Raw genomic sequence first — 53741 nt, 5'->3', positions numbered from 1 at the left:
ACATTTTTTTGGCCACCGGCACCCACACGCCTGCAAGATCCATGACCACATCCGCCGCCTCCACCCCCCCCGTCCGCCCGCTGCAGGGCATCACTGTGCTGGCGCTGGAACATGCCGTGGCCGCGCCCTTTGCCAGCCGCCAGCTGGCCGACCTGGGCGCCCGCGTCATCAAGATTGAGCGCCCCGGCGCCGGCGACTTCGCCCGCGGCTACGACAGCACGGTGATGGGGCAGTCCTCCTTCTTCGTCTGGTGCAACCGCGGCAAGGAGAGCCTGGCGCTGGACCTGAAGCAGCCCGGGAGCATGCCGGTGCTGCACAGGCTGCTGGAGCGCTGCGACGTGTTCATCCAGAACCTCGCCCCCGGCGCCGCCGCCCGCATGGGGCTGGACTACGACAGCCTGCGCGGGAAGTACCCGCGCCTCATCGTCTGCGCCGTTTCGGGCTACGGCGAAGGCGGCCCCTACAGCGACAAGAAGGCCTACGACCTGCTCGTCCAGGCGGCCTCCGGCCTCATCTCCGTCACCGGCACGCCGGACGCGCCGGCGCGCACGGGCATCTCCATCGCCGACATCTCCGCGGGCATGTATGCCTATTCCGGAATCCTGTCGGCACTGCTGCAGCGCGGCCACACAGGGCAGGGCATGCGGGTGGAGGTGAGCATGCTCGAAGCGCTCACCGAATGGATGTCCTACCCCCTGAACTTCAGCCACTACGGCGGCAGCGCGCCGGTGCGCAGCGGCCTCACCCACCCCACGATCGCGCCCTATGGGCAATACCGCGCGGGCGACGGCAAGAGCGTCATCTTCGGCCTGCAGAACGACCGCGAATGGGCGGACTTCTGCCGCGCCGTCCTCCAGCGTCCCGGCATGGCGGACGACCCGCGCTTCGCCAGCAACCTGCTGCGCGTACGCAACCGCGCCGAGCTCGACGCCATCCTGGAGGAATGCTTCGCCCCCCTCACGCGCGAACAGCTGCTGCGGCGCCTGGACGAGGGCGGCATCGCCAACGCGCCGCTGGCCGAGCCCGACGAGGTCTGGGCCCACCCGCAGTTCCAGGCGCGCCGGCGCTGGCGCGAGGTCGCGACCCCCCGGGGCGCCATCCAGGCCCTGCTGCCCCCCGCCACCCTTTCCGGCACCGAGGCCGCCATGGGCCCCGTGCCCGCGCTGGGCGAGCACACGGATGCCATCCTGAAAGAGCTCGGCTTTTAAGTCAGCGCGCGGCCGGCAGGCGCAGCACGAAGCACGCGCCGGCCGCGCCGTCGGGCCGGTCCTCGCAATGCACGCTGCCGCCGTGGCGCTGGGCGATGGAGCGCACCAGGGCCAGGCCCAGGCCCACGCCGCCCGAGCGTTCGCTGGCGCCGGGCAGGCGGTAGAAGGGCTCGAAGATGCGCTCGCGCTGCGCGGGCGGCACGCCGGGGCCGTGGTCGCACACGCGCAGCACGGCGGACGGGCCCTCGCGCGCGACCGCGAGCGTGATGGCGCCCTGGCTGTAGCGGCGCGCGTTCTCCAGCAGGTTGCGCACGGCGCGGCGCAGCAGCTTGGACACGGCGGGCACCTCGACGGGGGTGCCGTCGCCCAGCTGCAGCTCGGCATCGACGCGCACGCCTTCCTCCACGGCCAGGCCCACCAGGTCCACGGGCTCGACGGTGCCCACGTCGGCGGCGCCGGCGTCCAGCCGGCTGGCCAGCAGGATCTCGTCCACGAGCTGGTCGAGCTCGGCGATGTTGCGCTCGATCTCGGCGCGGAACGCGGGCGAGGGGGCGCCGCCCCGCATCAGCTCCAGCCCCATGCGGATGCGCGTGAGCGGCGAACGCAGCTCGTGCGAGGCGTTGGCCAGCAGCGACTTGTGCGACTGCACCAGCGTCTCGATGCGCGCCGCCGCGGCGTTGAACTGGCGCGCCAGGTCGGCCACCTCGTCGTGGCCCTGCTCGGCCACGCGCACCGACAGGTCGCCCTCGCCGAAGCGCTGCACGCTGCGCTGCAGCTGCTCCAGCCGCTGCAGCAGCCGGCGGATGATGGGGAATACGCCCACGGTGACGGCGATGCCCACCAGCGCCAGCATCCACAGGAAGCCCAGCGGCGGGCGGAACCACGCGGCGGGCCCGTGCTCGTCGGGGCGCATGCGGGGCGTGCGCGGCGACAGGCGCATCTCGTACACCGCACCGTCGTCGGCCTCGATGCGGTAGTGGATGCCCTCGCCCGGGTCGAGCCGCTGGCGTATGCCCGTGCCGTCGATCAGCGTGCGGCCCTGGGCGTCGGTGATCACGATGCCGCGCGTGGGCAGCTGGTGCTGGTTCTGCTCGGCCGCCCAGCGCCAGGCCAGGCCCACGGCGAAGGCGAACACCAGCACGCCGCCCACCACCGCGAGCCAGATGCGCAGGTACAGGCGCCGGGAGAAGGGGCTGAGCAGGGACAGGGACATGGCAGCCGGTCAGTCCTGCTGCTTGGCGAACACGTAGCCCACGCCGCGCACGGTGAGGATGCGGCGCGGGTTCTTGGGGTCGGCCTCGATGGCGGCGCGGATGCGGCCCATGTGCACGTCGATGCTGCGGTCGAAGGCTTCGAGCTCGCGTCCGCGCACGGCCTCCATGATCTGGTCGCGCGTGAGCACGCGGCCCGCGCGCTCGGCCATGGTGACCAGCAGGTCGAACTGGTAGGAGGTCAGCTCCGCCGGCTCGCCGCCCACGGTGATGGTGCGCGCGTCGCGGTCGATCTCCAGGCTGCCGAAGCGCAGCAGGTGGTTGGCCGGGGGCTGGGCGCCGGCCTCGCGCCGGCGCAGGATGGCGCGTATGCGCGCGAGCAGCTCGCGCGGCTCGAAGGGCTTGGGCAGGTAGTCGTCGGCGCCGATCTCCAGGCCGATCACGCGGTCCATGGGGTCACCCTTGGCGGTGAGCATGAGCACCGGCACCTGGGCGGCCGCGCCCGGCAGCGCGCGTATGCGGCGGCACACCTCCAGGCCGTCCATGTCGGGCAGCATCAGGTCCAGGATCACCAGGTCGGGCAGTTCGCTGCCCTGCAGCTGCGCCAGGCCGCTCGTGCCATCGGCCATGTGCGTCACCTGCAACCCGGACTGGCCGAGGTATTCGCCCACCATCTGCGCGAGGCGGTGGTCGTCTTCGATCATCAGCAGTTGCGAGTTCATGGCTGGCATCTTGGTATCGCGCTGTCTTGCTGCGTTGAAGTGTTGGTAAAGTTAGGTAAACCGCTTCCGATTATGTAGCTGAAGGCGCTTGCCCATCAAGCCCTGGGGGCGGTTTTGGCCCTTGCCGCCAGCGCCACCAGCAGCAGCACTGGCAGGCCCAGCAGGGCCGTGCCCGTGAAGAACGTGGCGTAGCCGTGCGCGTCCACGAAGCGGCCCGAGAAGCCCGCCAGCCACTTGGGGGCCAGCAGCATCATGGAGCTGAACAGTGCGTACTGCGTGGCCGAGTACTGCACGTTGGTCAGGCCCGACAGGTAGGCGATGAACGCCGCCGAGGCGATGCCGCCGGCCAGGTTGTCGGCCGATACCACCAGCACCAGCCCCGTGAGGTCGTGCCCGCGCTGGCCCAGCCACGCGAACAGCAGGTTGCTGAGCGCGCTGAGCACCGCGCCCAGCATCAGCACGCGCATCACGCCCAGGCGCATGGAGAGCACGCCGCCCACGAAGGCGCCCGCCAGCGTCATGACCACGCCGAACACCTTGGTCACGGCGGCCACCTCGTCCTTGGTGTAGCCCATGTCCACGTAGAACGGGTTGGCCATGATGCCCATCACCACGTCGCTGATGCGGTAGACGGCGATGAGCGCCAGGATCAGCGCCGCCTGCCAGCGGTAGCGGCGCAGGAAGTCGGCGAACGGCTCCACCACCGCGCCGCGCAGCCACTCGCCCAGGTTGCGCGCGGGCGCCAGCGGGCGGGGCGTGGGTTCGGGCGAGAGCAGCACCGTCGCCGTGCCCACCAGCATCGAGGCCGCCATGGCCAGGTAGGCGGCGGCCCAGGCGCCGGCCTGGTAGCCGGCAAGGCCTGCCACCTCGGCGCGCGCGGCCACCCACAGCACGCCCGCGCCGGCCCAGATCATGGCCAGGCGGTAGCCCGTCTGGTAGGTGGCGGCCAGGGCGGCCTGGCGGTCGGCGTCGGCCGACTCGATGCGGAACGCGTCCAGCGCGATGTCCTGCGTGGCCGAGCCGAAGGCCACCAGCAGCGCGCACCACACCATGGGCCCCAGCGTGGCGCGCGGGTCTACCAGCGCCATGCCCACCAGCCCGGCCATCACCATGCCCTGCGCCAGCAGCAGCCAGCTGCGCCGCCGCCCCAGGGCACGCGTGAGCAGCGGCAGCGGCAGCCGGTCCACCAGCGGCGACCAGACCCACTTGAACGCATAGGCCAGGCCCACCCACGAGAGGTAGCCGATCGTCGTGCGGTCTATGCCCGCCTCGCGCAGCCGGAACGACAGCGTGCCCAGCACCAGCAGCAGCGGCAGCCCGGCGGAAAAGCCCAGCGCCAGCATGCGCAGGCTGGCGGGCTCCAGGTAGACGAGCCAGGCCTGGCGCCAGGAGCGGCGGGCGGGGGCGGCGGGAGAGGAATCGGGCATGCGGGGATTATCCGCACCGCTACCATCGGCCCCATGCCTTCGCTCGTCCACCCCGTCGCCTCGGTGCGCCGCTACAGCGGCGAACACCAGGCGCACGCGCACGAGCACGCGCAGGTCCTCTACGCGCTCGAAGGCCGCATGGAGCTGGAGGTGGCGGGCCGCGCCGCGTTCGTGGACACGGCCTGCGGCCTCGTCGTGCCCGCGGGCGTGGAGCACGGCTTCCTCGCGCGGCCCGGCACGCGCATGTTCGTGATCGACGCGCCGCCGCAGGCGGGCGTGGACCGCGTGCGCCGCTTCGCCGTGCCGCCGGGCGCGGGCCCCGCCGACGCGGCCAGCCAGCTCGCGCTGCTGCTGCGCGCGCCGCGCGTGCTGGCGCGCCGGGGCATGGACCTGGCGCTGCTGCAGTCGCGCGTGGATGCGGCGCTGCACGAGCCCTGGCCCACGGCGCGCATGGCCGCGCTCTTCCACCTGAGCGCGCCGCGCTTTCACGCGCGGCTGGTGGAGCTCACGGGCCGCACGCCCCAGGCGTGGCTGCGCGCGCGCCGGCTCGACGCGGCCGAGCGCGCGCTGGCCCGCGGCCTGCCGCTGGAGGCCACGGCCCTGCGCGTGGGCTACGCCAGCGCCAGCGCGCTGGCCTACGCCTTGCAGCGCGAGCGCGGCACGGGTGCGCGGGCGCTGCGCGGTTTTCAAGCCAAATAGGGCTCCAACGCTTGCCAGACAAGCGCCGGCAGCTATTCAAAACGAAGCAGCGGCGCGCCGCACCTCGCGCGTTGCTCGACAGTGGCTGCGCGCGGCGCGCGCACCATGGGCGCATGAACACCGCATCCCTGCGCAGCATCGCCATGGTGCTGCTTGCCGCCATGCTCTGGGGCACCACCGGCACCGCGCAAAGCCTGGCGCCCGCCACGCTGTCGCCCTACTGGGTGGGCGCGCTGCGCCTGGGCTTTGCCAGCGCCTTCTTCGCCGTGCTGGCCTGGCCGGCCCTGCGCCGCGGCGCGTGGCGCGGCCTGCGCGGCGCCGCGCTGCCGCTGGCCGCGCTGTGCGTGGCGGCGTACAACCTGAGCTTCTTCGCGGGGGTGAAGGCCAGCGGCGTGGCGCTGGGCACGGCGCTGGCCATCGGCAGCGGGCCGGTCTGGGCCGGGCTGCTGCAGACCGTGGTGCTGCGGCGCTGGCCCGCGCCCGTGTGGTGGCTGGGCACGCTGCTGGGCGTGGCGGGCGGGGCGGCCATGGCGCTTTCCGGCAGCGCCGGCGCGCGCGCGCCGCTTTCGGGTATCGCGCTGTGCCTGCTGGCCGGGCTGTCGTATGCGGGCTATGCGCTCTTGAACAAGCGCCTGGTGGCGCAGGCCGGCCCCGCCATGGTGAATCTGGCGGTGTTCGGCGGCGCGGGCCTGCTGTCGCTGCCCGTGGCGCTGCTGCTGGGCGGCGTGCCCACGCCGTCGGCGGCCACCTGGGGCGTGGTGCTGTACCTGGGGCTGGCGGCCACGGGGCTGGCCTACCTGCTGTTCAGCGCGGCGCTGCGCCACATCAGCGGCGCCACGGGCGTCACGCTGGCGCTGGCCGAGCCGGTGACGGCGTTCGCGCTGGCCATCCTGGTGGTGGGCGAGCGGCCCTCGGCCATGGCCTTCTGGGGCCTGGGCGGCGTGCTGGCGGGGCTGCTGCTGGTGATCTGGTCGGAGCTGCGCGCGGCGCCTAAACTTGGCGCATGACGACTGAATTTCCCTCGGGGCTGTCCGGCTGCCGCTGCTGCGCGGGCGGCATCTGGAACGCGCGCCGCGCCTTCCTGCTGGCCGCCGCCGGCGCCGCCGCGCTGCCGGCCGCGGCGCAGGTGGACGTGGGCGGCGCGTCGGGCCTGCGCAAGCTGGTGCCGGCCGAGCAGCTCGAAACCTCGGCCACGCAGCAGTACGGCCAGATGCTCGCCCAGGCCAAGGCCAAGGGGGCGCTGGCGCCCGACGGCCATCCGCAGCTCGTGAAGCTGCGCGCCATCGCGCGGCGCCTCATCCCGCACGCCGCGCAGTGGAACAGCCGCGCGGCCTCCTGGCGCTGGGAGGTGAACCTGATCGGCAGCAAGCAGATCAACGCCTTCTGCATGCCCGGCGGCAAGATCGCGTTCTACACGGGCATCCTCGACCAGCTCAAGCTCACCGACGACGAGATCGCCATGGTCATGGGCCACGAGATGGCCCACGCGCTGCGCGAGCACGCGCGCTCGCGCATCGCCAAGAGCCAGGCGACGAGCATCGGCCTGTCGCTGGGCGCCCAGTTGCTGGGCCTGGGCGAGCTGGGCAACGCCGCGGCCAGCCTGGGTACGCAGCTGCTCACGCTCAAGTTCAGCCGCGGCGACGAGACCGAGGCCGACCTCGTGGGCCTGGAGCTCGCCGCGCGCGCCGGCTACGACCCCCAGGCCGCCGTGAGCCTGTGGCGCAAGATGGGCGAGGCCACGGGCAGCGAGGGCATCGGCTTCCTCTCCACCCACCCCTCGGGGCCCGACCGCATCCGCGAGCTGGAACAGAACGTGCCGCGCGTGGAGGGGCTGTACCGCGCGGCGCGGGGCGGGTGATGCTATTCGAAAAATAGCTGTTAACGCTTACTGGGTAAGCGCTGGAGCTGGATTTTCGTCAGATTCCTGCGGTTCAGCCCGCGCGGACCAGACGCTGTCCTGCGGCCCGCTGCGCGCGCGCAGCGCCGTGGCGCGTGCCATCCAGGCCAGCGCCAGCGCTCCGGCGAGCGCGGTGAGGTCCACGCCCAGCTGCGCGCCGTCCGCCCACGCGCCGGCGCCGGGCGCCAGCCAGCCCAGCAGGCTGGATGCCGGGATGGCCAGCGTGCAGGCCACGGCCAGCCACAGCAGTGGCGCGGCCGCGCGCGCCGCGCCGCGCGCGAAGGCCCAGGCCGCGCAGGCGAAGAACACCGCGTAGTAGATGCCGACGTGCCACGCGGCCATGTCCTGGACCCGGCCCGGCAGCCACTTGGCGGCGGCCAGGGTCAGCGAGATGCCGGCCACGCAGCCGATGCACACGCCCACCGTGGCGGCGGCCATGAGGGCCGTGTCGCGCCGCTGCGCGGGCATGGCGCCGCCCTTGCGCTGGGCCTTGCGCCGCGTCTCCACCCACAGCAGGTTGCCGCTGTAGAACAGCCACGCGCCCGCCAGTCCCAGCAGGAAGTACAGCCACAGCACGGCGGTGCCGCCGAACGAGGCCATGTGCAGCGCGAAGAAGCTGCTGATGAACAGGTTGGGCGTGGTCTGCGCGCCCGAGAGGTAGTCGGCGGAGAGCAGCTTGCCGCTGTATGGGTCGATCGCGGCGAACCCGCCCGTGGCGCGCGGCGAGACGCCAAGGGGGTTCTTGCCCCACACGCGCACCATGGGCCGGGGGCCCGTCGCCTGCGTGTATTGCAGGGCGCCGGGCTCGAAGCCCGGCGCCGCCTGCCTGGCGATCTGCACGAGCTGCGAGGGCCGGAGCATGTCCGCCGGGTTGTGCGCGGGCGCCGCGCCGGGTGGGCCCTGGGGCCTTGCGGATGGCTGCGACCACTGGCCCTGGTGGATCATTTTGTCCTGCAAGGCGTAGATCTGGTCGTGGTAGGCGAACACCACGGCGCTCAGGGCCATGACGACGTGGAAGGGCAGGCTGACGATGCCCACCACGTTGTGCGCGTCCAGCCACATGCGCTTCCTGTTCCTGCCCACGCGCAGTGCGAAGAAGTCCTTGACCAGCGAGGGCAGCAGCACCACGACGCCGGAGACCAGCGCCACGAAGTACAGCCCCGAGACCACGCCCATGACCCAGCGGTTCGGGTCCGAGTCCGCGGGCAGGCCGACGACGCGGTGCAGCACGTCGATGAACTCCACGAGCCGCGACGGGGGCTGCTCGCGCACCTGCAGGCTGCCGCCTTCGCCCAGCGTGGCGGTGTAGTGGCGCGCGGCGCTCTCGTCGTGGTCGTCGGCGCCCGGGGCGCGCACCTGCCATTCCAGGCGCGGGATGGCCTGGTCGCCCGCCAGCGGCAGGGTCACGCGCGCGGCGGGGGGCGTGGTGGCCAGGGCCTGCGCGATGAGCGGCTGGGCCTCGTCCATGGGCACGGGCTGAACGAGGGCCGCGGGCGGCGTGGACCAGCGGCGCAGCGGCTCCTTGAACACCGTGAGCGCTCCCGCGTAGAAGGCGATGAACAGCGCCATGCCGCTCAGGATGCCCGTCCAGGTGTGGACGGATTTGTAGATGCGGACGTGGTCGGCCCTCATGCCGCGCCCCCTTGCCGCAGCCACCACCACAGGCCCAGGGCCACCGCGTTGGCGCCCAGCAGCCAGGCCCAGGCGCGCAGGCCGTTCCTGAAGAAATACACGCCGGAGAGCACGCCCAGCCACACGGGCGGCACCAGCCACATGGCGAGCTGCCCGCTCACCGCGAGCGGCATGCCGCGCAGTTGCGTCATCAGCAGCGCCGAGGCGGTGAAGGCCAGGCTCAGGCCCAGCAGCAGGCCGGCCAGGGTCTTGGACACCCAGTCGGGCCGGATGGGTTCAGCGGGTGCGGCGGGCATGGGTCAGTGCTCCTGCATAGGGCAGTACGGCGAGCGCCAGCATCAGCGTGGTGCCCAGGACGAAGGCGGCGGTCAGGCGGTGCATGTCCTGCACCAGCGCCAGCCAGGCGAGCGGCAGCAGGGCCGCGCACGCGATGCGCGCGGGCCGGCGCGGCCAGGGCGCGGCCCACAGGCGCTGGTTGGGCGATGCCGCGTAGAGGCACAGGCAGGCCAGCGTGGCGGCGGCCAGGCCGAGGAGGGTGAAGACGGGCATGTGGAACGCGGCCCCCCGCCGGAGGCGGGGAGCATGGGCTTCAGAAGGAAACAGTTGCCGACACCTTGAAGGTGCGCGGCGCGCCGGGCATCACGAAGCCGTCGGAGAACAGGCCGATCCAGTAGTTCTTGTCGGTCACGTTCTCCACGCTGGCGTTGAAGCGCACGGGCGTGGCGCCGAACTGGGTGGCGTAGCTGGTGTTCAGGTCCAGGCGGTTCCACGAGGGCACGCGGATGCGGTTGCCCGAGTCGGCCCACTGCGAGCCGGTGTGGACTACGCGGCCGCCCACCTTCAGGCCCTGCACGGGCGTCTGCCAGTCCGCGCCGATGCGCAGGCGCCATTCGGGCACGCCGTAGGTGTCCTTGCCGGTGTTGCGCTGCTCGGACTTGATGTAGGTGATGCCGCCCAGCAGCGTCACGTCCTTGGTCAGCAGGCCGTAGGCGCTCCACTCCAGGCCGCGCAGGCGCTGCTCGCCGCCTTCCACCAGGGGCGCGGGTGCGACGCCGGTGAACGAGGGGCGCTTGATCTGGTAGGCGCTGAGGGTGTGCGTCAGCGCGCCGGCCTGCAGCTTCACGCCCAGCTCGGCCTGCTTGGAGACCCGGGGCGCCAGCGAATCGCCCGCGTTGGCGTAGCCCACGCCCACGACCTGGCCCGGCTCCAGCCCTTCGGTGTAGTTGCCGAACAGGGAGACGCCGTCGCCCCAGGGGCGCACGACGGCGGCGACCATCGGCGAGAAGCGGCTCTTGCTGTAGTCGCTCGCCGCGCCGCCCACCACCGGCGTCTTCACCGTCTGGTGGCGCCCGCCCACGGTCAGCAGCACCTTCTCGCCGGCGAAGGCCATGGTGTCGGCCACGGCCAGGGAGCGGAACTCGTTCTCGGTGGTGTAGGCCTTCCAGACCGGCGCCGCCGGGAAGCTGGGCGTCACCGGGTCGTACATGTTGGTGGTGTAGCAGTAGTTGCAGGCCGTGTTCACGGTCCCTTCCTTGTGCTTGAGGATGTTGGCCGACAGCTGCAGGCGGTGGCGGACAGCGCCGGTGTCGAACTTGCCGATCACCCCCGCCTCGGCCGTGCGGCGCTCGGACTTGGTGTGCACGTGGTAGATCGCGCCGCGCGTGGTGCCGTCCGCGCCGGTGACGAAGGCGCGGGTGCCGAACAGCAGGCCCTTGCCCTCGGCCTCGGAACCGCCCAGCGCGAAGTAGCCCTGCCAGTCCTGCGTGAAGTCGAACTCGGCGCGGGCCAGCGCGCCGCTGTTGTCGTATTCGCCGTGGGTGCCGCGGAACATGTTGGTGTCGCCCTTGGGCGGGGCGAGCAGGTAGCCCACGCCGGGGATGGCCGCGTTGCCCTGGAAGTTGAACATGCCGGGGCTGCCGTTGTCGATCTTGTTGACGCTGTTGTACAGGTCCAGCGAGAAGCGGGCGCGGTCGCCCACGTAATCCAGCGCCAGCGCGCCGACGCGGCGGGTCTGGCTCTCGTCCTTGGCGCCCATCTCGCCGTCGCCGTAGACGCCGTTGAAGCGGATGCCCAGGCGCTTCTCGTCGCCGAAGCGCTTGCCCACGTCGGCATGGGCCTGGAAGTAGGAATGCGTGCCGTAGGTCAGCGTCAGGTCGGCGATGGGCTGGGCCAGCGCGCGCTTGGTCACCATGTTGACGGTGCCCGCCACGCTGGACAGGGGCGGCATGCCCGAGAGCAGCACGTTCGGGCCGCGCAGCACCTCCACGCGCTCGAACATCTCGACCGGCACCGAGTTGGCCGGGGCGATGCCGTACAGGCCGTTGGTGGCGATGTCCATCGCCGTCATGTCCAGCCCGCGCAGGTTGAAGTTCTGCAGCAGGTGGTTCTTGTTGGTGGTGAAGACGACGGCGGAGTCGTTCTCCAGCACGTCCTGCAGCGTGAGCGCCGACCAGTCCTCGGCCAGCTCGCGGGTGTAGGCGTTGACGTGCACGGGCGCGTCCATGATGGACGTGGCGCCCAGGATGCCCAGGCGCGCGCCCGAAGCGGCCTTGTGGCCGGGCGCGCGCACGGGCAGGTCCTCGCGCTCGTACTTGCTGCGCACGGTGACCTGCGGCAGCGTGGCCGCCTCGCCGCCGGCCGGCGCGGCCGTCTGGGCCAGGGCCGCGGAGCCGGCGCCGGCGGCCAGCAGTGCCAGCGCGATGGAGTTGAGCCGCGGTTTGCGGGTGGAAGGTTTCTGCATGGTTCTCTCCTCAAGCACAAGAAAAACGGTGGCGGGTGGACGGGGGCGGTTACGGCGGGCTGCCCGCTGCGGGCGCGCAGGCATGCCACTGCACCGCCAGCGGGTGCTTGCGCGAGAACAGCCTCACGTGCTCGTCGATGGCGAAGCGCACGCGCGCCAGCTGCTCTGTGTCCTGCGCGCGGCAGTCGAAGTGCAGCGCCGCGCCGTCGGCGCGCATCTCGCAGATGCCCCAGGGGAATTCGGCATGGCCCTCGCGCTCGTCGTAGCGCACGGCGATCTTTCGGCTGAAGTGGTGGCACAGGCGCTGCAGCCAGCGGCTGGCCTCGGGCGTGGGCACATGGCCTCGGGCGTGGATCATGGGAAGTCGTGGGTCGGGGAAATGGCTTCGTCGGCCAGCACCAGGGGATGGCCCAGGCTGCAGCGCTCCACGCGCGCACGCACGCCGTAGGTGGCCTGCAGCAGCGCGGGCGTGAGCACATCGGCCGGGCGGCCCGCGGCCAGAAGGCGGTTGTGCGGGCGGCCCTGGCCCAGCACTACGATGCGGTCGCAAAAGCGCAGGGCGAGGTTCAGGTCGTGCACGGCGATCACGGCGAGCGTCCGCCCCTCGGCCACCTGCGCGCGCACGGCCTGCAGCACCTGCAGCTGCCAGCGCAGGTCGAGCGCGCTCGTGGGCTCGTCCAGCAGCAGCAGGCGCGGCGCGCGCACCAGCACCTGAGCCAGGCCGATCATCTGGCGCTGCCCGCCCGAGAGCTCGCCCAGCGGCCGCAGCGCCAGCGCATCGAGCCCCAGCGTGGCGAACACGCGGGCGATGGCGGCCTCGGCCTGCGCGGTACTCAAGTCGGCGCGGCTCGCGCGCAGGGCGCTCAGCATGGCCTCGTAGGCCACGAGCGAGGTGGCCTGGGGCAGCGCCTGCGGCAGGTAGCCCACGCGGCGCAGGCGCTCGCGCGGGGTCAGTGCCCCGAGGTCGGTGCCGTCCAGCAGCACCTGCCCGCGCACCGGCCGCAGCCCGGCGATGGCCTTGAGCAGCGTGGACTTGCCCACGGCGTTCGGGCCCACGAGCGCCACCAGCGTGCCGGGCGCGATGCGCTCCAGGTCGAGCCCTTCGAGCACGGGCCGGCGCGGGTAGCCGGCGCTTAAGTGCCGCAGCTCCAGCCCCTCGCTCATGCGCCCCTCCTGCGCGAGAGCACCAGGGCCATGAACATGGGCACGCCGACGAGCGCGGTGATGATGCCGATGGGCAGCACCACGCCGGGCACCAGCGTCTTGCTGAGGATGGACGCGCCCGAGAGCATGAGCGCGCCCGCGAGCGCCGCTCCGGGCAGGTAGTAGCGGTGGTCCTCGCCCAGCAGCAGCCGCGCGATGTGCGGCCCCACGAGGCCCACGAAGCCGATGGTGCCCACGAACGAGAGCGCCGTGGCCGCGAGCAGGCTCACGCGCAGCAGCGTGACGAGGCGCAGCCGCTCCACCGCGATGCCGAAGCTGCGCGCCTGGTCCTCGCCCGCGCGCAGCGCCGTGAGCGGCCAGGCGCTGCGCGCCGACCAGAGCGCGCACAGCAGCAGCACGGCGGCCACCAGGCCGATCTTGTTCCAGGTGGCGCGTGCGAGGCTGCCCATGGTCCAGAACACGATCTGCTGCAGCGCGTTGCTGTCGGCGATGAACTGCATGAGCCACAGCAGCGCCTCGAAACTGAACAGCAGCGCGATGCCGAACAGCACCACCGTGTCCACCGTGGCGCCGTAGCGCCACGCGAGCAGCTGGATCAGCAGCGTGGCCGCCGCCGCGCAGACGAAGGCCGAGAGCGGCACCGCGAGGTTCTCGCCGAAGGCCATGAGCGTGAAGCCGCCCACCACGGCGATGGACGCGCCCACGGCCGCCGCGGCCGACAGGCCCAGCGTGAAGGGGCTGGCCAGCGGGTTGTTGAGGGCGGTCTGCATCTCCGCGCCCGCCAGGCCCAGCGACGCGCCCACCAGCAGCGCCATCACCGCGTAGGGCAGGCGCACTTCCCAGAGGATCACGCGCTGCTCCACCGGCAGGCCGGCGGGCCGCAGCAGCCCGGCCACCACGTCGGCGAACGGCAGGCCCGAGGGACCGGTCGCGAGGTCGAGCGCCAGCGTGGCGCAGAGCACCACGGCCATGGCCGCCAGCAGCCACAGGCGCAGCGCGGCGAAGCGCCGGTAGCGCGCGGCGAGCGTGGTCATGCGCGAACCCCGATGGCCAGCGCCAGCGCCTGCTGCGCGGCGGGCGCCATGCTGGCGCCGTGGTCGGCGCCGGGGAAGGACATGAAGCGCCAGTCCAGGCCCGGCGCGCCGCGCAGGCCATCGAGCAGCGCGCGCAGGTGCTCGGCGCCGCGCCGCTCGCGCGCGATGGCGGCGCGGGCGGGGTCGGCGGGAACCTCCGCCTCGCGCCCGCCCTGGGTGACGAGCAGGCGCAGCGGCGCCGCATCGGCGCGGCGCGCGGCCAGGAAGCGCTCCTGCTCCCGCAGGATGAAGCCATCGCGCCACCACACCGAGGGGCTCGCGGCCACGTAGTTCTGGAAAGCCCCTGGCCGCGTGAACAGCGCATGCAGCACGCACAGCCCGCCGTAGGAATGGCCGAACAGCGTCTGCCGCGCCGTGTCCACGCGCGCGGCGCGCTCCACCAGTGGGCGCACCGCGGCGTCGATGAAGCCGAGGAAGGCGTCGGCCCCGCCCTCGCGGCGGCCGCGCTCGTCCGTGGCGGGGCCGGGCGCGGGAGGGGTGTAGTCGTAGGTGCGCGCATCCAGGTCCAGCACCTGGTCGCCCGCGTAGCCCAGGCCCACCACCACCGTGCCCTGCGCGGGCACGCCGGGCCCGCGCGCGAAGCGGTTGCGCATGAGCTGCGCGGTGAGGGCGAACATCAGGTCGCCGTCGAGCACGTAGAGCACGGGCCAGCCCTGCGCGGGCGCCGGCGCGGGCGGCACGGCGAGCATGATGCGGTGCATATGCCCATGGGGGCCGCCGGCGGCGATGTCGATCCGCCGCGTGCCCGGCAGCGCCACGGGCGGCGCATGCTCCAGCGCGGGCCGCAGCGCGCAGCCGGGCAGGGCCAGCAGCGCGCCCAGGCCCAGCAGGGTGCGGCGGGGGCACGCGGTCGTCATGGCTTGAGCGCCGTCCAGTAGACGCCTTCCAGCGGGATCGGCTGGAAGCGCTCGTACATCGCCTGCAGCGTGGCGCGCGGGTCCAGGTCGGCGAACAGCGCGGGGTGCAGCCACTTGGCGAACACCTGCACGGCCACCACGTTGAACGGCGAGTTGTAGAAGTGGTGCCACATGGCGTAGGCGCGCCCTTCCTTCACGGCCTGCAGCTGCGCGATGCCGCGGCGCTGCACGGCGCGCGCGAGCGAGGCGCGCGCCGCCTCGGGCGTGGCGTCGGCGCCGAGCACGATGCGCAGCGGCGTCTGCTGCGCCGTGGCCAGCGTGCCGATGCCGGTGCCGATGTAGAGGTGCGGCTGGCGCGCGATCAGGAACTCGGGGTTCAGCGTGCCGAACTCGCCCGGCACCAGGCCCCGGGCCACGTTCTGCGCGCCGGCCGCATCGAGCAGCTTGCCCACCAGGCCCACCATGGTGTCGCAGCAGCCTTCGGACAGGCCCACGCGGTTCTCCAGGAACACGGTGGGCGCCTCGGGGCGGGCCTGGGCGAGCCGGTCGGCCACCACGGCGAGCTGCGCGCGCCAGAACTTCACGAACGCCTCGGCCTCGGCTTTCCTGCCCAGCACCTCGCCGAGCAGCAGCATGCTGCGCGGGGTGTTGGCGAGCGGCTCGTGGCGCAGGTCGATGAACACCACGGCCACGCCCGCGGCCTCCAGGCGCGCCAGGGTCTCGCGGTCGCGCTCGCTCGGGCCGTGGCCACCCGCCAGGCCCAGGATGGCCAGCTGGGGCCTGAGCGCGATGGCCTGCTCGTCGCTGAAGCTGCCGCTGCTCGTGCGGCCCACGCGCGGCACCTGGTCGATCTGCGGGAAGCGCCGCTTCCACTGCGCGTAGCCGGCCTCGTCGAGCTTCTCGAACTCGCCCATCATGCCGGCGAGGCGGCGCAGGGGGTTCTCCTTGTCGAGCACGGCCAGCGCGGGCAGCAGGCGGCCTTCGCCGAGCAGGATGCGCTCGACCCTGGCGGGCACGTGCACGGTGCGGCCCGCGAGGTCGGTGACCGTGACGGCGCCCTGCTGGGCATGGGCCGCGAAGGCCGCGCAAAGCGAGATCAATGCGCCGGTCAGTAACAGGCGCAGGCAGCGGAAAGGGGAGGGCATGGCGGTGGAATCCAAAACAGCCTTGTCATGGGCTGCGCGTTGCGGAGCGCTAATTTTATTGAGAATGATTTGCATTAGTGAGCCGCGGCTGCTAGCATCCCACATCCCGCCGCCGCCTGTGTTTGCCGCGCCAACAAAAATGTTTGCGCGCAGTGGCGCCCGGCGTGCATGCCTTTTTTCCATCTGAATCTGATCCAGTCCGCGGTTCTTCCATGCACGGCATTTCCTCTTGCGCAACGCCCGCCGGCGCCGGCGCGCCCGCGCGCTGCGTCGTGACGCCGGGCTGCCTGCCCGCCGAGCCGGCGCTGCGCGCCCACCTGGCGCACACGCGCCGGCTGCGCCCCGGCCTGCTGCTGCACTGGGACGACGCGCACGAGGAGGAAGACCTGATCGCCCAGACCGAGCTCGACGCGGGCCTGCGCATCGTGCTGCTGCTCGAAGGCGCGGTGGACGTTTCCTACGGCCCGCGGCAGGTCGCGCTGGCCAGCGCGCGGGGCGGCGCGTGCGCCGCGCTGGTGGCGCTGGCCGAGCGCGACCAGCTCACGCGCCGCGCGCGCCGGGGCGTGTATTCGCGCCGGGTCAACCTGAACCTGGGCCCGGGCTGGCTCGCTCAGGCCGGCACAGCCTGCGGCGTGCTGGAGGACTTCATGCGCCGCCACCTCGACATGCGGCGCTGGCAGATGTCGCCGCGCGCCGTGGCGATCGCAGAGCAGATCGTGCACCCGCCGCAACTGGAGCCCCTGCTGCAGAGCCTCTACCTGGAGAGCCGCGCGCTGGAGCTGGCGGGCGAGGCCCTGGCCACGCTGCACCGCCACCCCAGCGCTCCGCCGCCGCCCGCCCCCGCCGCGCTGCGCCCGCGCGAGCACCAGCGCCTGCGCGAGCTGCACGCCTTCCTCGGCTCGGGCCAGGCCGACGGCCTGTCGCTCGACGAGATCGCGCGCCACGCGGGCGTGAACGCCAACACGCTGCAGCGCCAGTTCCGCGCCGTCTTCGGCACCACCGTGTTCGACTACCTGCGCGAATGCCGCCTGCTGCGCGCCCGCCGCGCGCTGGAGCATGAGGGCGTCACCGTGGGCCAGGCGGCGATGGTGGCGGGCTACACCAGCGCGGCCAACTTTGCCACCGCGTACCGGCGCCGCTTCGGGCACGCGCCCAAGCTGGCGCGCTCGCGCGTCTAGAGCGTTTTGCTATTGAAAATAGAGCTTCTTGCGCCTGTACAGCAAGAGAAAACGTCGATTTCCAATAAAGGCAATGAGAGTCAGGTGCCGCCCACGTAGGGATTGCTGCGGCGCTCGCGCCCGAATGTGCTCTCCGGCCCGTGGCCGGGAATGAACACCGTCTGGTCGCCCATGGGCCACAGGCGCTGCGTGATGCTGTCGATCAGCTGCTGGTGGTTGCCCTGAGGGAAGTCCGTGCGGCCGATGCTGCCGGCGAACAGCACGTCGCCCACGAAGCAGCGGTCGATCTGCGGCGCATGGAACACCACGTGGCCCGGCGTGTGGCCCGGGCAGTGGCGCACGTTCAGGGTTTCGTGCCCGATCGCGACCGTGTCGCCGTCGTGCAGCCAGCGCGTGGGCGTGAACGCCAGCGCGGGCGGAAAGCCGAACATGGCGCTTTGCTGCGGCAGGCCGGTGATCCAGAACTGGTCGCCCTCGTGCGGGCCGATGATGGGCAGTTGAAGCCGCTGCGCGAGTTCGCCCGCGCCGCCCGCGTGGTCGATGTGGGCGTGCGTGAGCCAGATGGCCTTCAGGTGCAGGCCCAGGCGCCGTGCCTCGGCCAGCAGCAGATCCAGGTCGCCGCCGGGGTCGATCACGGCCGCATCCATGGTCTGGTCGCACCAGACGAGGGAGCTGTTCTGCTGGAAGGCGGTGACGGGAATGGTGTGGTAGTGGAGCATGGGGTTGACGGGTGCGATGGACACGCGATGGCCGCGCGAGTGTATAGGCCGCAGGGCGGGCGCAGTCACGGGTGCCAGACGCCCGGCGCCTGCGCCGCCGTGCTGGCCGCCTTGCCGGCCAGCGCGTAGGACAGCTGGTTGGCCGTCTTGATGATGGTCTGCGCCAGCGCCTCCAGCTTTTCCTGCGGCAGCCGCGACTGCGGGCCCGAGATGCACACGCAGCCCAGCAGCCGCCAGTTGCGCCCGAAGACGGGGGCCGACACGGTGGCCACGCCCTGCTCGCGCTCGCCGATCGACCAGTGGTAGCCGCGCCGGCGGATTTCCTCGTAGACCTCGCCCGGCTCGCCCGAGAACGCCAGGATCACCCGGCCCGGCGAGCCCTTGTCCAGCGGCAGCCCCTCGCCCATGCGCGCGTGGTGGCGCAGCGCCTGCGGGCCTTCCACGCGCACGAGGCAGGTGCGCACGTTGCCCTCGCGCACGTAGAAGGCCGCGCTCTCGCCGCTGGTCTGCGTGAGTTCGCGCAGCGCGGGCTCCAGCACGTTCTGCACGTCGAAGCCCGCCTGGTAGCGCGCCCCCAGCCAGCCCGCGGCCGGGCCCAGGCGCCAGTCGCCGTCCTCGCGCTGGACCATGTAGCCCGACTGCGCCAGCGTGCGCGCCAGGCGCAGCACCGTGGTCTTGTGCAGGCCCGCGCGGCGGCTGAGCTCCGCCAGCGACAGGTGCGATTCGCCCACCGCGAAGGCTTCGAGCAGCTGCAGGGCGCGGGTGACGGCGATCACGCCGCCGTCGGCGGGTTTCGAGGGGGCCGGAGGGTTGCTCATGGCGCAATACGTTGCATTGTGTGGAACGTAATTGTATGGGTTGAAACGTTTGCCTAAAGTCGCACCCCAATGCCGGAAGCATGCCGGCAGGCGCATTCAACGCACCACCCAAAGGAGACAACCCATGCTTGCACGCACCCTCTCGCGCTCGCTGTGCGCCGCCGCGCTCGGCCTTGCTGCCGCCACCGGCGCACTGGCGCAGGCCGCCTACCCGGCCAAGCCGATCCGCCTCATCGTGCCGTTCCCGCCCGGCGGCGGCACCGACATGATCGCGCGCACCGTCGCGCAGAAGGTCGCCGACCAGAACAAGTGGAGCGTGATCGTGGACAACCGCCCCGGCGCGGGCGGCAACCTGGGCGTGGACGCGGCGGCCAAGGCCGCGCCCGACGGCTACACGCTGGTCATGGGCCAGACGAGCAACCTCGCGATCAACCCCACGCTGTACCCCAGGCTGCCCTACGATCCGCTCAAGGACTTGGTGCCGGTGGCGCTCGTGTCGTCCTCGCCCATCGTGATGGCCGCGCCGGCGAACACGCCGTTCAAGACCTTCGCCGACGTGGTGGCCGCCGCCAAGAAGCAGCCCGACGGCATCACGCTGGGCTACTCGGGCAACGGCACGGTGGCGCACCTGGCCGGCGAGCTGGCGGAGAACGCGGCCGGCATCAAGCTGCGCCACATTCCCTACAAGGGCGCGGCCCAGGCCATGACCGACCTGGTGAGCGGGCAGATCGACCTGTACATGTCCAGCGTGCCCACGCTGCTGGGCCAGGTGCGCAATGGCAAGCTGCGGCCCATCGTCGTCACTTCCCTCAAGCGTTCGGCCCAGCTGCCCGACACGCCGTCGCTGGCCGAGTCGGGCTATCGCGGCTTCGACGCCGTAACCTGGTTCGGCGTCCTCGCTCCCGCGGGCACGCCCGCCGCGATAGTGCAGCAGCTCAACAAGGCCATCAACGAGGCCCTGAAGCAGCCCGAAGTGGCCGAGAAGCTGCGCTCCGAAGGCGGCGACGTGCTGGGCGGCACGCCCGAGCAGTTCGACCAGCTTCTGCGCGCCGAGGTGCCGCGCTGGGGCAAGATCGTCAAGGACTCGGGCGCGAGCCTGGACTGAGCACCGCCATTTCGCGCGAAAAGGCCATGCAAGCCGTGCCTTTCTCCGCCGGCCGGCAGCGGCCCCGGGCCGTGCCGCCCGCCGGTGCGTGCGACTGCCACGTGCACGTGTACGACGGCCGCTACCCCGCCGCCCCCGGCGCGAAGCTGCTGCCGCCCGACGCCTCGGCGCGCGACTACCGGGCGCTGCAGCGGCGCATGGGCACCACGCGCGCGGTGCTGGTCACGCCCTCCACCTACGGCACGGACAACCGCTGCATGCTCGACGGCCTGGCCGCGCTCGGCCCCCAGGCGCGCGGCGTGGCCGTGGTCACGGGCGACGAGAGCGACGCCGAGCTGCAGCGCCTGCACGGCGCCGGCGTGCGCGGCGTGCGGCTGAACCTGTCGCTGGGCGTGTCGGGCACGGCGGACATGCTGGAGCCGCTGGCGCGCCGCATCGCGCCGCTGGGCTGGCACCTGCAGCTGCTCATGGCGCCCGATCTGCTCGCGGCGCAGGCCGGCGTGCTGCGGCGCCTGCCGGTGCCGCTGGTGTTCGACCACTTCGGCCGCATCGCGCCGGGCGCGCAAGGGCAGGCGGCGCATGCGCTGCTGCTGGAGCTGCTGCAGGGCGGCCGGGCGTGGATCAAGCTCTCGGGCGGCTACATCGTGAGCGCGCTGCACACGGTGGAAGACCCCGCGCTCGACCCGCTGGCCGCGAGCTACCTGCGCTGCGCGCCCGGGCGCGTGCTCTGGGGCAGCGACTGGCCCCATGCCACCGCCTCGGCCGGGCTGCAGCCCATGCCCGACGACGCGCGGCAGATCGACCGCCTGCACGACTGGCTGCGGCTGGCCGCCGTTTCGCCGCAGCGCGTGCTGGTGGACAACCCGCAGGCGCTCTACGGCTTTCCCCCTCTTTGAAGAACCCCACAGGAGACACATCCCATGAACGCACACGACTTTTCCGCCACCCGCCGCTGCCTGCTCGCGGCCCTGGGCGTGGCGCTGGCCGCCGGCTCCGCGCTGGCGCAGGAATGGCCCGGCGGCAAGACCATCACCTACGTGGTGCCGTACCCGCCCGGCGGCAGCACCGACGTGCTGGGCCGCAACATCGCGCAGCGCCTGGGCCCTCTCCTCGCCACCACGGTGATCGTGGACAACAAGCCCGGCGCCACCGGCACCATCGGCGCGGCCTTCGTCGCGCGCGCCCAGCCCGATGGCTATACGCTGCTGGGCACCACGATCGGCCCGCAGGCCATCGCGCCGCACCTCATGGGCAAGCTGCCCTACGACCCCATCGCGGGCTTCGAGCCCGTCATCACCATCGGCACGATCCCGCACATCCTCGTGGTGGGCGCGGGCCAGCCATTCCAGGGCGTGGCCGACCTCGTCGCGGCCGGCAAGGCGCAGCCGGGCAAGCTGGCCTACGCCTCGGGCGGCAACGGCACCATCCTGCAGATGCAGGCCGAGCTGCTGCAGCAGCAGACGGGCGCGCGCTTCATCCACGTGCCCTACAAGGGCGACACGCCCGCGCTGCAGGACACGCTGGGCGAGCAGGTGCAGTTCATGTTCGCGCCCGCGGCCGCCGCGCTGCCGCACGTGCAGGCGGGCAAGCTGCGCGCGCTGGCCGTCACCTCGGCCCGGCGGCTGCCGGCGCTGCCCCAGGTGCCCACGATGGGCGAGGCGGGCCTCAAGGACTTCGTGGTGGAGCAGTGGCACGCCGTGTTCGCGCCCGCCAGGACCCCGGCCGCCATCGTGCAGCGCCTGAACGCCGAGATCGCCAAGGCGCTCAAGGACCCGGCCGTCACCGCACTGGCGGACAAGCTCGGCATCACCCTCGTGGGCGGCACGCCCGGGCAGCTCGCTGCGCTGCAGAAGGCCGACTCCGCCAAATGGGCCAAGGTGATCCAGGGCGGAAACATCAAGGCCGACTGAATTTTTCCCTCTTTCTCCTCCAAGGAACCACCATGAGCCAACTCCCCGAAGTCATCCGCAGCTTCGAGCGCGTGAGCGCCGAAGTCGTCCGGCAGGCCGGCACCTTCCAGGCCGCCATCCTCGCCGACGTGGCGGGCCGCCGCGGCACCCTGCATGCCCGCGTGGCGCCGGTGCACGAACGCATGAAGCTCGCCGGCCCGGCCTTCACCGTCGAGGTGCGCCCCGGCGACAACCTCATGGTCCACGCGGCCATCGCGCTCGCGCAGCCGGGCGACATCCTCGTGATCGACGGCAAGGGCGACCAGACGGCGGCCCTGATGGGCACGCTGATGCTCAGCGCTTGCAAGCAGCGTGGCCTGGGCGGCGTGATCGTGGACGGCGCGATCCGCGACAAGCTGGAACTGCTGGAGCTCGGCTTTCCCGTGTTCAGCGCCGGTTTCAACCCCGCGGGCCCGACCAAGTTCGTGCCCGGGCGCATCAACCATCCCATCTCCTGCGCCGGCGCGCCGGTGTTCCCCGGCGACCTCGTGGTGGGCGACGCCGACGGCGTGGTCGTGATCGAGCGCGCCAAGGCGCCCGCGATGATGGCCCTGGCCGTCAAGAAGGTGGCCGACGAGGCCGCGCGCATCGAATCAATAGCGCGTGGCGACACCGCCTCCAAGTGGCTGCCCGCCGCGCTGCGCGCCGCCGGCGTGCTGAAAGAGGGGGAGGAACTGTGAGCCGCCCCGCCATCCTCATCACCGCGGCCGACCTCGCGCCGCAGGCGCTCGCGCTGCTGGCTGACTACGAAATCGTCTACGCCGGCAAGGCGCCCACCGAGGACGACATCGTCGCCCTGTGCCGCCGGCACGACCCCGTGGCCATCATCGTGCGCTACAGCAAGGTGGGCGTGGCGGCCATGGACGCGGCGCCGTCGCTCAAGGTGATCTCCAAGCACGGCAGCGGCACCGACACCATCGACAAGGCGGCCGCCAAGGAGCGCGGCATCGAGGTGGTGGCCGCCGTGGGCGCCAACGCCGCCGCCGTGGCCGAGCAGGCCCTGGCGCTGCTGCTGGCCTGCGCCAAGTCCGTGCCGCAGCTGAGCGACCGCATGCACGCGGGCCACTGGGACAAGGCCACGCACAAGAGCCTGGAGCTCTCCGGCCGCACCATCGGCCTCATCGGCCTGGGCGCCATCGGCCTGCGCTTCGCGAAGATGGTCGATGCGCTGGGCATGCGCGTGCTCGGCTTCGACCCCTTCGCCAGGAACCTGCCGGAGTACGTGCAGCCCGCCGACCTGGAGACGATCTGGCGCGAGAGCGACGCCATCTCGCTGCACTGCCCTTTGAGCGACGACAACCGCCATCTGCTGGGCGCCGGCACGCTCGCGCGCTGCAAGCGCGGCGTGATCGTGGTGAACACCGCGCGCGGCGGCCTGATCGACGAGGCCGCGCTGCTCGCCGCCGTGCAGAGCGGCCAGGTGCGCATGGCGGGGCTGGACAGCTTCGCCGTCGAGCCCATGACGGCCGGCCACCCGTTCCAGCACCAGCCGGGTTTCATCCTGAGCCCGCACATCGGCGGCGTGACCAGCGACGCCTACGTGAACATGGGCCTGGGCGCCGCGCGCAACGCGCTGGCCGTGCTGGCGCGCTGACCGCCGCGGTTCCAAGGAGACAGACATGCAATTCAATAAAAATCGGCGCCTAGCGCTTGCCAGTCAAGCGCTAGCAGCTATCGTTTTGGTAGCTGCCAGCCTGCCGGCGCAGGCACAGAACTGGCCCGATCGGCCCATCAAGCTCGTCGTGCCGTACCCGGCCGGCGGCAATGCCGACAACACCGCGCGGCTGCTGGCCACGCAGCTGTCGGCCCGCCTGGGCCAGCAGGTGGTGGTGGACAACCGCCCGGGCGGCGGCGGCACCATCGGCGCGGCGGCCGTGGCCAAGGCCGCGCCCGACGGCTACACGCTGCTGCTGGACGCCACGGCCTTCACCGTCAACCCCAGCCTGTTCGCCAGGCTGCCGTTCGACGCGGCCACCCGCGCCATCGTCGCCGGCCCCGAGATGCGGCAGCGCTTCGCCGAAATGGGCGTGCAGGGCGTGGGTTCGAGCGCGCAGGAGTTCAAGTCCTTCGTGCAATCCGAAACCGCGAAGTGGGCTGGCGTGATCCGCGCAAGCGGCATCCGCATGGATTGAAGGAGATTTACCGTGTTCAAGCCAAATCGACCTCTGGTGCTTGTTGGGAAAGCGCTGACAGCTACCGTATTGGTAGCATCCGGCGCCTGCTTCGCGCAGGCGTACCCCTCCAAACCGGTCAAGCTGGTGGTGGGCTTCGCCGCCGGCGGCCCCACCGACGTGGTGGCCCGCGCCTTCGCCGACCACGCCAGCCGCGCGCTGGGCCAGCCCTTCGTGGTGGAGAACAAGCCCGGCGCCAACACCATCCTGGCCGCGCAGGCCGTGGCCACGGCGCCGGCCGACGGCTACACGCTGCTGTTCGGCGCCACCAACCACACGATGATCCCCGCGCTCTACGGCGACCGCGTGAAGTTCGACGCCGTGAAATCCTTCCAGCCCGTGTGCACCGTCGCCACCAGCCCCACGGTGCTGGTGGTGGGGCCGGCGATGCAGGCGCGCACGCTGGGCGCCTACGTGGCCAAGGCGCGCGCCGAGCCCGGGCGCGTGACGGCGGGCACGCCGGGCGTGGGCAGCTCGGGCCACTTCGCCACCGAGATGTTCGCGCGCGCCAACGGCCTCAAGCTCAACCACGTGCCCTACAAGGGCGCGGCGCCGGTGGTCAACGACCTGATGGGCGGGCAGCTCGACAGCTCGTTCGCCACGCTGGGCTCGGTGCTGCCGCAGATCGAAGGCGGCAAGCTCGCGGCGCTGGCCGTGGCGTCGCCCAGGCGCTCGGCGCTGCTGCCGCAGGTGCCCACCTTTGCCGAGGCCGGCGGGGGCGACTTCTCGGCCGACGCCTGGTACGGCGTGCTGACCCCGGCGGGCGTGCCGGCTTCAATCGTGCAGGCGCTCGAAGGCGCTGCCGCGGCCTTCGCCAAGAGCGCGGCCACGGCCGACAAGCTGCGCGGCCTGGGCCTGGAGGCCGCGTCGCTGTGCGGCGCGCCGTTCGCCGAGCAGGTGCGCCGCGAGGTGGCCACCTACACCCGCATCGCGCGGGAGCTCGACCTCAAGGCCGACTGAAGAAGGCCGCCGTCCTTCGTTCTCAGCTATGGAGACCTTATGAAATCCCTCAAGCAATACCTGCTGGCCGCCTGCGCCTGCATCGCCCTGGCTGCGCACGCCGCGTTCCCCGAGCGGCCCATCACCATCGTCGTGCCCTACGCGCCGGGCGGCGCGGCCGATGCCGTGGCCCGCGTGATCGCCAGCCGCGTGGGCACCAGGCTCGGCGGCAGCGTGATCGTGGACAACAAGGCCGGCGCCAGCGGCACCATCGGCGCGTCCTACGTGGCCAAGGCACAGGCCGACGGCTACACCATGCTCTACGACGCCACGCCGTACTCCATCAACCCGCACCTGTTCCCCAGGATGCCGTACGCGGCCAACGCGCTGCAGCCGCTGTCGCTGGTGCTGCTGGCGCCCAACGTGCTGATCGTGCCCGCCGGCTCGCCGTACAAGACCGTGAACGACCTCATCGCCAAGGCCAGGGCCGAGCCGGGCAAGCTCAACTTCGCCTCAGGCGGCAGCGGCACGGTGCAGCGCCTGGCGGCCGAGCTGTTTCGCCAGAAGCTCGGCCTGGACATGGTGCACGTGCCCTACAAGAGCGGCGGCCCGGCCATCACCGACGTGATGGCGGGGCAGGTGGACTTCATGTTCGGCACCGTGGCCGCCACCTCGCCGCACATCGCGGCCGGCAAGCTGCGCGCGCTGGCCGTGTCCTCGCCCGAGCGCTCCAGGCGCCTGCCCGACGTGCCCACGGTGGCCGAGGCCGCCATTCCCGGCTACGAGGCCTACGAGTGGAACGGCGTGTTCCTGCCCGCGGGCACGCCCGCCGGCATTGCCGCCAGGCTGCACAAGGCGCTGGCCGAGGTGCTGCAGGAGGACGAGGTGCGCCAGCGCCTGGCCGACCTGGGCGCGCAGCCCATCGGCTCCACGCCGGCCGAGTTCGCTGCCTTCCTCAAGAAGGAAGACGCGAAGTGGGGCGAGGTGGTGCGCAAGGGCAACATCAAGCTGGACTGAGCACCTCCATGGCGCAGCCCCCGCTTCCCGCGCCCGTGCCGCATTCCGTGGGCCTGAACCGGCCCGCGCGCACGCTGCCGCCGCTCGCGTGCGACAGCCACATGCACATCTTCGACCCGCGCTTCGCGCCGTCGCCGCACTGGAAGCGCACGCCGCCCGACGCGCCCGTGGCCGCGTACCGGCGGCTGCAGCAGCGCCTGGGCACGCAGCGCACGGTGGTCGTCACGCCTTCCACCTACGGCACCGACAACGCCTGCACGCTCGATGCGCTGGACCAGCTGGGCGACGGCGCGCGCGGCGTGGCCGTGGTGGCGCAGGACGTGGGCGATGCCGAACTCGACCGCCTGCACGCGCGCCGCGTGCGCGGGCTGCGCGTGAACTTCGTCACGCCGCAATCCTGGGGCGAGACCACGCCGCAGATGCTGGCCACGCTGGCGCGCAAGGCCGCGCGCCTGCCGGGCTGGCACGTCCAGGTCTTCATGCATCCGGAGCAGATCGTGGCCCTGGAAAGCGTGCTTGCCGCGCTGCCCGTGCCGCTGGTGATCGACCACCTGGGCCGCATCGATCCGGCCGAGGGGCCATCCGCCGACGGCTACGGCGCGCTGCGCCGGCTGCTGGACGGCGGCAACGCCTGGGCCAAGCTCTCGGGCTCGTACATGCGCTCGACCGCGCCCGCATATGCGGATACGCTGCCGCTCGCCCAGGCGCTGGTGCGCGCCGCGCCCGAGCGGCTGGTGTGGGGCAGCGACTGGCCGCACACCACCGAGGCGCCGGGCACCGTGAACGATGCCGACCTGGTGGACCTGCTGCGCGCCTGGGCCGGCCCGGGCGCGGCGATGGACCGCATCCTCGTGGCCAACCCGGCGCGCCTGTACGGCTTTTGAAGGATTGACCGATGTTTTTGCTGCAAGCCCCCCAAGTCCGTGAACTGGAGCCGTTCACGTCCATGCCCGAATCGCTGCGCCGCCCCGAGCGCAGCGCCTGGGCCGACGCCAACCGTGGCGGCGCGGTGACGGACTCCTTCCTCGAAGGCCCGGTGTTCGACGACGCCGGCAACCTCTACGTGACCGACATCCCCTGGGGCCGCGTGTTCCGCATCGACCCCCAGGGCGCCTGGACCCTGGTGGCCGAGTACGACGGCGAGCCCAACGGCATGAAGTTCCTCGATGCGGGCACGCTGCTCATCACCGACTACAAGAACGGCCTGATGCGCCTGCATGTCGCGAGCGGAAAGGTCACGCCGTACCTGGAGCGGCGCAACAGCGAGCGCTTCAAGGGCGTGAACGACCTGGTGTTCGACAGCCAGGGCAACCTGTATTTCACCGACCAGGGCCAGAGCGGCCTGCACGACCCGAGCGGGCGCCTGTACCGCCTGCGCCCGAATGGGCAGCTCGACCTGCTGCTCGCCAACGTGCCCAGCCCCAACGGCGTGGCGCTGTCGCCCGACGAGCGCGTGCTGTACCTGGCCGCCACGCGCGGCAACTGCGTGTGGCGCGTGCCGTTGCTGCCCGACGGCAGCGTGGCCAAGGTGGGCCGGTTCTTCGCCTCCTACGGCCCCAGCGGCCCGGACGGGCTGGCCGTGGATGCCGATGGCCGCGTGCTCGTCGCCAACCCGGGCCTGGGCTACGTCTGGGTGCTCAACGGCCGGGCGGAGCCGGTGCTGGTGCTGCGCGGCGCGCCGGGCAGCTCCACCACCAACCTGGCCTTCGGCGGCGAGGGCCGGCGAACGCTCTACGTGACCGACTCCTCGCACGGGCGCATCCTGCGCGCGGCGCTGGACGCGCCGGGGCTGGCGCTGCACCGGCCCCGCTGAACCATGGCGCGCTAATTGATCACCGCGCCGGACTGGCGGGCGATGCCTTGCCACTTGGCCGACTCGGCCTGCATGAAGGCCTCGAATGCCGCGGGCGTGTTGGAGACGACTTCGCCGCCAAGGTCGATCAGCCGCGCGCGCAGGTCGGGCTGGTCCACCACCGCGCGGATGTCCCGGCTGATGCGCTCGCGCAGGCCCTTGGGCAGCGATGCGGGCGCGAGCACGCCGAACCAGGTGGCGGCCTCGAAGTTCGGGAGCCCCGCCTCGGCGAACGTGGGAATGGCGGGCACCTTCTCGATGCGGCTGCCGTTGGCCAGCGCAATGGCCTTGAGCTTGCCCGAGGCGATGTGCGGCAGCACCACGGTGAGCGTGGCGAACATCGCGTCCACCGAACCGCCCAGCAGGTCGGTGATGGCCGGCGCGTCGCCCTTGTAGGGCACGTGCACCATGCGCGTCTTCATCGCGGCGTTGAACATCTCGCCCGTGAGGTGCTGGGCCGTGCCGTTGCCGGGCGAGGCGTAGGCCGCCTTGTCCGGGTTGGCGCGCACGTAGCGGGTGAATTCGTCGAGCGTCGATACGTCCAGGCTGGGCCGCACGACCAGCACCAGCGGCACCTTGGCGACCAGCGTGAGCGCGGCGAAGCTCGCCAGCGGGTCGTAGTCGAGCTTCTTGTACAGCGCGGCGCTGATGGTGTGCGCCGAGGTGGTCATGTAGAGCAGGTGGCCGTCGCCGGGCGCGCGCGCCACCTGCGCGGCGGCCAGGGTCGTGCCGGCGCCGGGCTTGTTGTCGATGACGACCGGCTTGCCCCAGCGCGGGCCCAGCTTGTCGGCCACGGCGCGGGCCACGATGTCGGTGGCGCCGCCCGCCGCGTAGGGCACGACGAGGTGGACGTTGGTGGAAGGGAAGGGCGCTTCCTGGGCGAAGGCCAGGCCGGGCGCGCATGCGGCGGCCAGGGCGCAGCGCAGCGCGCCGCGGCGGGTGATGGATTGCATGTCTTTCTCCTGCGCGCTTCAGCGCTGGCCGGCGATCAGCCGGCTGATGACGGGGTGGTACTTCTCGCCCAGGCCGTTGTCGATGGCCTGCTGGAACCATTCATCGACGACGGCCGCGCCGCGCGCGTCCACGCCCGCGGCGCGCGCCAGCTGCAGCGCGTACTTCAGGTCCTTGCGCGCGTAGAGCACGGAGAACGCGCGCTCGGGGAACTCGCCGGGCAGCACGGCCTTCATGCCGTGGTTGCGCAGCGCGAAGCTGTCGGCCGAGCCTTTCGAGAGCGTGTCGAACAGCACGGCGGGATCGACTCCAGCCTTCTCGCCGATGGCCTTGGCCTCGCTCACGGCCACCACGGTCTCGAAGAGCACCATGTTGTTGAGGATCTTGAGCACCTGGCCGCAGCCCACGGGGCCGCACAGCGCGATGTCGGAGGCGAAGGTGGCGATCAGCGGCTTGACGGCTTCGAACACCTCGGGCGCGGCGCCCACCATCACCGCGAGCGTGCCCGCCTCGGCGGCGGCGCGGGTGCGCGCCACGGGCGCGTCCACGAACCGCGCGCCCAGGGCCGCGAATTCGCCGGCCAGCGCGCGCGTGGTGTCCACGGGCGAGGTGCTCAGGTCCACGATGGTCTGGCCCGCGCGGGCCGAGGCCAGCAGGCCGCCGTCCTGGCGGCACAGCTGCGCGACGACCTCGCCCGAGGGCAGCGAGAGGAAGACGACGTCGGCCGCCTGCATCACGGCCGCGGCGCTGGGCGCGGCCTGCACGCCGTGCGCGGCCAGGCGCTGCAGCGGGGCGGCGTCGAGGTCGTGCGCGATCACGCGGGCGCCGGTCTTCACGGCGAGGTTGCGGCAGATGGGTTCGCCCATCACGCCCAGGCCGATGAAGCCGATCACTTGGCTGGTGGTGTTGCTCATGTGTGGTGTTCCTGTCGGCCGTTCAGGCCATGCCGAAATAGATGCCCTTGGGCTGCTGGTACAGCCGCATGCCGGAGGCGCCCTTCTCGCGCCCGATGCCGCTTTCCTTGAAGCCGCCGAAGGGCGTGGAGATGGACAGCTGCTTGTAGGTGTTGATCCAGACGGTGCCCGCCTCCAGCGCGCGTGCGACGCGCCAGGCGCGTCGGTAGTCGGCCGTCCAGACGCCCGAGGCGAGGCCGAAGGCACTGTCGTTGGCCTGGGCGACGAGGTCTTCCTCGTCGTCGAACGGCAGCACGCAGAGCACCGGGCCGAAGATTTCCTGCTGGGCGATGGCGGCGCGGTTGTCGATGCCGCCGATCACCGTAGGCAGGTAGTAGGCGCCGCGCGCCAGCGCCGCCGCGCCGGGCCGCGCCCCGCCCGCGAGGATCTGCGCACCAGCCGTGCGCGCGTCCTCCACCATGCGCTCGACCTTGTCGCGGTGCGCGAAGGTGGCGAGCGGGCCCATCTCGGCGCCGGCCGCGTCGGGCAGGTCCACGCGCAGCGACCGGGCGCGCTCCACGAGCTTGCGCACCACCGCATCGTGCACGGAGCGCTGCACGAACAGGCGCGAGCCGGCCACGCACGACTGGCCGCTGCCCTCGAAGATGCCGTCGGCCACGGCGGCCACGGCGGCGTCGATGTCGGCATCGGCGAAGACGATGTGCGGCGACTTGCCGCCCAGCTCCAGCGCCACGGGCATGAGCTTGCGCGCGGCCACCTCGGCGATGCGCCGGCCGCTCTCCGTGCCGCCCGTGAACGACACCATGCGCACCAGCGGGTGCGCGACCAGCGCCGCGCCCACGTCGTGCCCGGTGCCGGGCAGCACGTTCAGCAGCCCCGGCGGCAGGCCGGCCTCCAGCGCGATGCGGCCCACGGCCAGGCCGGTCGAGGGCGTGACCTCCGATGGCTTGAGCACGACCGCGTTGCCCGCCGCCAGCGCGGGGGCGATCTTCTGCGCCTCCATCGTCAGCGGCGAATTCCACGGCGTGATGGCCGCCACCACGCCGTAGGGCTCGTAGGCCGTCATGGAAAGGTAGTTGCCGCGCGCCGGCGTCACCTCCGAGCCCGTCGTCTCGCAGACCGCGCCGTAGTAGCGGAAGGTGGCGGCGGCGCTCTTGACCTGCTTGACGCACTCGCTCCACACCTTGCCGTTCTCGAGCATCTGCAGGCGCGCGAGATGGTCGCCGTCGCGCTCCATGCGGTCGGCGATGCCGAACAGGATGCGCGCGCGCTGCATCGGCAGCATCTGCGTCCAGGCGCCGGCCTTGCAGGCCTGCGTCGCGCTGCGGACGGCTTCGTCCACGGCGCGCGGCCCTGCGGCGGCCACTTCATGGTTGGTTGCGCCCGTCGCCGGGTTGACGGAGACCAGCGGGGCAATGCCGTCCTCGCCCGGCGCATCCTTCCCCGCGATCAGCATGGGCTTGTGTTCAAGCATCTGGGACCTTTCGAGTTTCCTCTGACAGAACAAAAATTCTATTTTTATAATTTTCGTGGACAAACTCGACGCAAAGGCTCAGTGTTTCTACTGATGGAACTGAAGTTCTGAAAATTGCCGGGCGCAATGGATTGCGCGCGAGGGCGCATCCCGCCTGGCGCGGCGGTCAGGTGTGCTGCGGGAGGGTGGGGGGAGTCAGGAGGCGCTCGGCCACTTCCCGCCCAGGCTGTGCGTGGCGCGCTGGGCCGCGGCCAGGACGAGGGTCTTCATGCGCTGCACCGCGAGCTCGGAAAACCGCTCCAGCGGCCCCGACACCGAGATCGCGCCGAGCAGCGAGGCCGAAGGGCCGAAAACCGGCGCCGCGATGGCGCCGCAGAGGGGGTCGCGCTCGCCGAACGACGTGAAGACGAGATCGCCGGAGGCCGCGGCCAGGGCCTGCGGGCCCTGCTCCAGGGTGGTGATCACCTTGCCCGCGGCGCCCTTGTGCAGGGGCAGCAGGTCGCCGGGGCGCACGCGATCCAGCGTCGAGTGGTTGGAGTCGATGCGCATGAGGCACAGGCGGTGGTTCTGATCGTGGCGCACGTGGAACGACGGGCTTTCCGTGCCCTGCTCCACCAGCCACTGCAGGATGGGCTGGATGGCGCCCTGCAGGCCGTGCACCTGTTCGAACGAGCGGCCGAACACGAAGGCCAGCGGCCCCAGCGCATACCGCTTGTCCGCGCGGTGGGTGACCAGCCCGGCGCGCTCCAGCGAGGCCAGCAGGCGCAGCAGCGTGCTCTTGTACATCCCGGTGACGTTCGAGAGTTCCGTGAGCGTGAGCGCCTGGGGCGAGTTCGCCAGCGCCGTGGCGATGTGCAGCGCGCGATCGACCGCGGCGACACCGTCGCTCTTGTCCGAGGGCTCCGTGGAGGGCAGGGCTGGCATGGCGCGCGTTGGATGGTAGCTGGCTATGGATTCTATCTTGGGCAACCTGCTGTCCATTCCGGATGTGCGGGAGGCATGCCCGTTTGCAATTGTTCGGGGGTTAACCCCTATCGGTAATGGGTTGACTGGAGGATGAGTTTACTGAAAACTGAAAAAAAGAGAACGAAAATTCTCTTAGATGGAACAACTTGATCGGGAACAGGAGACTGCATGAACGTGAAACGAAATTTTCTGGCGACCGCCGCGGCGGCGCTGTTTGCCGGCCTGGCGGGGGCGCCTGCCATGGCGCAGGGGTACCCCGGCAAGCCCATCCGCTTCGTGGTGGGCTTCAGCGCGGGCAATTCCATCGATTCGGTGGCCCGCATCATTGCCCAGCACCTGTCGGCCAAGCTGGGGCAGCCGGTGGTGGTGGACAACAAGACGGGGGCCAACGGCATGCTCGCCGCCACCGAGGTCGCGCGTTCGCAGCCCGACGGGTACACGGTGCTGATCAGCAACTCGAGCACCATCACCGTGAACCCGTTGCTCTTCAAGAAGATGAACTACGACCCGAAGAAGGACTTCGCTCCGGTGTCGCTCATGGTGTCGGTGCCGTTCATCCTGACGGTCAATCCGCAGAAGGGGCCGATCGGCACGGCGCCCACGCTGCAGGACATGCTGAATGCGGCCAAGGCCAAGCCGGGTGCCTATTCCTACGGGTCGGCGGGGATGGGCAATCTCACGCAGCTGAGTTTCGAGCTGCTCAACGGCATGGCAGGCGTGAACATGACGCACGTGGCCTACCGTGGCTCGGCCCCGGCCCAGGTGGCGCTGCTGGGCGGCGAGGTGGACGCGGCTTTCGACAACCCCTCGGCCGTTCCGAAGATCAAGGCGGGCCAGCTGCGCGCGCTGGCCGTGACGTCGGCCCAGCGCTGGCACGAACTACCCGACGTGCCGGCCATCGCGGAGGCCGGCTATCCGGGCTTCGACATCTCGTTCTGGGTCGGCGCCCTCGTGCCCGCGCAGACGCCCGCGCCCGTCGTGAACGCCCTGTCCGAAGCCATAGCGACCGCGGTGCAGAACCCGGCGGTGAAGGCGCGGCTGGAGCAGCAGGGGAACATCCGCATGTTCGGCCCCAAGCGCTTCGCCGAGCAGATCGACAAGGAAACCGCGCAGTACGCGGAAATCATCCGCAAGGCGGACATCAAGCTGGACTGAGCGGGAGCACATCACGATGGCCTGGGACAAGGAACTCGCCGAGCTCGCGCAGCGCAAGGAACTGGCGCAGCGCATGGGCGGAGCGGACAAGGTGCAGCGGCACAGGGACAACGGGAAGATCCCCGTGCGCGAGCGCATCGCGCTGCTCGTGGACGAGGGTTCTCTCGTCGAGGTAGGCGGCCTGGCCGGCTCGGGCCAGTACGACGACGGCGGTCAATTGGTCGATTTCACGCCCGCAAACCTGGTGATGGGACGCGCGCGCATCGGCGGGCGGCCCGCCGTGGTGATGGGCGACGACTTCACCGTGCGCGGCGGCGCCAACGATGGCGCCGTGGGCGACAAAATGATCGTGGCGGAGCAGATGGCGCATGACCTGCGCCTGCCGCTGGTGCGCCTGGTGGATGGCACGGGCGGCGGCGGCTCGGTGAAGAACATCGAGCTCAAGGGGCACACGCTGCTGCCCAAGCTCAAGTCCTGGCCCTACATCGCGCGCAACCTGGCCACCGTGCCCGTCGTGGGGCTGGCGCTGGGATCGGTGGCGGGGCTGGGCGCGGCGCGCGTGTCCGCCAGCCACTATTCGGTGATGGTGCGCGATACCGCGCAGCTCTTCGTCGCGGGCCCGCCCGTGGTGGCGCGCACGGGTCAGGTGCTCGGCAAGAACGAGCTGGGCGGCGCACAGATCCACGCGCGCAATGGCGTGGTGGACGACGAGGTCGCCTCCGAGGCCGAAGTCTTCGAGCGCGCGCGCCGCTTCCTCTCGTACCTGCCCGCGTCCGTGCACGAGCTGCCCCCGCGCGCCGAAGGCGGGCGCGAAGCCTCGGCGAACCAGGCGGCGCTGCGCGGCGCCATTCCGGAGAACACGCGCTCGGTCTACAAGATCCGCACCATCGTGGAGACCCTGGTGGACAGCGGCTCGTTCATGGAGATCGGCCGCCATTGGGGCAAGGCCATCGCGGCGGGCCTGGCGCGCATCGACGGCTGGCCGGTCGTCGTCGTCGCAAGCGATCCGTACCACTACGGCGGTGCCTGGGACCGCCAGACGACCGAGAAGTACATGCGCATGGTGGACCTGGCCGAGCAGTTCCACCTGCCCGTGCTCAACCTCGTGGACGTGCCTGGCTTCCGCATTGGCCTGGAGGCCGAGAAGGAAGGCGTGATGCGCGCCGGCGTGCGTGCGCTTACCGCCGTGGCGCAGAGCACGGTGCCCTGGTGCACGGTGATCCTGCGCAAGGCCTTCGGCGTCGCCGGAGGCGGGCACCAGAACGCCGAGCGCTTCAACTTCCGCTATGCGTGGCCTTCGGCCCAGTGGGGTTCGCTGCCCATCGAAGGCGGGCTGGAGGTGGCCTACAAGGCCGAGATCGAGGCCGCCGAAGATCCCGACGCGGCCCGCGCGCGCATCGAGGCCCGCGTGCGCAGCCTGACTTCGCCCTTCCGCAGCGCCGAGGCGTTCGTGGTGGAAGACATCATCGACCCGCAGGACACGCGCGCCCTGCTGGTCGAGTTCGCCAACCTTGCCGCGCCGCTGCGCCAGGCCGGCCCGGTGCGCTTCGGGTTCCGCCCATGAGCGAGGCCATGCCAGCGCGGGCGTCCCGCTCCATCCGCCGCATCCTGGTCGCCAACCGCGGCGCGGTGGCGGCCCGGGTGATCCGCGCGGCGAAGGCGCTGGGGATCGAATCCGTCGCGGTGCATTCCACCGCCGACGAGCGGATGCCCTATCTGAAAGAGGCCGATGCCGCGGTCTGCATCGGCGACGCGCCCGCCTCCGCGAGCTACCTGAACCAGGAGGCCGTGCTGCGCGCGGCCCGGGACACCGGCGCCGACGCGGTGCACCCAGGCTACGGCTTCCTGTCCGAAAACGCGGCCTTCGCCGAGCGCGTGGAAGCCGAGGGGCTGTGCTTCATCGGCCCCAGCCCGCGATGGATCAAGACCCTGGGCCACAAGACGGCAGCGCGCGCGCTGATGCAGGCGCACGGCATGCCCATGACGCGCAGCAGCGCGCTGCTGCCGGACGACCTTGGCGAGGTGACCCGCGTCGCCTGCGGCATGGGTTTCCCCCTCATGCTCAAGCCCGCGAACGGCGGCGGGGGCATCGGCATGCTGCCGGTGCGCGGGCCGGAGGAGATCGCCGCGGCCTGGCGGCAGGCGCAGTCCACCTCGGCCAAGGCCTTCGGCGCCTCTGAGCTGTACTTCGAGACGCTGATCGACACGCCGCGGCACGTGGAATTCCAGTTCCTCGCGGACCGCCACGGGCAGGTGCGCTGCCTGTACGAACGCGACTGCTCCGTACAGCGGCGCAACCAGAAGGTCGTCGAGGAGGCGCCCGCGCCGGGCATTCCCCGCGACGCCGTGCAGGCCATGGCCCGGCGGCTGGAGGCGATCCTGGCCGGCATCGGCTACGACGTCATCGGCACCGTGGAGATGCTCTACACGCCCGCGACGGGCTTCACGTTCCTGGAGGTGAACACGCGGCTGCAGGTGGAGCACGCGGTGACGGAAGAGGTCACCGGCGTGGACATCGTCGCGGCGCAGATCCGGCTGGCCGCGGGCGAGCCGCTCGCCGCCGTGCTGCCCGCGTCCGTTTCATGCAACGGCCACGCGGTGGAGGCGCGCATCTACGCGGAAGACCCCGTGCGTTTCTTCCCGTCCCCGGGCGAACTCGCCGTGTTCGCGCCGCCGGCGGGCGAGGGCATCCGCGTGGAGACGGGCTATGCCGCAGGCACCCGCGTATCGAGCCACTACGACCCGATGCTCGCCAAGGTCATCGCGCACGGCGCCGACAGGGCCGAAGCGGTCGCCCGGCTGACCGGCGCGCTGGAGCGCTTTCGCGTCGAAGGCGTGAAAACCAACATTCCCTACGTGCTGCGCGTCCTGCGCGACCCGGCGTTCGCGGACGGCCAACTGCACACCCAACTGGGCGCCGCGATCGCATCGCGCCCCCTTTGAAACAACGTTCCTCCAGGAGATTTCCCATGCCCACTCTCTGCTCCCCGCTGGCGGGCCGCGTCGTCGCCCACTGCACCGCTCCCGACGACAGCGTGTCGGCCGGCGACCCGCTCTTGATCGTCGAATCCATGAAGATGGAGATCCCCGTGGAGGCGGAGGCCGGCGGCGCCGTGGTGCGCTACCTGGTCGAGGTCGGCGCGGAAGTGGCCGAAGGCCAGCCGCTGGTGGAACTGCGATGAACGGCGGCTTCGAGCGCCACGGCAGGGTGGCCCTGGTCCGATGGGCCAACCCGCCCGTCAACGGCCTGTCGTTCGCGTTGCGCCAGCACCTGTCGGCGGCACTGGACGCGGCCGTGGCGGATACGGCCATCGACGCCATCGTGCTCGCGGGCGAGGGCCGCATGTTCTCGGGCGGCGCGGACATCCGCGAGTTCAACACGCCCCGGGGCGTGGCCGAACCGACCACGCCCCAGCTGATCCAGCGCATCGAGAACCTGGGCAAGCCCGTGGTGGCGGCCATCCACGGCTCTGCGCTCGGTGGTGGCCTGGAGCTGGCATTGGGCTGCCACTGGCGCGTGGCCGACGCCCAGGCGGTGGTCGCCCTGCCCGAGGTGAAACTGGGCCTGCTGCCCGGCGGCGGCGGAACGCAGCGCCTGCCCCGGCTCGTAGGTGTCGAAGCGGCGCTCGACTGGATCGTTTCCGGCAGGACGATCAGCGCCGCCAAGGCCCTGGAGGCGGGCCTGCTGGACGCGGTGTTCGAAGGCGACTGGCTGTCGCGGGCGATCGCGTTTGCGGCCGGTCTCGATCCCGCGAAGGCGCTGCGGCCCACGGGCGCGCGCGCCGTCACGCCGCCCGCCGATGCGGCGGCGCTGTTCGGCGCCGCGCGCGAGAAGGCGCGCAAGACCGCGCGTGGCCTGGAGGCGCCGCTGCAGTGCATCGCCTGCGTCGAGAAATCGCTCGACGGCCCGCTGCAGGAAGGTCTGGCATTCGAACGGCAGCGCTTCGTCGAGCTCGTGAACGGCACGCAGTCCAAGGCGCTGCGCCACCTGTTCTTCGGCGAGCGAGAGGCAGCCAAGCCGCCGCCCGATGCGCAGGGCGCGGCCCTGCGCCCCGTGCAGCGCGTGGGTGTGATAGGCGCGGGCACGATGGGCGGCGGCATCGCGATGGCCTTCGCCAATGCGGGCTACGCCGTGACGCTGGTCGAGGTCACCGACGCGGCCCTCGCCAAGGGCCTGGAGACGATCCGCCGCAACTACGCGGCCACGGTGGCCAAGGGCAAGCTGGACGAGGCGCAGATGCAGGCCCGCCTGGCGCGCATCCACGGCTCCACGGCCATGCCCGATCTCGCGCAGGCGGACCTGGTCATCGAGGCAGCCTTCGAGGACATCGCCGTCAAGCACGGCCTGTTCCGGCAACTGGACGCCATCGCCAGGCCCGGCGCCATCCTCGCGACCAACACCTCGCGGCTCGACGTCAACGACATCGCCGCCGTGACGCGCCGCCCGCAGGACGTGGTGGGGCTGCACTTCTTCAGTCCCGCCCACGTCATGAAGCTGCTGGAGATCGTGCGCGGCCGGGCCACGGCGCCCGACGTGATCGCCACGGTGCTGGGCGTTGCCAAGCGCATCGGCAAGGTGCCCGCCGTGGTGGGCGTGTGCGATGGCTTCGTGGGCAACCGCATGGTGAGCCCCTACACGCGCGAGGCGCACTTCCTGCTGGAGGAGGGTGCGAGCCCCGCGCAGGTGGACCAGGCCGTGGAGCGCTTCGGCATGGCCATGGGCCCGCTGCGCATGGGCGACATGGCGGGGCTGGACATCAGCTGGGCCGCGCGCAAGCGCCAGGCTCCCACGCGTCCCAGGCACCTGCGCTACTGCCACATCGCCGACCGGCTCTGCGAGTCGGGCCGCCTGGGGCAGAAGACGGGCGCGGGCTTCTACCGCTACGAGCCGGGCAGCCGCGCGCCCGTGCCCGACCCGGCCGTGGAGTCGATCATCGATGCCTGCGCAAGCGAGTCGGGCATCACGCGCCGCGCGATCACCGACGAGGAGATCGTGGAGCGCACCATGTACGCGCTGGTCAACGAGGCCGCGCGCATCCTGCAGGACGGCGTGGCGCGCCGCGGCAGCGACATCGACGTGATCTACGTGAACGGCTACGGCTTTCCCGCCGCGCGCGGCGGCCCGCTGTTCTATGCCGACACCGTGGGCCTGCCCAAGGTGCTCGCGCGCATCGAGGAATTTCACCGCATCCACGGCCCGCTGTGGGAGCCTGCGCCGCTGCTTGCGCAGCTCGTAGCCCAGAGCCAGTCCCTCTCCGGCTATGTGGTGCCCACCGACCCCACCTGAACGACCATGACCGCCAACATCCCATCTACGGGCGGCCCCGATGCCGCCTATCTCCACCATCTGGCCCAGGGCCGGTTCCGCATCCAGCAATGCGGCGCGTGCGCGCGGCACGTGTTCTATCCACGGGTCGCCTGCCCGCACTGCGGCAGCGCCGACCTGCGCTGGATGGACGCCAGCGGCCAGGGCACCGTCCATGCGTGCAGCGTGGTCATGGGCAAGCCTGGCACGGGCACCGACTACGCCATCGTGCTCGTCGACCTGGACGAGGGCGTGCGCATGATGGGCCGCGTGCGGGAGCATCCGCAGGACCAGGTGCGTATCGGCATGCGCGTGCAGGCCCGCATCGTGGAGCAGGACGGCAAGCCGCTCGTGGTATTCGTTCCCCAAGGCGCGGGAGGTGCGCAATGAGCCTGCAACAACTTCGCGGCAAGGCCGCCATCGTGGGCGTGGGCCATGCCGGCATCGGCGAGGCGACCGGCTTCAGCGCCATGGAAATCCTGGGCCAGGCCGCGCTCGCGGCGGTGGACGATGCGGGGCTCACGCTGCGCGACATCGACGGCCTGGCCACCTGCAGCTCGGCGGCCAGCATGTGGGCGCTGCCGGTGGCCGAATACCTGGGCCTGCGGCCGCAGTTCATCGACAGCACCATGCTGGGCGGCTCCAGCTTCATCGCCCACCTGATGCCCGCGATGCTGGCGCTGGAGAGCGGCCAGTGCAACGCGGTGCTCGTGTGCTACGGCAGCACGCAGAAGACGGGTACGTTCTCGCGCAAGGCCATGTCGGATGCGTTCCGCCTGATCGACCCGCTGCCCTACGAGCACCCCTACGTGCCCATCCAGCCGCTCACGTCCTACGCGCTGGCCGCGTCGCGCCACATGCACGAGTTCGGCACCACGCGCGAGCAGCTCGCCGAGGTGGCCGTGGCCGCGCGCCGCTGGGCGCAGCTCAACCCCGAGGCGGTGATGCGCGAGCCGCTCAGCATCGACGACGTGCTGTCCGCGCGCATGGTCTCCACGCCGCTCACGGTGCGCGACTGCTGCCTCGTCACCGACGGCGCGGGCGCCTTCGTGCTCATGCGCGCCGACCGCGCCAGGGTCCAGGTGCCCAGGCCCGTGTACGTGCTCGGCAACGCCACGGCGGTGTGGAACCGGCAGATATCGTCCATGGAGAACCTCACCGTCACCGCCGCGTCGGAGTCGGGCCGGCGTGCCTTCGAGATGGCGGGCCTTGCGCCCTCGGACGTGGACGTGGTGGGCCTCTACGACGCGTTCACGATCAACACGCTGCTGTTCCTCGAAGACCTGGGCTTTTGCAAGAAGGGCGAGGCCGGCGCGTTCGTGGAGAACGGCGGCATCGCGCCGGGCGGGCGGCTGCCGGTCAACACCAACGGCGGCGGGCTCTCGTGCGTGCACCCGGGCATGTACGGCATCTTCCTCGTGATAGAGGCGGTGCGGCAGTTGCGCGGCGAGTGCGGCGCGCGGCAGGTCAAGGATGCGCGCATCGCCCTGGCGCACGGCAACGGCGGCACGCTGTCGAGCCAGTCCACGGCGATCCTCGGTGTGGAGGAAACGCTGTGAACGCACAAGGCAAGGAGCCGGCATGCTGAACAAAGTGACCGCCTCGGTGCACGAGGCCGTGCGCGACGTGCGCGACGGCGCGACCATCCTCATCGGCGGCTTCGGTATCTCCGGAGTGCCCACCGAACTCGTCTGTGCGCTGCTCGACCAGGGTGCGCGCGAACTCACCATCGTCAACAACAACGCCGGCAACGGCAAGATCGGCCTGAGCCAGTTGGTGGAAGCCGGGCGCGTGCGGCGCATGGTGTGCTCGTTCGCGCGCTCGTCCAACCCGTTGGAGCCCAACGCCGTCGCATTCGCCGAGTGGTACCGCGCCGGCAGGATCGAACTCGAATGCGTGCCCCAGGGAACGATGGCCGAGCGCATGCGCGCGGCGGGCTCGGGACTGGGGCCCTTCTTCACGCCCACCTCGTACGGCACCCGCCTGGCCGAGGGCAAGGAAACCCGCGTCATCGACGGCGTGGGCTACGTGCTGGAACAGCCGCTGCGCGGCGACTTCGCCTTCGTGAAAGCGCAGACGGCGGACCCCTGGGGCAACCTCATGTACCGCAATGCCGAGCGCAACTTCGGCCCCGTCATGTGCATGGCCGCCCGGGTGGCGGTGGCGCAGGTGGATGCGGTGGTGCCGCTGGGCACGCTCGCGCCCGAGCATGTGATGACGCCGGGCATCTTCGTGCAACGCGTGGTGCAGGTGGGAGGTCAGGCATGACGACGAACATCCGGCGGCTCAGCCGCGCCGAGATGGCGGCCAAGGTCGCGAACGACATTCCCGACGGCAGCTACGTCAACCTGGGGATCGGCATTCCCACGCTGATCTCCAAGTGCCTGCCGCCGGGCCGCGACGTGATCCTGCACAGCGAGAACGGCATCCTGGGGATGGGCGCCGCGCCCGCGGGCGGCGCCGTGGACCTGAGCCTCATCAACGCGAGCAAGGAGCCGGTCACGCTGCTGGCGGGCGCGTCCATCACCGACCACGTGACCTCGTTCGCCATGATGCGCGGCGGGCACATCGACCTCACCGTGCTCGGCGCGTTCCAGGTCTCCAGCCAGGGCGACCTGGCCAACTGGGACACCGGCGCGCCCGAAGCGATTCCCGCCGTGGGCGGCGCCATGGACCTCGTGGTGGGCGCGCGGCAGGTCTTCGTGGTCATGGAGCACGTGAGCAAGACGGGCGAGCCCAAGATCGTCACCGAATGCACCTACCCGCTCACGGGTGCGCGCGTGGTGGATCGCATCTACACGGATTGCGCGGTCATCGACGTCACGGCGCAAGGGCTGACAGTCCGCTGGATGTGCGAGGGGATGAGCTTCGAGCGCCTGCAGGCGATGACCGCGGCGCCCCTTCTGCCGGGGATCGGCTGAACTACTTGGGTACAACGGCATGAGCTCACATACCACGCACACTTCCCTGGCCGAGCGGTTCTCGTCCCTCGCGCCGCACGTCAACGCGAACGCCTGCCTCGTGCACCGGGGCAGAACGCTGACGGCCGACCTCGTCGTTGTCGTTGGAACGGCGCGGTTCCTGCTGCGCATCCACCAGGGCGAGGTCGTCGAACTTACGCAGCGGTTCGCGCTGTTCCATCCATGCGCGCTCTTCGTGCAGGGAACGGCCGAGGCCTGGGAGTGCCTGTGGAGGGAAGTGCCCCCTCCCGGCTGGCACGACCTGTTCGCCCTGCACAAGCGGGGCGAGATGGTGATCGAGGGGGACACCAGGCTGCTGTTCTCGCATCTCCAGTACCTCAAGGACGTGCTGGAAATGCCGCGCCACGTGCCTGCGGACGCTTGCAACCAGCGAGGAGAAACCAGATGAAAGACCGCATCGAGCCCATCGTCGGCCGCTACATCCACGTGGATGTCCTGGGCGAGACGTGCCGCATCTACTTCGAGGAATGCGGCCAGGGCATTCCCCTGCTGTGCCTGCACACGGCCGGCTCCGACGGCCGCCAGTTCCGCCACCTGCTCAACGACGCCGGCGTCACGGACAGGTTCCGCGTCATCGCGTTCGACATGCCCTGGCACGGCAAGTCCTATCCCCCCGTCGGCTTCCACGAGCGGGACTATGAGCTCACCACCGAGCGCTACGTGGCCACGATCCGCGCGTTCAGCGCCGCGCTGGGGCTGGACCGGCCGGTGGTCATGGGCTGCTCGATCGGCGGGCGGATCGTGCTGCAGCTGGCGCACGCCCACGGCGCCGAATTCCGGGCGCTCATCGGCCTGGAGAGCGCCGACCACCAGCAGCCCTGGTACGACACGAGCTGGCTCAACCGCCCCGACGTGCACGGCGGCGAGGTCTGCGCCGCGCTGGTGTCGGGCTTGATCGCGCCGCAAAGCCCGAGCGAATACCGCCATGAAACCCTGTGGCAATACAAGCAGAGCGGCCCCGGGATCTTCAAGGGCGACCTGTATTTCTACCGCGTGGATTCCGACCTGCGCGGCAAGCTGGGCGGCATCGATACGGCCACCACGCCGCTCTACCTGCTGACGGGCGAATACGACTTCTCCTGCAGTCCCGAGGACTCGATCCGCACCGCCGGAACCATTCCCGGCGCGAAGGTGATCGTCATGGAGGAACTGGGGCATTTCCCCATGAGCGAGAACCCCGGGCAATTCAGGAAATACATCCTGCCCGTGCTGGACGAGATCGCAGCCCGCTGAGCCTTGCCTGCACGCTATTCCAATCCCCAACCAACCTCCAGGAGACAACCATGAAAAAGATCCTTGCCGCCTCGCTGCTGTGCGTGGGCTGCGGCGCATTCGCCCAGGAAGAACTCAAGATCGGCGCCATCGTGACGCTGTCCGGCGCGGGCGCCGCCTGGGGCCAGGCCATGCTGTACGCGGCCGAGCTGGCCGCAGACGACGTGAATGCCAAGGGCGGCCTTGACGTGGGCGGCAGGAAGTACAAGGTCAAGGTCGTCGCCTACGACGACAAGTACCAGGCCGGCGAGGCCGTCACCGCCGCCAACCGCCTGGTGTTCGAGGACAAGGTCAAGTACGTGATCGGTCCCGTGGGTTCGGCCGCCGCATTGGCCGTGGGTCCCATCATGGAGAAGAACAAGGTCGTCATGCTGACCCTGGGCTTCACCGACAAGGCGCTGGCGGCCGACAAGCCGTTCAGCTTCCGGCCCAACCTGACGACGATGGAGACATCGCAGCCCCAGATCGACTGGATCGTCAAGGCCAAAAACATCAAGAAGGTGGGCGCGCTCTTTCCCAACGACGAGACCGGCCAGCAGATCGCCCAGGACCTGGAGAAGGCCTATGCCAAGGCCGGCGCACAGATGAATGCGAAGGAATTCTTCGAGCGCGAGCGCGTGGACATGATGCCCCTGCTGACCCGCATCATGGCCAAGGGCGTGGACGCCATCGAGCTCGACGGCAACGCGCCCGGCACCGCCGGCCTCATCGTCAAGCAGGCGCGCGAGCTGGGCTTCAAGGGCCACATCATCCGCAGCGGCGGCCCGGCCACCGCCGAGATCGTCAACGTGGCGGGCGTGGGCGCGACCAACGGCATGCTGGTCAACACGCCGATCAACCCGGCCAACGCGGAGGTCAAGGCCTATGCCGAGCGCTACTTCGGCAAGTACAAGAAGCGCATGAACGGCTTCAGCCCGGCGTTCTACGACGGCACGCGCATGCTGTTCCAGGCCATGGGTCAGGCGGGCACCGCCACCGACACGGACAAGGTGCGCGTGGCGCTCGAAGGCATCAAGGACTTCAGGGGCATCCTGGGCACCCTGAACTGGACGGGCAAGGAGGTCTACGGCTCCAACCACCAGATCAGCGCGCCGTTCTACGTCGCGCGCGTGCAGGACGGGCAGGAGGTGGTCGAAAGCACCTGCTCCCTCTCCGCCTGCAAGTAAGCACAGGACCTGGGTACCGCCGTGGATTTCACATTCCTCATTGGTCAGGCACTGACCAATGGCCTCATCATCGGGCTGCTCTACCTGCTGATGGCCATTGGCTTCACGCTGGTCTTCGGTGTCATGCGCGTGGTCAACTTCGCGCATGGCGAGTTCTACATGCTGGGCGCCTTCCTCGCCTACGTCTGTGTCACCCGGCTCCAGCTGCCTTTCCTAGCGGCGGTGCTCGCCACTTTCGCCGTGACCCTGGTCGCGGGCTGGATCATCGAAGTGCTGGTGCTCAAGGGCTTTCGCGGCAACGAGCTCAACGGGATGATCAGCACGATCGGGCTGGCGATGGTCCTGCAGAACGGCGCCCTGCTGGTCTTCGGGCCCGACCCCCAGTCCATGCCGCCCGTGGCGCAGGGCGTGGTGTCGCTCGGCCCCATCGTTCTGCCCATGTCGCGGCTGTACGTGGTGGCCTTCTCCATCGCCGTGCTGGCGCTGCTCTACCTGTTCCTCATGCGCAGCAAGGGCGGGCGGGCGCTGCGCGCCGTGGTGCAGGACACCGAGATCGCCAGCGCCCAGGGCATCCGCTCGCACCTCATGTACCCGCTGGGCTTCGGCATCGGCGTGGCGCTGGCGGCCGTCGCGGGCGCGCTGATGGCGCCGGTGTTCTCGGTCTCGCCGAGCATCGGCTCCACGCCACTGCTCAAGGCCTTCATCGTGGTGATCCTCGGCGGGCTGGGGAGCATTCCCGGCGCCGCGCTCGCCAGCCTGCTGCTGGGCGTGGTGGAGAGCGCGGCCAACACCTTCATGTCCAGCAGCATGTCCGACATGCTGCTCTTCGGCTTCGTGATCCTGATGCTGATCTTCCGCCCCTCGGGCCTGCTCGGAAAGTCCGGACGCTGACGCCATGCACGCCTCTTCCACCATTTCGACCATGAAGCCTCGCGCACTCGATTCCGGCGCCGGAGCCCCCCAGGCGCGCTGGCACCTCTGGCTGCCCGGCCTGCTGGTCCTGTTCGCACTGCCGCTGTTCACCAGCAGCCCGTTCCACATGCACCTGGCGGTGCTGATCTGCCTGAACATCATCTTCGTCAACGGGCTCTCCCTGCTCAGCCGCACCGGGCAGCTCTCGTTCTGCCATGCCGCGTTCATGGGCATGGGCGCCTATGCCTCGGTGATCGCCACCACCCAGTGGCATGCGCCCTTCCTGCTGTCGGTGGCGCTCGGCGTGGCCGTCGCCGCTGCCGTGGCCTTCCTGCTCGGCGCCGTGATCCTGCGCTTGCAGGGCGTGTACTTCGTGCTGGTGACTTTTTGCTTCGGCGAGCTGTTCCGGCTGTTCCTGCTGGAGGGCGGCGGCACCACCGGCGGTGCCAACGGCATCGCCAACATCCCGCCGGCGTCCCTGCTTGGCTTCGTGTTCGACACCAAGACGTCGTTCTACGTGCTGGCGGCCGCCTGCGCCTTCGGCTCCATCGCGCTGCTGATCGCGCTGTTCCGCACGCCCCAGGGCACGGCGCTGGACGCGGTGGGCGACAACCAGGAGCTGGCCGAGGCCAGCGGCATCGGCATCCAGCGCACGCAGATGTTCGCGTTCGTGCTGGGATCGGCCATGGCCGGCTTCGCGGGCGCGCTGCTCGCGCACTACCTGGGCTTCGTCTCGCCCGAATCGTTCAACCAGCACATCTCCGTGGCGGCCATCGTCATGCTGGTGATCGGCGGGCGCTCGTCGGTGCTGGGGCCCATCCTGGGCGCGCTCATCATGACGCCGCTGCCCGAGCTGTTCCGCAGCGCGATCGAGACGCAGAACATCCTGTACGGCATCACGCTGATCCTGGTGCTCAAGTTCCTGCCGGGCGGCCTGGTCGGCATGGGTGCCAAGCTGCGCAGGAAGGGGGGCAAGGCATGACCGCGCTGCTGAAAGTGGACGGCCTGTCGCGCTATTTCGGCGGCCTGGCCGCCGTCAAGGACCTGAGCTTCGAGCTCCATGCGGGCGAGATCGTCGGCCTGATCGGCCCCAACGGCGCGGGCAAGAGCACGGCCTTCAACGTGATCAGCGGCTCGCTGGCGCCGTCGGCCGGCCGCATCGAGTTCGCGGGCCAGTCCATCGAGGGCATGCGGCCGAGCCAGGTGGTGCGCCACGGGCTGGCGCGCACCTTCCAGTCGGCCACGGTGTACCCCGCCGCCACCGTGCAGGAGAACCTCTACCGGGGCGCCCTGGCGCGCTTCGACGTGCCCGTATGGGCGCAGATCGCGCAGACGGCCCGCTACCGCGGCGCGCTTCGCCAGGTGCGCGAGGAAGTGGACGAGGTGCTGGAGATCACGGGCCTGGCGCCCTACCGCGACGACGTGGCCGGCGCGCTGGCCTACGGCCACCAGAAGCGCATCGGCGTGGCCATCGGACTGGCCACTCGGCCCCGGCTGCTGCTGCTCGACGAGCCCGCCGCGGGCCTCAACCCCGAGGAGTGCGCGGAGTTCGGCGGCCTGCTCAAGACGCTGCGCGACCGGCACGAGATCTCGCTGCTGTTCGTGGAGCACCACATGGCGCTGGTGATGAACACCTGCGAAAAGATCATCGTGCTCGTGCAGGGACAGAAGATCGCGCAGGGCACGCCCGACGAGGTGCGCAACAACCCCGCGGTGATCGAAGCCTATCTGGGAGTGGACGAAGATGCCCACGGTTGAAGTCAAGGATGTGGTGGTCCACTACGGGCTGGTGGAGGCGCTGCACGGCGTCAGCTTCACGGTGCCGGCCGGCCGGATCGTGGCGCTCGTCGGCTCCAACGGCGCGGGCAAGAGCACCACGCTCAAGGCGTTGATGGGCCTCAAGAAGGTCTCGGCCGGCAGCATCCACGTGGACGGCCGGCGCATCGACGCCACCGGCCCGGCCCAGCGGGTCTCGATGGGGCTGGCGCTCTCTCCCGAGGGGCGCCGGCTGTTCCCGCGCATGACCGTGTGGGAGAACCTCATGGTCGGCGCGCACACCGTCGGCTCGGCGGCGGCGCGCAACCGCTCGCTGGAGCAGGTCTGCGCGCTGTTCCCGCGCGTGCAGGAGCGCCGCAGCCAGCTCGCGGGCTCGCTTTCCGGCGGGGAGCAGCAGATGGTGGCCATCGGCCGCGCGCTGATGTCGCATCCGCAGATCCTGATGCTCGACGAGCCCTCGCTGGGCATCGCGCCCAAGATCGTGTCCGAGATCGCGCAGGCCATCGTGCGCCTGAACCGGGAGACGGGCATCTCCGTGATCCTGGTGGAGCAGAACGCGCGGCTCGCGCTCAAGATGGCGCACCATGCCTACGTGTTCGAGCAGGGCACGGTGATCCGCTCGGGCTCCGGCCAGGAACTGCTGCAGGACGCGTTCGTACAGAAAGCCTTTCTCGGAGTCTGAGCATGGAGACCCTGCCCATCGTCCCGCGCGCCGAAGTGCGCCCGCAGTGGCTGGCCCGGCACCACGAGGCGCCGCTGGAGCCGGAACTGCCCATCATCGACCCGCACCACCATCTGTCCGACAGCCTGTGGGGCGGCTACCTGCAGGACGACCTGCTGGCGGACCTGGGCGCGGGGCACAACATCCAGTCCACTGTCTTCATCCAGGTGGGCTTCGGCTACCGCGAGGATGGCCCCGGGCACCTGCGCCCCATGGGCGAGACGGAGCGCGTAGCGGCCATCGCCGGGCGCATCCCCGCCGAAGCGGGCACGCGGGTCTGCGAGGGCATCGTGGGCTTCGCGGACCTCGCGCTGGGCGCGCGCGTCGAGGAAACCCTGGCCGCGCACCTGCAGGCCGCCGCGGGGCGCTTCCGCGGCATCCGCTGCCACGCGGCCGCGCATGCGCAGTTCCAGTACGGTGTCATGCACGCCCCGCCGCTGCACCTCTACATGGACCCGAAATTCCGCGAGGGCTACGCCACGCTCGCGCGCTTCGGGCTCACGTTCGATTCCTGGGCCTACCACACCCAGCTCGACGAGCTCTGCGACCTGGCGCGCGCCTTCCCCGACATCCCGGTGGTGATCGACCACATCGGCGTGCCCCTGGGCGTGGGCCCCTACGTGGGGCAGCGCGATGCCGTCTTCGCCGAATGGAAGCGGCTGCTGCAAAAGATCGCCGCGCTGCCCAACGTCTGCATCAAGCTCGGCGGCCTGGGCATGAGCGTGTTCGGCTTCGGGTTCCACCTGGCCGGGCGGCCGCCGACCTCCGAGGAGCTGGCGCAGGCCTGGAGCCCCTACATCCTCACCTGCATCGAAATCTTCGGCCCGTCGCGCTGCATGTTCGAGAGCAACTTCCCCGTGGACAAGGGCACGTGCAGCTACCCGGTGCTGTGGAACACCTTCAAGCGGATCACCGCGGGCATGTCGCAGGACGAGAAGCGGCAGCTCTACCGCGACACCGCGGCGCAGTTCTATCGCCTTGCCTGAACGCGTTCGGGGGAGAGGGCTGCCTCGATCGCCTCGCGTACGTTGCGCACGTGCTGCATCCCCGCCGCATCCGCGGCGTCCTCGTCGCCCTGGAGGACGGCCTCGCACATCGCCCGGTAGTCGCGCATGCGTATGCGCTGCAGCGTCGCGGGCCGGTGCTGCGCGTAGACGATGGGCATGTGGATGGTCGGCAGCAGGCGGCGCAGCTCGCGGCTGCCGCTGGTGGCCAGCAGCGCACGGTACAGGGCGCGGCGGGCGCTGGCGAAGACATCCTGGTCCTGGCCGCGGTCGGCCTCATGGAGGCGGGCCAGGGCGTCCTCGATCGGCGCGCGAGGCGCGCCGGCGGCAACGGCGCGCGCGGCGCTGCGCGCGAGCAGGCCGGTCATGCGCTCGGCCACGTCGAGCACCTCCAGGGTTTCCCGCGCCGACAGGGTGCGTATGGCCGCCCCCTTGTTGCGGAAAAGATCCACCAGCCCCTCGGCCGCCAGGCGCTGCAGCGCCTCGCGCACCGAGGCGCGGCTGACGCCGAACTGCGCGGCCAGATCGACCTCCACCAGCCGCTGGCCCGGCACGAAGCGCTGCTGCGCCAGGCCCTGCACGATGCCGTGGAACACCGTGTCGGCGGCGCTCTCCGGGACGTCGGCGGCGGGTTCGGGCAGCGTGTTGGAGGGCATGGGGCAGGCCAGGAAGAAGGTGCCGACGTTAGCACAGCACATGGGGACTTGTTTTCAATATTGTCTGACAATATCATAGGCAATACACCGGCCATCCTGGCTGGCCCTTTTTCATGAGGCCCCGCATGGACTTCTCCCTTTCCCCCGAACTGCGCGCCCTGCGCGACAAGACCCGGCGCTTCATCGCCGAGCAGGTGATCCCGCTGGAGGGCGACCCGCGCCAGTCGCACCACGGCCCCGACGAGGCGCTGCGCCGCGAGCTGGTGGCGCGCGCCCGGGCCGCCGGCCTGCTCACGCCCCATGCCTCGCGCGAGATGGGCGGGCTGGGCCTGTCGCACATCGAGAAGGCCGTGGTGTTCGAGGAGGCGGGCTACTCGCGCCTGGGCCCTACGGCGCTCAACATCCACGCGCCCGACGAGGGCAACATCCACCTGATGGAGGAGGTGGCCACGCCCGCGCAGAAGGAGCGCTGGCTGCGCCCGCAGGTGGCGGGCGCGCTGCGCTCGTGCTTCGCGATGACCGAGCCCTCGCCCGGCGCCGGGGCCGATCCGTCCATGCTGCAGGCCACAGCCGTGCGCGACGGCGGCGACTACGTGATCAACGGCCGCAAGTGGTTCATCACCGGCGCCGACGGGGCGGACTACGCCATCGTCATGGCGCGCATGGAGGACGGCTCGGCCACCATGTTCCTCACCGACATGGACCGCCCCGGCATCGTGCTGGAGCGCAACATGGATGCGATGGACTCCTGCTTCACCGGCGGCCACGGCGTGCTGCGCTTCGACAACCTGCGCGTGCCCGCGGCCGACGTGCTGGGCGAGATCGGCAAGGGCTTCCGCTACGCCCAGGTGCGCCTGGCGCCCGCGCGCCTCACGCACTGCATGCGCTGGCTGGGCCAGGCGCGCCGCGCGCACGACACGGCACTGGACTACGTGCGCAAGCGCCACGCCTTCGGCAAGCCGCTGGTGGAGCACGAGGGCGTGGGCTTCATGGTGGCCGACAACGACATGGACCTGCACACCGCGCGCCTGCACATCTGGCACACGGCCTGGCTGCTGGACCAGGGCGAGAAGTGCAACTTCGAATCGAGCCGCGCCAAGGTCGTGTGTTCCGAGGCCGAATGGCGCGTGGTGGACCGCAGCGTGCAGATGCTCGGCGGCCAGGGCGTGACGGGCGAGACGCCCGTGATGCGCATCTTCACCGACATGCGCGCCTTCCGCATCTACGACGGCCCGAGCGAAGTGCACCGCTGGAGCATGGCGCGCAAGCTCGCCCACCTCTCCGAGAAGGCCGAGGCCGAGCTGCTGCGCGAAGGGGGCGCGGCATGACCGCGGCGATGGACCGGTTCAGCCTGCGTGGCAGGCTGGCGCTGGTGACCGGCGCCTCCAGCGGCCTGGGAACGCACTTCGCCCAGGTGCTGGCCGCCGCCGGCGCCCGCGTGGCCGTGGCCGCGCGCCGCGTCGACAAGCTGCAGGGCGTGGTGGACGCCATCGCGGCCGGGGGCGGCGAGGCGCGCGCCTTCGCGCTCGACGTGGCCGACAGCGCCAGCGTGCGCGCCTGCTTCGACGCGCTGTGCGCCTGGGGTGTGCCCGACGTGGTGGTCAACAACGCGGGCGTGACCGTGACGCGCCCCGCGCTGGAGCAGACGGAGGAAGACTTCGACCACGTGCTCGGCACCAACCTCAAGGGCAACTGGCTCGTGGCCACCGAGGCCGCGCGCCGCATGGTGGCGGCGGGCAAGGGCGGCGCGATCGTCAACGTGGCATCGATCCTGGGCGAGCGCGTGGCGGGCGGCGTGGCGCCGTACGCCATCTCCAAGGCCGGCGTGGTGCAGGCCACCAAGGCCCTGGCGCTGGAGCTGGCACGCCACGGCATCCGCGTGAACGCGCTGCTGCCCGGCTACGTGGTGACCGACCTGAACCGCGGCTTCCTCACCAGCCCGGCGGGCGAGAAGCTGCGCGCGCGCATCCCCAGCCGCCGCTTCGGCGAGGTGACCGACCTGGACGGCCCGCTGCTGCTGCTGGCCTCCGACGCGGGCGCGGCCATGTCGGGCGCCACGCTGGCCGTCGATGGCGCGCACCTGGTGAGCTCGCTATGAGCGGCGCCGCGAATCCCCTGCCTCATTCCCTGCCTGTGGAGGCGCTGGCCGACTACCTGCGCGCCCAGGGCCTGGCGGGCGGCGCGCCGCTCAAGGTGCGCGTGCTCGCGGGCGGGCAGTCCAACCCCACCTACCGCGTCACCGCGGGCGAAGGCCGCGACTACGTGCTGCGCAAGAAGCCGCCGGGCACGCTCATCGCCTCGGCCCACGCCATCGACCGCGAATACCGCGTGATGAAGGCGCTGGCGGACACCGGCGTGCCCGTGCCGCGCATGCTGCACTATTGCGAGAGCGACGCGCTGCTGGGCACGCCGTTCTACGTGATGGAGTTCCTTGAGGGCCGCGTGCTCATGGACCAGTCGCTGCCCGGCATGCAGAGCGCCGAGCGCCACGCCATCTACCGTGAGATGAACCGCGTGATCGCCGCGCTGCACGCGGTCGATTACCGCGCCGTGGGGCTGGGCGACTACGGCAAGGAGGGCAACTACGTGGGCCGCCAGATCGCCCGCTGGTCGCGCCAGTGCCGCGAATCCACCGTGCCCATGAATGAGGCCATGCACCGCCTCATGGATTGGCTGCCCGAGCACCTGCCTGCGGGCGACGAGACCACGCTGGTGCACGGCGACTACCGGCTGGACAACCTCGTCTTCCACCCCACGGAGCCGCGCGTCATCGGCGTGCTGGACTGGGAGCTTTCGACCCTCGGCCACCCGCTGGCCGACCTGGCCTACCAATGCATGGCCTGGCGCATCCCGCCCAGCCTGTGGCGCGGCATCGCCGGGCTGGATTTGCCGGCGCTGGGCATCCCGCAGGAGGCCGAATACATCGCCTGGTACGGCGCCGCCACCGGCCGGGGCGCGGCGGAGCACTGGGATTTCTACATCGCCTACAACCTGTTCCGCATGGCAGCCATCCTGCACGGCATCGCCCAGCGCGCGGCGGACGGCAACGCCGCCGCCGACGATGCGGTGGAGACCGGCGCCAAGGCCGGGCCGCTGGCCGAGCTGGGCTGGGAGAGCGCGCAGCGCTATATGGCGGCGCGTGGGTGAACTATGAAAACAGGAGCTGGTTGCGCTTGCTGTGCGTTGGTTTTTCTATCGAATGACAGGGAAACAATCGTATGGAAAGCGCAGCCAGCTCCTGAATCCAGAGCGCCATCTTGCATGGCGTCGTAGCAATGGCTGCTGGCAGATGGCCAAAACTCGGTCATCCAGCATGCTATTTGAGCCCCTACCGGCCATTAGCGACCGTAGCGATCGTTCAAGCCGATGCCCGCTTCTGACAGATTCATATTCGCTGGTTCAATAACCGATCTTCACAGGACTGGTTATCGCCAATTTCTGGCAGACCCAGAAAAATCAGCAGCAAGGGTTACGGTTCCCGCGAGCGGCCATGTGGCGCTACCTTTGACGCGGTCGGTGCTGAGCCGGTCCAACGTTTGTACGCTTGCGAAAACGAGGATAGATCGCTGAACCCTAGCTCGGCGGCCACTTCGGTCATCGTGAGCCGCCCCTCGGCCATCAATTGCTGGGCCTTCGCATGCCGGGCAAGGTTCGCAAGGTTGTGGAAATTCGTCCCATCCTGGTGAAGGCGCCGTTTCAGGGTCCGTTCGCTGGTATTCAGTAGCTTGGCAATATCGGCGAGTTCCGGAGCCCGGCCAGAAGGCAGTGCCGCCAAGTGCTCTCTGACAAAAGTGGCGGTGTCCAGGCGGACTCTCCGGCGTGCCAGCAGATCGGTACACATCCGCTCGCACATTGCCGCAGTGACCGCATTGGCCTGCGGAAGTGGCCGAGACAGGTGCGCAAGCGCGAACAATAGCGAATTGGCGGCAGAGCCGTACTGGATTGCCACGCCCAGGACTCGCGTCGGCACCTGGCGTAGATGGCCAGACGCTGGCGCGCAATGCCGCAACCCGAACGCCTCCAGTTCGAAGGCTTCGCCCATAACGTCCCGCAGCAACCGTGAGGCTGCGCCCATGGCTCGTTCGACGAAAAACCTCTGCAAGGCAGGGGCCAGTTCATCCGGCGGCTCAAAGACCAGTTCGCCGAGATTGCCGAATTGACGATACGCAATGCTGGTAAAGGCATAGGTAAGCGGCAAAAAGCGTCTGGCGAGCCCCAGGGCATCGGCCGCCGGTAGCACTGCTCAGCATCCCGTACCCGAGTAGTCCGTAGGCCGATAAATGGTACGAAAGGCCTACCCGAAAACCCATCTCTGGTTCGTCGCCAGCGAACTTCAGTAGGTTCGAGGCGACCGTCAGCTCCTGCTGGGTGGACACGGTCAATTCGGGATCGGTCAACTGCGAGATGTCCAGCTTTGTGCCCTGAAGCAGCGATGCTGCATCGATGTTTCGAGCCTGGCCGAAATCAAGGAGCAGACGGATGCTGACGGGACTGCGCGCAAAGTTCCTGTAGCTCATCCGGTCTCCGTGTTTAAAACGAAGTGTGGCCCAAATTCTAAAGCTCGTGGCCTGACTCGCCATGGGCATAAGCAGCCAAGTGACCGACGATTCATGCCAAGGAGCTTCAGAACACAGCCATGAATCAATCTACTCACCTCACTTGCAGCCGCATATGTATTGCCATCGCTTCGGCAGCCACTTGTGCACTGCTCCAGGGCTGCGCCGGGAGCCCTGTTCATTCGATACCAACCCAGGAGCCGAATATGCCGATGACCTATGCAGCGCAACCCGTCTGGCGCGAGATGCAAGCCTTTCTTCCTCAGAACCTGTTTACGATCTCCTGAGTAGCAACGCCAAGAACGCCAAGTGGATGAACTGCAGGCTGGTGTTGAGCAGGCGCTCGCAGTTCTTCCACAGCCTGCGGTTCTTCTCCAGCCAGGCAAAG

Annotated in this window: 56 protein-coding genes and 1 pseudogene; 35 read left to right on the top strand and 22 right to left on the bottom strand. The window is 70.7% G+C overall.

Annotated elements, in window-relative coordinates:
- The first annotated feature begins 41 nt into the window (after window positions 1–41).
- Window positions 42–1208, top strand: coding sequence for a CaiB/BaiF CoA transferase family protein (locus tag ACX12L_RS14810; protein ID WP_459263294.1), 1167 nt, complete (start codon window positions 42–44; stop codon window positions 1206–1208).
- A gap of 1 nt (window position 1209) precedes the next feature.
- Here the strand turns inward: ACX12L_RS14810 and ACX12L_RS14805 are convergent, their stop codons facing one another.
- The 3 genes from ACX12L_RS14805 to ACX12L_RS14795 all read right to left on the bottom strand — a co-directional run bounded on the left by ACX12L_RS14805 (window position 1210) and on the right by ACX12L_RS14795 (window position 4568).
- Complete coding sequence (locus tag ACX12L_RS14805; RefSeq protein ID WP_459263293.1) at window positions 1210–2421, bottom strand: HAMP domain-containing sensor histidine kinase; 1212 nt, start codon at window positions 2419–2421, stop codon at window positions 1210–1212.
- Between the two features lie 9 nt (window positions 2422–2430).
- On the bottom strand, window positions 2431–3141 hold the full coding sequence (locus ACX12L_RS14800) for a response regulator transcription factor (RefSeq protein WP_013517230.1): 711 nt from the start codon (window positions 3139–3141) through the stop codon (window positions 2431–2433).
- Between the two features lie 95 nt (window positions 3142–3236).
- A complete protein-coding gene (locus tag ACX12L_RS14795; protein WP_459263292.1) occupies window positions 3237–4568 on the bottom strand; it encodes an AmpG family muropeptide MFS transporter in 1332 nt (443 codons plus the stop codon).
- A 33-nt stretch (window positions 4569–4601) separates the two neighbouring features.
- Here ACX12L_RS14795 and ACX12L_RS14790 point away from each other — a divergent pair, with 33 nt between their 5' ends.
- From ACX12L_RS14790 to ACX12L_RS14780, 3 genes are all read left to right on the top strand, one after another.
- The gene (locus tag ACX12L_RS14790) at window positions 4602–5267 is read left to right on the top strand and encodes an AraC family transcriptional regulator (RefSeq protein ID WP_459263291.1); all 666 of its coding nucleotides are present in this window, start codon (window positions 4602–4604) and stop codon (window positions 5265–5267) included.
- 113 nt (window positions 5268–5380) lie between these two features.
- Window positions 5381–6274 (top strand): DMT family transporter, encoded by an 894-nt coding sequence (locus ACX12L_RS14785; protein ID WP_459263290.1) that lies wholly within the window; start codon window positions 5381–5383, stop codon window positions 6272–6274.
- Window positions 6271–7125, top strand: coding sequence for a M48 family metallopeptidase (locus tag ACX12L_RS14780; protein WP_459263289.1), 855 nt, complete (start codon window positions 6271–6273; stop codon window positions 7123–7125). The genes ACX12L_RS14785 and ACX12L_RS14780 overlap by 4 nt, the downstream gene beginning before the upstream one ends.
- A gap of 27 nt (window positions 7126–7152) precedes the next feature.
- Here the strand turns inward: ACX12L_RS14780 and ACX12L_RS14775 are convergent, their stop codons facing one another.
- From ACX12L_RS14775 to ACX12L_RS14735, 9 genes are read right to left on the bottom strand one after another with little or no spacing between them, the layout of a single operon-like run.
- Window positions 7153–8796: a PepSY-associated TM helix domain-containing protein gene (locus ACX12L_RS14775; protein ID WP_459263288.1), complete on the bottom strand. Its 1644-nt coding sequence runs from the start codon at window positions 8794–8796 to the stop codon at window positions 7153–7155.
- A complete protein-coding gene (locus ACX12L_RS14770) occupies window positions 8793–9092 on the bottom strand; it encodes a hypothetical protein (RefSeq protein ID WP_459263287.1) in 300 nt (99 codons plus the stop codon). Before ACX12L_RS14770 ends, ACX12L_RS14775 begins: the two co-directional genes overlap by 4 nt.
- Window positions 9073–9345 (bottom strand): hypothetical protein, encoded by a 273-nt coding sequence (locus tag ACX12L_RS14765; RefSeq protein ID WP_459263286.1) that lies wholly within the window; start codon window positions 9343–9345, stop codon window positions 9073–9075. Before ACX12L_RS14765 ends, ACX12L_RS14770 begins: the two co-directional genes overlap by 20 nt.
- A 40-nt stretch (window positions 9346–9385) precedes the next feature.
- Window positions 9386–11536, bottom strand: a complete 2151-nt coding sequence (locus ACX12L_RS14760; protein WP_459263285.1) for a TonB-dependent receptor — start codon at window positions 11534–11536, stop codon at window positions 9386–9388.
- A 49-nt stretch (window positions 11537–11585) separates the two neighbouring features.
- Window positions 11586–11894, bottom strand: coding sequence for a DUF2218 domain-containing protein (locus ACX12L_RS14755; RefSeq protein ID WP_459263284.1), 309 nt, complete (start codon window positions 11892–11894; stop codon window positions 11586–11588).
- Window positions 11891–12700, bottom strand: a complete 810-nt coding sequence (locus ACX12L_RS14750; protein ID WP_459263283.1) for an ABC transporter ATP-binding protein — start codon at window positions 12698–12700, stop codon at window positions 11891–11893. The genes ACX12L_RS14755 and ACX12L_RS14750 overlap by 4 nt, the downstream gene beginning before the upstream one ends.
- The gene (locus ACX12L_RS14745; RefSeq protein WP_459263282.1) at window positions 12697–13734 is read right to left on the bottom strand and encodes a FecCD family ABC transporter permease; all 1038 of its coding nucleotides are present in this window, start codon (window positions 13732–13734) and stop codon (window positions 12697–12699) included. The genes ACX12L_RS14750 and ACX12L_RS14745 overlap by 4 nt, the downstream gene beginning before the upstream one ends.
- Window positions 13731–14651: an alpha/beta hydrolase gene (locus tag ACX12L_RS14740; protein ID WP_459263281.1), complete on the bottom strand. Its 921-nt coding sequence runs from the start codon at window positions 14649–14651 to the stop codon at window positions 13731–13733. Before ACX12L_RS14740 ends, ACX12L_RS14745 begins: the two co-directional genes overlap by 4 nt.
- On the bottom strand, window positions 14648–15796 hold the full coding sequence (locus ACX12L_RS14735; RefSeq protein ID WP_459263280.1) for an ABC transporter substrate-binding protein: 1149 nt from the start codon (window positions 15794–15796) through the stop codon (window positions 14648–14650). The genes ACX12L_RS14740 and ACX12L_RS14735 overlap by 4 nt, the downstream gene beginning before the upstream one ends.
- Before the next feature lie 212 nt (window positions 15797–16008).
- On the opposite strand from ACX12L_RS14735, the gene ACX12L_RS14730 reads away from it, so the two are divergent.
- A complete protein-coding gene (locus ACX12L_RS14730; RefSeq protein WP_459263279.1) occupies window positions 16009–16974 on the top strand; it encodes a helix-turn-helix transcriptional regulator in 966 nt (321 codons plus the stop codon).
- Between the two features lie 80 nt (window positions 16975–17054).
- On the opposite strand, the gene ACX12L_RS14725 is transcribed toward ACX12L_RS14730, so the two are convergent.
- On the bottom strand, window positions 17055–17693 hold the full coding sequence (locus ACX12L_RS14725) for an MBL fold metallo-hydrolase (RefSeq protein WP_459263353.1): 639 nt from the start codon (window positions 17691–17693) through the stop codon (window positions 17055–17057).
- Window positions 17694–17758: 65 nt separating this feature from the next.
- Window positions 17759–18511, bottom strand: coding sequence for an IclR family transcriptional regulator (locus tag ACX12L_RS14720; RefSeq protein ID WP_459263278.1), 753 nt, complete (start codon window positions 18509–18511; stop codon window positions 17759–17761).
- Between the two features lie 124 nt (window positions 18512–18635).
- Between ACX12L_RS14720 and ACX12L_RS14715 the strand changes: the two genes are divergently transcribed.
- The 10 genes from ACX12L_RS14715 (at window position 18636) to ACX12L_RS14670 (ending at window position 27505) form a co-directional block, all read left to right on the top strand.
- Window positions 18636–19616, top strand: coding sequence for a tripartite tricarboxylate transporter substrate binding protein (locus ACX12L_RS14715; RefSeq protein ID WP_094435655.1), 981 nt, complete (start codon window positions 18636–18638; stop codon window positions 19614–19616).
- A gap of 26 nt (window positions 19617–19642) precedes the next feature.
- Complete coding sequence (locus tag ACX12L_RS14710) at window positions 19643–20512, top strand: amidohydrolase family protein (protein ID WP_459263277.1); 870 nt, start codon at window positions 19643–19645, stop codon at window positions 20510–20512.
- Between the two features lie 24 nt (window positions 20513–20536).
- Complete coding sequence (locus ACX12L_RS14705; protein WP_459263276.1) at window positions 20537–21526, top strand: Bug family tripartite tricarboxylate transporter substrate binding protein; 990 nt, start codon at window positions 20537–20539, stop codon at window positions 21524–21526.
- Window positions 21527–21558: 32 nt separating this feature from the next.
- Window positions 21559–22245: an RraA family protein gene (locus ACX12L_RS14700; protein ID WP_459263275.1), complete on the top strand. Its 687-nt coding sequence runs from the start codon at window positions 21559–21561 to the stop codon at window positions 22243–22245.
- Window positions 22242–23159 (top strand): NAD(P)-dependent oxidoreductase, encoded by a 918-nt coding sequence (locus ACX12L_RS14695; RefSeq protein ID WP_459263274.1) that lies wholly within the window; start codon window positions 22242–22244, stop codon window positions 23157–23159. The genes ACX12L_RS14700 and ACX12L_RS14695 overlap by 4 nt, the downstream gene beginning before the upstream one ends.
- Window positions 23160–23184: 25 nt before the next feature.
- The gene (locus ACX12L_RS14690) at window positions 23185–23697 is read left to right on the top strand and encodes a tripartite tricarboxylate transporter substrate-binding protein (protein WP_459263273.1); all 513 of its coding nucleotides are present in this window, start codon (window positions 23185–23187) and stop codon (window positions 23695–23697) included.
- A 69-nt stretch (window positions 23698–23766) separates the two neighbouring features.
- On the top strand, window positions 23767–24696 hold the full coding sequence (locus tag ACX12L_RS14685; protein WP_459263272.1) for a Bug family tripartite tricarboxylate transporter substrate binding protein: 930 nt from the start codon (window positions 23767–23769) through the stop codon (window positions 24694–24696).
- Between the two features lie 39 nt (window positions 24697–24735).
- Complete coding sequence (locus tag ACX12L_RS14680) at window positions 24736–25692, top strand: tripartite tricarboxylate transporter substrate binding protein (protein WP_459263271.1); 957 nt, start codon at window positions 24736–24738, stop codon at window positions 25690–25692.
- 8 nt (window positions 25693–25700) lie between these two features.
- Window positions 25701–26576: an amidohydrolase family protein gene (locus ACX12L_RS14675; RefSeq protein ID WP_459263270.1), complete on the top strand. Its 876-nt coding sequence runs from the start codon at window positions 25701–25703 to the stop codon at window positions 26574–26576.
- 11 nt (window positions 26577–26587) lie between these two features.
- Window positions 26588–27505, top strand: coding sequence for an SMP-30/gluconolactonase/LRE family protein (locus ACX12L_RS14670; RefSeq protein WP_459263269.1), 918 nt, complete (start codon window positions 26588–26590; stop codon window positions 27503–27505).
- Window positions 27506–27516: 11 nt separating this feature from the next.
- On the opposite strand, the gene ACX12L_RS14665 is transcribed toward ACX12L_RS14670, so the two are convergent.
- From ACX12L_RS14665 to ACX12L_RS14650, 4 genes are all read right to left on the bottom strand, one after another.
- On the bottom strand, window positions 27517–28497 hold the full coding sequence (locus tag ACX12L_RS14665) for a tripartite tricarboxylate transporter substrate binding protein (protein ID WP_459263268.1): 981 nt from the start codon (window positions 28495–28497) through the stop codon (window positions 27517–27519).
- Window positions 28498–28515: 18 nt separating this feature from the next.
- Window positions 28516–29409 carry an NAD(P)-dependent oxidoreductase gene (locus ACX12L_RS14660; RefSeq protein WP_459263267.1) on the bottom strand — a complete coding sequence of 298 codons (894 nt, stop codon included), beginning with the start codon at window positions 29407–29409 and terminating at the stop codon, window positions 28516–28518.
- Window positions 29410–29431: 22 nt separating this feature from the next.
- Complete coding sequence (locus tag ACX12L_RS14655; protein ID WP_459263266.1) at window positions 29432–30883, bottom strand: aldehyde dehydrogenase; 1452 nt, start codon at window positions 30881–30883, stop codon at window positions 29432–29434.
- Between the two features lie 195 nt (window positions 30884–31078).
- Entirely contained in the window at window positions 31079–31807 is a 729-nt protein-coding gene (locus tag ACX12L_RS14650; RefSeq protein ID WP_459263265.1) for an IclR family transcriptional regulator, read from the bottom strand.
- Window positions 31808–32017: 210 nt separating this feature from the next.
- Here ACX12L_RS14650 and ACX12L_RS14645 point away from each other — a divergent pair, with 210 nt between their 5' ends.
- The 17 genes from ACX12L_RS14645 to ACX12L_RS14565 are packed head-to-tail and all read left to right on the top strand — an operon-like array spanning window position 32018 to window position 48123.
- A complete protein-coding gene (locus ACX12L_RS14645; RefSeq protein WP_459263264.1) occupies window positions 32018–33004 on the top strand; it encodes a Bug family tripartite tricarboxylate transporter substrate binding protein in 987 nt (328 codons plus the stop codon).
- Window positions 33005–33020: 16 nt separating this feature from the next.
- Entirely contained in the window at window positions 33021–34568 is a 1548-nt protein-coding gene (locus ACX12L_RS14640) for an acyl-CoA carboxylase subunit beta (RefSeq protein ID WP_459263263.1), read from the top strand.
- A gap of 8 nt (window positions 34569–34576) precedes the next feature.
- Window positions 34577–35947, top strand: coding sequence for an acetyl-CoA carboxylase biotin carboxylase subunit (locus ACX12L_RS14635; RefSeq protein ID WP_459263262.1), 1371 nt, complete (start codon window positions 34577–34579; stop codon window positions 35945–35947).
- A 26-nt stretch (window positions 35948–35973) separates the two neighbouring features.
- Window positions 35974–36186: an acyl-CoA carboxylase biotin carboxyl carrier protein subunit gene (locus ACX12L_RS14630; RefSeq protein WP_103018454.1), complete on the top strand. Its 213-nt coding sequence runs from the start codon at window positions 35974–35976 to the stop codon at window positions 36184–36186.
- A complete protein-coding gene (locus tag ACX12L_RS14625) occupies window positions 36183–38291 on the top strand; it encodes a 3-hydroxyacyl-CoA dehydrogenase NAD-binding domain-containing protein (RefSeq protein WP_459263261.1) in 2109 nt (702 codons plus the stop codon). The genes ACX12L_RS14630 and ACX12L_RS14625 overlap by 4 nt, the downstream gene beginning before the upstream one ends.
- Window positions 38292–38297: 6 nt before the next feature.
- The gene (locus ACX12L_RS14620) at window positions 38298–38699 is read left to right on the top strand and encodes a Zn-ribbon domain-containing OB-fold protein (RefSeq protein ID WP_103018456.1); all 402 of its coding nucleotides are present in this window, start codon (window positions 38298–38300) and stop codon (window positions 38697–38699) included.
- Window positions 38696–39868: a thiolase gene (locus tag ACX12L_RS14615; protein WP_459263260.1), complete on the top strand. Its 1173-nt coding sequence runs from the start codon at window positions 38696–38698 to the stop codon at window positions 39866–39868. Before ACX12L_RS14620 ends, ACX12L_RS14615 begins: the two co-directional genes overlap by 4 nt.
- Before the next feature lie 22 nt (window positions 39869–39890).
- Window positions 39891–40577, top strand: coding sequence for a 3-oxoacid CoA-transferase subunit A (locus tag ACX12L_RS14610; RefSeq protein WP_103018458.1), 687 nt, complete (start codon window positions 39891–39893; stop codon window positions 40575–40577).
- A gap of 8 nt (window positions 40578–40585) precedes the next feature.
- Window positions 40586–41230: a 3-oxoacid CoA-transferase subunit B gene (locus ACX12L_RS14605; protein ID WP_459263352.1), complete on the top strand. Its 645-nt coding sequence runs from the start codon at window positions 40586–40588 to the stop codon at window positions 41228–41230.
- Between the two features lie 19 nt (window positions 41231–41249).
- Window positions 41250–41678 carry a hypothetical protein gene (locus ACX12L_RS14600; RefSeq protein ID WP_103018459.1) on the top strand — a complete coding sequence of 143 codons (429 nt, stop codon included), beginning with the start codon at window positions 41250–41252 and terminating at the stop codon, window positions 41676–41678.
- Window positions 41675–42523, top strand: a complete 849-nt coding sequence (locus ACX12L_RS14595) for an alpha/beta fold hydrolase (protein WP_459263259.1) — start codon at window positions 41675–41677, stop codon at window positions 42521–42523. Before ACX12L_RS14600 ends, ACX12L_RS14595 begins: the two co-directional genes overlap by 4 nt.
- 50 nt (window positions 42524–42573) lie before the next feature.
- Window positions 42574–43728, top strand: coding sequence for an ABC transporter substrate-binding protein (locus ACX12L_RS14590; protein ID WP_459263258.1), 1155 nt, complete (start codon window positions 42574–42576; stop codon window positions 43726–43728).
- A gap of 21 nt (window positions 43729–43749) precedes the next feature.
- Window positions 43750–44619: a branched-chain amino acid ABC transporter permease gene (locus ACX12L_RS14585; RefSeq protein ID WP_103018462.1), complete on the top strand. Its 870-nt coding sequence runs from the start codon at window positions 43750–43752 to the stop codon at window positions 44617–44619.
- A gap of 31 nt (window positions 44620–44650) precedes the next feature.
- Window positions 44651–45622: a branched-chain amino acid ABC transporter permease gene (locus ACX12L_RS14580; RefSeq protein WP_459263257.1), complete on the top strand. Its 972-nt coding sequence runs from the start codon at window positions 44651–44653 to the stop codon at window positions 45620–45622.
- On the top strand, window positions 45619–46398 hold the full coding sequence (locus ACX12L_RS14575) for an ABC transporter ATP-binding protein (protein ID WP_459263256.1): 780 nt from the start codon (window positions 45619–45621) through the stop codon (window positions 46396–46398). The genes ACX12L_RS14580 and ACX12L_RS14575 overlap by 4 nt, the downstream gene beginning before the upstream one ends.
- Entirely contained in the window at window positions 46385–47098 is a 714-nt protein-coding gene (locus ACX12L_RS14570) for an ABC transporter ATP-binding protein (protein ID WP_459263255.1), read from the top strand. Before ACX12L_RS14575 ends, ACX12L_RS14570 begins: the two co-directional genes overlap by 14 nt.
- Window positions 47099–47100: 2 nt before the next feature.
- Window positions 47101–48123: an amidohydrolase family protein gene (locus tag ACX12L_RS14565; protein ID WP_459263254.1), complete on the top strand. Its 1023-nt coding sequence runs from the start codon at window positions 47101–47103 to the stop codon at window positions 48121–48123.
- Here the strand turns inward: ACX12L_RS14565 and ACX12L_RS14560 are convergent.
- Window positions 48108–48839 carry a GntR family transcriptional regulator gene (locus tag ACX12L_RS14560; protein WP_459263253.1) on the bottom strand — a complete coding sequence of 244 codons (732 nt, stop codon included), beginning with the start codon at window positions 48837–48839 and terminating at the stop codon, window positions 48108–48110. The two genes, ACX12L_RS14565 and ACX12L_RS14560, sit on opposite strands and share 16 nt — an antisense overlap.
- 83 nt (window positions 48840–48922) lie before the next feature.
- Between ACX12L_RS14560 and ACX12L_RS14555 the strand changes: the two genes are divergently transcribed.
- The 3 genes from ACX12L_RS14555 to ACX12L_RS14545 are packed head-to-tail and all read left to right on the top strand — an operon-like array spanning window position 48923 to window position 51944.
- Window positions 48923–50125, top strand: coding sequence for an acyl-CoA dehydrogenase family protein (locus ACX12L_RS14555; protein ID WP_459263252.1), 1203 nt, complete (start codon window positions 48923–48925; stop codon window positions 50123–50125).
- On the top strand, window positions 50122–50895 hold the full coding sequence (locus ACX12L_RS14550; protein WP_459263251.1) for an SDR family NAD(P)-dependent oxidoreductase: 774 nt from the start codon (window positions 50122–50124) through the stop codon (window positions 50893–50895). Before ACX12L_RS14555 ends, ACX12L_RS14550 begins: the two co-directional genes overlap by 4 nt.
- A complete protein-coding gene (locus ACX12L_RS14545) occupies window positions 50892–51944 on the top strand; it encodes a phosphotransferase family protein (RefSeq protein WP_459263250.1) in 1053 nt (350 codons plus the stop codon). Before ACX12L_RS14550 ends, ACX12L_RS14545 begins: the two co-directional genes overlap by 4 nt.
- Before the next feature lie 322 nt (window positions 51945–52266).
- Here ACX12L_RS14545 and ACX12L_RS14540 read toward each other — a convergent pair whose 3' ends face one another.
- The 3 genes and pseudogenes from ACX12L_RS14540 to ACX12L_RS14530 all read right to left on the bottom strand — a co-directional run.
- Window positions 52267–52995, bottom strand: a complete 729-nt coding sequence (locus tag ACX12L_RS14540; protein ID WP_459263249.1) for a helix-turn-helix transcriptional regulator — start codon at window positions 52993–52995, stop codon at window positions 52267–52269.
- On the bottom strand, window positions 52925–53314 hold the full coding sequence (locus tag ACX12L_RS14535) for an AraC family transcriptional regulator ligand-binding domain-containing protein (protein WP_459263248.1): 390 nt from the start codon (window positions 53312–53314) through the stop codon (window positions 52925–52927). Before ACX12L_RS14535 ends, ACX12L_RS14540 begins: the two co-directional genes overlap by 71 nt.
- Window positions 53315–53626: 312 nt before the next feature.
- A pseudogene (locus ACX12L_RS14530) lies at window positions 53627–53741 on the bottom strand (IS5/IS1182 family transposase); the annotation flags it as partial.

It is taken from the genome of Alicycliphilus sp. T452 (assembly GCF_054512775.1).
The sequence above is the reverse complement of the archived record's forward strand: the minus strand, read 5'-3'. Positions and strand labels throughout refer to the sequence as shown.

What these genes read in the sequence shown, in the direction of transcription:
- ACX12L_RS14675 (WP_459263270.1), top strand. Translation starts at nt 25,701, where the DNA reads ATGGCGCAGCCCCCGCTTCCCGCGCCCGTGCCGCATTCCGTGGGCCTG.
- ACX12L_RS14810 (WP_459263294.1), top strand. Translation starts at nt 42, where the DNA reads ATGACCACATCCGCCGCCTCCACCCCCCCCGTCCGCCCGCTGCAGGGC.
- ACX12L_RS14595 (WP_459263259.1), top strand. Translation starts at nt 41,675, where the DNA reads ATGAAAGACCGCATCGAGCCCATCGTCGGCCGCTACATCCACGTGGAT.
- ACX12L_RS14795 (WP_459263292.1), bottom strand. Translation starts at nt 4,568, where the DNA reads ATGCCCGATTCCTCTCCCGCCGCCCCCGCCCGCCGCTCCTGGCGCCAG.
- ACX12L_RS14665 (WP_459263268.1), bottom strand. Translation starts at nt 28,497, where the DNA reads ATGCAATCCATCACCCGCCGCGGCGCGCTGCGCTGCGCCCTGGCCGCC.
- ACX12L_RS14600 (WP_103018459.1), top strand. Translation starts at nt 41,250, where the DNA reads ATGAGCTCACATACCACGCACACTTCCCTGGCCGAGCGGTTCTCGTCC.
- ACX12L_RS14785 (WP_459263290.1), top strand. Translation starts at nt 5,381, where the DNA reads ATGAACACCGCATCCCTGCGCAGCATCGCCATGGTGCTGCTTGCCGCC.
- ACX12L_RS14560 (WP_459263253.1), bottom strand. Translation starts at nt 48,839, where the DNA reads ATGTGCTGTGCTAACGTCGGCACCTTCTTCCTGGCCTGCCCCATGCCC.
- ACX12L_RS14780 (WP_459263289.1), top strand. Translation starts at nt 6,271, where the DNA reads ATGACGACTGAATTTCCCTCGGGGCTGTCCGGCTGCCGCTGCTGCGCG.
- ACX12L_RS14545 (WP_459263250.1), top strand. Translation starts at nt 50,892, where the DNA reads ATGAGCGGCGCCGCGAATCCCCTGCCTCATTCCCTGCCTGTGGAGGCG.
- ACX12L_RS14725 (WP_459263353.1), bottom strand. Translation starts at nt 17,693, where the DNA reads ATGCTCCACTACCACACCATTCCCGTCACCGCCTTCCAGCAGAACAGC.
- ACX12L_RS14740 (WP_459263281.1), bottom strand. Translation starts at nt 14,651, where the DNA reads ATGACGACCGCGTGCCCCCGCCGCACCCTGCTGGGCCTGGGCGCGCTG.
- ACX12L_RS14590 (WP_459263258.1), top strand. Translation starts at nt 42,574, where the DNA reads ATGAAAAAGATCCTTGCCGCCTCGCTGCTGTGCGTGGGCTGCGGCGCA.
- ACX12L_RS14650 (WP_459263265.1), bottom strand. Translation starts at nt 31,807, where the DNA reads ATGCCAGCCCTGCCCTCCACGGAGCCCTCGGACAAGAGCGACGGTGTC.
- ACX12L_RS14565 (WP_459263254.1), top strand. Translation starts at nt 47,101, where the DNA reads ATGGAGACCCTGCCCATCGTCCCGCGCGCCGAAGTGCGCCCGCAGTGG.
- ACX12L_RS14550 (WP_459263251.1), top strand. Translation starts at nt 50,122, where the DNA reads ATGACCGCGGCGATGGACCGGTTCAGCCTGCGTGGCAGGCTGGCGCTG.
- ACX12L_RS14700 (WP_459263275.1), top strand. Translation starts at nt 21,559, where the DNA reads ATGAGCCAACTCCCCGAAGTCATCCGCAGCTTCGAGCGCGTGAGCGCC.
- ACX12L_RS14610 (WP_103018458.1), top strand. Translation starts at nt 39,891, where the DNA reads ATGCTGAACAAAGTGACCGCCTCGGTGCACGAGGCCGTGCGCGACGTG.
- ACX12L_RS14745 (WP_459263282.1), bottom strand. Translation starts at nt 13,734, where the DNA reads ATGACCACGCTCGCCGCGCGCTACCGGCGCTTCGCCGCGCTGCGCCTG.
- ACX12L_RS14575 (WP_459263256.1), top strand. Translation starts at nt 45,619, where the DNA reads ATGACCGCGCTGCTGAAAGTGGACGGCCTGTCGCGCTATTTCGGCGGC.
- ACX12L_RS14660 (WP_459263267.1), bottom strand. Translation starts at nt 29,409, where the DNA reads ATGAGCAACACCACCAGCCAAGTGATCGGCTTCATCGGCCTGGGCGTG.
- ACX12L_RS14775 (WP_459263288.1), bottom strand. Translation starts at nt 8,796, where the DNA reads ATGAGGGCCGACCACGTCCGCATCTACAAATCCGTCCACACCTGGACG.
- ACX12L_RS14620 (WP_103018456.1), top strand. Translation starts at nt 38,298, where the DNA reads ATGACCGCCAACATCCCATCTACGGGCGGCCCCGATGCCGCCTATCTC.
- ACX12L_RS14735 (WP_459263280.1), bottom strand. Translation starts at nt 15,796, where the DNA reads ATGCCCTCCCCTTTCCGCTGCCTGCGCCTGTTACTGACCGGCGCATTG.
- ACX12L_RS14705 (WP_459263276.1), top strand. Translation starts at nt 20,537, where the DNA reads ATGAACGCACACGACTTTTCCGCCACCCGCCGCTGCCTGCTCGCGGCC.
- ACX12L_RS14680 (WP_459263271.1), top strand. Translation starts at nt 24,736, where the DNA reads ATGAAATCCCTCAAGCAATACCTGCTGGCCGCCTGCGCCTGCATCGCC.
- ACX12L_RS14710 (WP_459263277.1), top strand. Translation starts at nt 19,643, where the DNA reads ATGCAAGCCGTGCCTTTCTCCGCCGGCCGGCAGCGGCCCCGGGCCGTG.
- ACX12L_RS14770 (WP_459263287.1), bottom strand. Translation starts at nt 9,092, where the DNA reads ATGCCCGCCGCACCCGCTGAACCCATCCGGCCCGACTGGGTGTCCAAG.
- ACX12L_RS14805 (WP_459263293.1), bottom strand. Translation starts at nt 2,421, where the DNA reads ATGTCCCTGTCCCTGCTCAGCCCCTTCTCCCGGCGCCTGTACCTGCGC.
- ACX12L_RS14755 (WP_459263284.1), bottom strand. Translation starts at nt 11,894, where the DNA reads ATGATCCACGCCCGAGGCCATGTGCCCACGCCCGAGGCCAGCCGCTGG.
- ACX12L_RS14690 (WP_459263273.1), top strand. Translation starts at nt 23,185, where the DNA reads ATGCAATTCAATAAAAATCGGCGCCTAGCGCTTGCCAGTCAAGCGCTA.
- ACX12L_RS14645 (WP_459263264.1), top strand. Translation starts at nt 32,018, where the DNA reads ATGAACGTGAAACGAAATTTTCTGGCGACCGCCGCGGCGGCGCTGTTT.
- ACX12L_RS14535 (WP_459263248.1), bottom strand. Translation starts at nt 53,314, where the DNA reads ATGAGCTACAGGAACTTTGCGCGCAGTCCCGTCAGCATCCGTCTGCTC.
- ACX12L_RS14670 (WP_459263269.1), top strand. Translation starts at nt 26,588, where the DNA reads ATGTTTTTGCTGCAAGCCCCCCAAGTCCGTGAACTGGAGCCGTTCACG.
- ACX12L_RS14720 (WP_459263278.1), bottom strand. Translation starts at nt 18,511, where the DNA reads ATGAGCAACCCTCCGGCCCCCTCGAAACCCGCCGACGGCGGCGTGATC.
- ACX12L_RS14555 (WP_459263252.1), top strand. Translation starts at nt 48,923, where the DNA reads ATGGACTTCTCCCTTTCCCCCGAACTGCGCGCCCTGCGCGACAAGACC.
- ACX12L_RS14715 (WP_094435655.1), top strand. Translation starts at nt 18,636, where the DNA reads ATGCTTGCACGCACCCTCTCGCGCTCGCTGTGCGCCGCCGCGCTCGGC.
- ACX12L_RS14760 (WP_459263285.1), bottom strand. Translation starts at nt 11,536, where the DNA reads ATGCAGAAACCTTCCACCCGCAAACCGCGGCTCAACTCCATCGCGCTG.
- ACX12L_RS14790 (WP_459263291.1), top strand. Translation starts at nt 4,602, where the DNA reads ATGCCTTCGCTCGTCCACCCCGTCGCCTCGGTGCGCCGCTACAGCGGC.
- ACX12L_RS14570 (WP_459263255.1), top strand. Translation starts at nt 46,385, where the DNA reads ATGCCCACGGTTGAAGTCAAGGATGTGGTGGTCCACTACGGGCTGGTG.
- ACX12L_RS14625 (WP_459263261.1), top strand. Translation starts at nt 36,183, where the DNA reads ATGAACGGCGGCTTCGAGCGCCACGGCAGGGTGGCCCTGGTCCGATGG.
- ACX12L_RS14580 (WP_459263257.1), top strand. Translation starts at nt 44,651, where the DNA reads ATGAAGCCTCGCGCACTCGATTCCGGCGCCGGAGCCCCCCAGGCGCGC.
- ACX12L_RS14750 (WP_459263283.1), bottom strand. Translation starts at nt 12,700, where the DNA reads ATGAGCGAGGGGCTGGAGCTGCGGCACTTAAGCGCCGGCTACCCGCGC.
- ACX12L_RS14765 (WP_459263286.1), bottom strand. Translation starts at nt 9,345, where the DNA reads ATGCCCGTCTTCACCCTCCTCGGCCTGGCCGCCGCCACGCTGGCCTGC.
- ACX12L_RS14615 (WP_459263260.1), top strand. Translation starts at nt 38,696, where the DNA reads ATGAGCCTGCAACAACTTCGCGGCAAGGCCGCCATCGTGGGCGTGGGC.
- ACX12L_RS14730 (WP_459263279.1), top strand. Translation starts at nt 16,009, where the DNA reads ATGCACGGCATTTCCTCTTGCGCAACGCCCGCCGGCGCCGGCGCGCCC.
- ACX12L_RS14640 (WP_459263263.1), top strand. Translation starts at nt 33,021, where the DNA reads ATGGCCTGGGACAAGGAACTCGCCGAGCTCGCGCAGCGCAAGGAACTG.
- ACX12L_RS14630 (WP_103018454.1), top strand. Translation starts at nt 35,974, where the DNA reads ATGCCCACTCTCTGCTCCCCGCTGGCGGGCCGCGTCGTCGCCCACTGC.
- ACX12L_RS14655 (WP_459263266.1), bottom strand. Translation starts at nt 30,883, where the DNA reads ATGCTTGAACACAAGCCCATGCTGATCGCGGGGAAGGATGCGCCGGGC.
- ACX12L_RS14635 (WP_459263262.1), top strand. Translation starts at nt 34,577, where the DNA reads ATGCCAGCGCGGGCGTCCCGCTCCATCCGCCGCATCCTGGTCGCCAAC.
- ACX12L_RS14800 (WP_013517230.1), bottom strand. Translation starts at nt 3,141, where the DNA reads ATGAACTCGCAACTGCTGATGATCGAAGACGACCACCGCCTCGCGCAG.